Genomic DNA, 55908 nt, shown 5'->3' with positions numbered 1-55908 from the left:
GGATCGACAGCGGGCGCACCGCCTCCGAGGCCGCCGTACTGGCCGGCACGGACCAGCTGCGCCGGCTCGCGATGGAGACCGCCGTGCTGCACGCGGCGCGGCTGCTGGCCGTCTACCCGCCGAACGAGTTCACGGTCCACGCCCTGGTCGGCGAGCATGGCGGCGAGACCGCCGGCGTAGCCCTGGCCGACCGCCCGGACCTTCCAGGCGCCCTGACGGCGGTACAGCTCCAGGGCGGCGACCGCGGACTCGCTGTCGAGCCCGGTCAGCGTGAACGTGGCGATCTCGTCGCCGTCGAGGCCGGTGACCGCGACGAAGGGCGAGGCGACGGCCCCGAACCGGGTCGGGCCGCCGGCTCCCTGCGGAAGGGCCAGCAGCACCGTGACCCGGTGCACGCCGTCGGGCAGGGCGTCGAGGTCGACGGCGAGCCGGTGGTCGGCGGCGGCCTGCCGGGACACTTCGAGGCCGTGCAGCTGCGGGGAGCCCGGGTGGGCGACCCATTCGGTGCCGGAGACCCTGCCGTGCTCGTCGCCGAGCGTGGCACCGGCCACGACGGGCGCCCCGGCCGATATCCGGATCTCCAGACGGGTCTGGGGCAAGGTGTGGTTCTGCCCCCGGACCAGCTCGGCCGTCATTGCCCTGTCCCCTCGACGAGTTGCCGCTGTGCGCGCTGTGCCTCTGCTGTGGGTGGTGCGGTGGTGCCGCGATGCGTGCAGCTCCCGGCGGCCGAGGCCTCCGGGAGCTGCGCGTACCGCGTTACGGACCTGGCGGTCCGGGGTGTCCTACAGGTGCGGCAGGATCGCCGGCATGAGGTCCTGGAAGGTGCGGCCGTTGGCCGGGGTGCCGATGGCGGTCATCTTCCAGGCGTTGCCCGCGCGGTGCACCTTCGCCATGATCTGCGCGGTGTACTGCCCGCCGCCGTCCAGCGTGTAGCGGGCGAGCTCCTGGCCGTTGGTCTCGTCCACGATGCGGCAGAACGCGTTCTGCACCTCCTGGAACGTCTGGCCGGTGAAGGAGTTCACCGTGAAGACGATCTGGTCGATGTGGACCGGCACCCGCTGGAGGTCCACGAGGATCGCCTCGTCGTCGCCGCCGGAGCCGGCGCCGCCCACCAGGTTGTCCCCCGTGTGCCGCACCGAGCCGTCGTCGCTGGTGAGGTGCCGGAAGAACACGACGTCCACCGGCTGCTTGTCGGCGAACAGGACCGCCGAGGCGTCCAGGTCGATCTCCCGGGTGCGCGAGCCGAACAGACCGCGGCGCGGTGCCGCCTGCCAGCCGAGCCCCATCCGTACCGCGGTCAGGGTCCCCCCGTCGCTCTTCTGCAGGCTGATGGCCTGGCCCTTGGTCATATTGACCGTCACGCGCTGTCCCCTCTCCGCTTCCCCGCAACCGTCCTTGTGCGGTTTCCCAGCACCCTACGCAGTGGTGTCACCCGCGCGGAGGGCCTGGGCCGTTTTGTGTCGGTCCTGCAACATCCGGCCCGAACCGCCCGGCCGGTCAGGCCAGACCGGCCTCGCGCATCTGGCGCAGTTCCTTCTTCAACTCCCCCACCTCGTCGCGCAGCCGGGCGGCGACCTCGAACTGGAGGTCCGCGGCGGCGGCGCGCATCCGGTCGGTCATCTCCTCGATGATTCCGGCCAGTTCGGTCGCCGGACGGTCGGTGACCACCGTGGTCTTCCCGGCCTTCCCCGCCTTCGCGGACTTCCCGGCCGTCGCCGCCTTGCCGTCGCCCGGGACCGCGTGCTTCCCGAGAGCGGGCACGGGTGCCTTGCCCTCCTTCGCCTGGCGGTAGCCGGTGCCGAGCAGTTGCTCGGTATCGACCTCCTCGCGCGCGATCGTGGCGACGATGTCGTTGATCTTCTTGCGCAGCGGCTGCGGGTCGATGCCGCGCTCGGTGTTGTAGGCGATCTGCTTCTCGCGGCGGCGGTTGGTCTCGTCGATGGCCTGCGCCATCGCCGGGGTGACCTTGTCCGCGTACATATGGACCTGGCCCGAGACGTTGCGCGCCGCGCGGCCGATGGTCTGGATCAGCGAGGTGCCCGAGCGCAGGAAGCCCTGCTTGTCGGCGTCGAGGATGGCCACGAGCGAGACCTCGGGCAGGTCGAGGCCCTCCCGCAGGAGGTTGATGCCGACCAGCACGTCGTACTCGCCGGAGCGCAGCTCGCGCAGCAGCTCGATGCGGCGCAGCGTGTCGACGTCGCTGTGGAGGTAGCGGACCTGGATGCCGAGCTCCAGGAAGTAGTCGGTGAGGTCCTCCGCCATCTTCTTGGTGAGGGTGGTGACCAGGACCCGTTCGTCCTTCTCGGCGCGCACGCGGATCTCGTGCACCAGGTCGTCGATCTGTCCCTCCGTGGGCTTGACGACGACCTCCGGGTCGACGAGGCCGGTGGGGCGGATGATCTGCTCGACGAAGCCGTCGCCGCGGGACAGCTCGTAATTGCCCGGGGTGGCGGAGAGGTAGACGGTCTGGTTGATCCGCTGGAGGAACTCCTCCCACTTCAGCGGGCGGTTGTCCAGGGCGGACGGCAGCCGGAAGCCGTGGTCGACCAGGGTCCGCTTGCGGGAGGCGTCGCCCTCGTACATCGCGCCGATCTGCGGGACGGTCACGTGCGACTCGTCGAGCACCAGGAGGAAGTCCTCCGGGAAGTAGTCGAGGAGGGTGTTGGGGGCGGTGCCGGGGGAACGGCCGTCGAAGTGCATCGAGTAGTTCTCGACGCCGGAGCAGGTGCCGATCTGGCGGAGCATCTCGATGTCGTACGTCGTGCGCATGCGCAGCCGCTGGGCCTCCAGCATCTTGCCCTGCTTCTCCAGCTCGGCCAGGCGCTGCTCCAGCTCCTGCTCGATGCCGCTGACGGCCTTCTCCATGCGCTCGGGTCCCGCCACGTAGTGGGTGGCGGGGAAGACGTGGAGGGACCGGTCCTCGCTGATGACCTCGCCGGTGAGCGGGTGCAGGGTGGACAGGGCCTCGATCTCGTCGCCGAACATCTCGATGCGGACGGCGAGCTCCTCGTAGACCGGGAAGATCTCGATGGTGTCGCCGCGCACCCGGAAGGTGCCCCGGGTGAAGGCCAGGTCGTTGCGCGTGTACTGGATCTCCACAAAACGGCGCAGCAGCTGGTCGCGGTCGATCTCGTCGCCCACCTTGAGCTGGACCATGCGGTCCACGTACTCCTGCGGCGTACCGAGGCCGTAGATGCAGGAGACGGAGGCGACCACGACGACGTCCCTGCGGGTGAGCAGGGAATTCGTCGCGGAGTGGCGCAGCCGCTCGACCTCCTCGTTGATCGAGGAGTCCTTCTCGATGTAGGTGTCCGACTGCGGGACGTACGCCTCGGGCTGGTAGTAGTCGTAGTACGAGACGAAGTACTCGACGGCGTTGTTGGGCAGGAGCTCGCGGAACTCGTTGGCCAGCTGGGCGGCCAGGGTCTTGTTCGGCGCCATCACCAGGGTGGGGCGCTGCAGCTTCTCGATCATCCAGGCGGTGGTCGCGGATTTACCCGTACCGGTCGCGCCGAGGAGCACGACGTCCTTCTCACCTGCGCGGACGCGCTTCTCCAGGTCGGCGATGGCCGTGGGCTGGTCGCCGCTGGGCTGGTAGGGACTGACGACCTCGAAAGGCGCCACCGTACGTTCGATCTTCGAGACTGGCCGCATGCAACCACCGTACGACCCGCCACTGACAACGGGCTTCTCAGCGGCCCTGCGGGCCGCCGTTCACCGGTCCACGGGCCCCACGGCGTCGCGCGGCCGGGAGTGGAAGGACGCCGGGTCCGCGTAGGTGCCGAAGCGGGGGACCTGACGCTGGGCGGGGATTCCGGGGGCCCGGTCGCGTGCGGTGCGCGGGTCGTCCCAGTCGGGCGTGCCCATGACCACCAGCGGGTCGAACATGACCACGACGGCGGCCAGCAGCAGGAAACAGGCGGGCCCGAGCAGCATGGGCACCAGAAGCGAGCCGGCGCTGTCCCCGGGTGCCTGGCCCGCGGTGGCGGCGGTGGGGTGCAGATGGACCCGGAGCGCGGCCATGCCGGTGTAGTGCATGCCGCTCACCGCGACGCCCATCACGACGCTCGCGCCGAGGCTGGGCAGGAAGCCGTGGATCGAGACGGCGGCCCACAGCGCGGCGGTCGAGGCCACCACGGCGATGACGACGGAGAGGGTCACGGTCACCGTGTCGTACTCGAACTGCCCATCAAGTCGCATCCCGGCCATGCCGAGGTAATGCATGGAGGCCACGCCGAGTCCGGTGATCGTGCCTCCCGTCACCAGGGCCATGCGAGTGGCGCCCCGGTATCCCACCAGGAAGATTCCGATGCCGACCATGACGATCGCGACGGCGAGGCTGGCGAAGGTGACCGGTTTGTCGTAACCGATCGGCACCTCGTCGACGGAGAAGCCCACCATCGCGATGAAGTGCATGGTCCAGATGCCCGAACCTATGGAGGTCGCCCCGAGAGCCAGCCAGCCGGCCCTGAAGGAACGCTCGGTACGCAGTGACCGCGTGGTGCAGCGCAGGCCCAGCGCCGCGCCGAGGCACGCCATGAGGAACGCCGCCGCCGGGGTCACCGCCCCATAGCTGAAGCCGTCGATTGTGCCCTGCATCCTTGTACGCCCTTCGCAGCAGCAAGCCCGGGTCAGGACGATCCCAGGGCCTGTCGTCCGGGCACAGGGCCCGGCAGACACAGCAGAAGTGCCGCATCTTATCGACAGGGCCGACAGCGGGTGACGCGGTCCCTTCACACAGTGGCCATCCTTCGCCTGTCCTGCGTTCGGGGGCGGCTGGGACGCTCGGGCCGTCCGCAACTCTGACGCAAGGAGTTCACGTGTACGCAGGTACCGCTACCGCCTCCGTCGCTGCCGCCGCCGTCATGGGCGCCGGCACGTTGCTGATGTCGAACCCCGGCACGCCGGTCGCGGACGCCCCCGCGCCCCGGCGGCCCGTGCAGCAGGTCGCCCCGGTCCGTCACGCCACCGACGCCATGGCGCGCGGCCCGCGCGTCTACGCCCACCGGGGCGCGTCCGCCTACGCCCCCGAGAACACGCTCAGGGCCGTGGACAAGGCCGACGCGATGGGCTTCGACTGGGTGGAGAACGACGTCCAGCTCACCAGGGACGGGCTGCTGGTCGTCATGCACGACACCGGTCTCGCGCGGACGACCGACGCGGAGGAGGTCTTCCCGGACCGTGCGCCCTGGGCGGTCAAGGACTTCACGGCCGCCGAGATCTCCCGGCTGGACGCGGGCAGCTGGTTCGGTCCCGCGTACGCCGGTACCCGGGTGCCGACCCTGCACCAGTACCTGAAGCGGCTGGGCCACAACCGGCAGAGCCTGCTGCTGGAGATCAAGAGCCCGGAGATCTACCCGGGGATCGAGCGGGCCACCCTCAAGGTGCTGGACGAGGAGGGCTGGCTCGACCGGAGCCACGTCAGGGACCGTCTGGTGATCCAGAGCTTCGGCGCCGACAGCGTGCGTACGGTGCACGAACTGCGGCCGGACGTGGTCACGGGCTTCCTCGGCGCCCCCGCCGTGGCCGAACTGCCCTCGTACGCCGCGTTCGCCGACCAGATCAACCCGTCCTGGACGGGCCTGTCCGTCGACTACGTGGCGGCGGTGCACGCCCTGAAGGGGCCGCACGACAAGAAGCTCCAGGTCAATGCCTGGACGGTGAACGACTCGGCGGCCGCGCTCAAGGTGCACGGCATGGGCGTGGACGGCATCATCACCAACACCCCGGACGTGGTGCGCGCGGCGACGAAGAGCTGACGCCGGGGCCCGTTGTCAGTGCCCGGCCGTACGGTGGGGGCATGGACAGCAACGGGGTCGTCGAGTGGGCCGTCGTCGAGAGCGACATCGGTCCGTTGATGCTGGCCGCGACGGAGACCGGACTGGTGAGCGTGGTCTTCCACGCCCGCCCGGAGATACGGGACGCGGCGCTGGAGCGGCTGCGCGCCCGGCTCGGCGCGGAGCCGGTCCACGCACCCGGCTCCGCCCGGCTGGCCGAGCCGGCACGCCAGCTCGCGGCGTACTTCGCGGGCACGCTGCGGGAGTTCTCGCTCGACCTGGACTGGTCGCTGACCGCCGGGTTCAACCGCCAGGTGCTGCGCGAGCTGGCCCGGGGCGTGCCGTACGGGGCGGTCGCCGGGTACGGGGAGCTGGCCGAGCGGGTCGGGCAGCCGGGGGCGGCCCAGGCGGTCGGTGCGGCGATGGGTTCCAACCCGCTGCCCGTCGTAGTGCCGTGCCACCGGGTGGTGGAGAGCGACGGCGGGATAGGCGGCTTCGGGGGCGGCCTGGAGACGAAGCGGCAGCTGCTGGCGCTGGAGGGAGTGCTGCCGCAGCCGCTGTTCTGAGGGGCCGGCCTCGGTGTCGTGCCGGCCGTTTCGTGCGGGCGTACGCGCTGGCACACTGCGTCAGTGACCAACACCCTCGACGCCCCTGACACCCCAGGTGGGCCCGGCCCCGCCGTATCCGTGACGGTGGCCGATCTGCCCCGCCTGCGCCGCAGGACGTCCGCCGTCCTGATCGCCGGGCAGATACTCGGCGGCCTCGGCGTGCCGATCGGCATCGCCCTGGCCCCCGTGCTCGCCACCGAGGTCAGCGGATCCGAGTCGCTGTCGGGTCTCGCTCCCACCGCGTCGGTGACCGGCACCGCCCTGCTGTCGCTGCCCCTGGCCGCCCTGATGACCGCGCGGGGACGCCGCCCAGGTCTTGTGGTGGCCTATCTGATCGGCGCTCTCGGGGCGGGCCTCGTGGTGCTGGCCACCGTGGTGGGGAGCTTCCCGCTGCTGCTCCTCGGCATGGCCTGCTTCGGGGCGGGCTCGTCCGCCAATCTGCAGGCCAGGTTCGCCGCCGCCGACCTGGCCGAGCCGGACCGGCGGGGCCGGGCGATCTCCACGGTCATCTGGGCCACCACCATCGGCTCGGTGCTCGGGCCGAACATCGCGGCGCCCGCGGGCCGGGTCTTCCGGGACACCGCCGTGTCCGAGACGGCGGGACCGTTCGTCTGGGCGGCCGGCATCTTCGTGCTCGCGGCCCTGGTGGTCGCCGTGCTGCTGCGGCCCGATCCGCTGCTCACCGCGCGGGCGCTGGCCCCCGGGGAGGGCGGGGAGGCCGGGGACCGCTCGCTGCGCGCCGGGCTCGCCGCCGTACGGGCGTCGCCGATGGCCCGGCTGGCCCTGGTGACCGTGACGGTCTCGCACACCGCGATGGTCTCGATCATGGTGATGACCCCGGTCGATCTCGGCCACCACGGCGCGGACCTCCAGCTGATCGGCCTGGTGATCAGCGGGCACATCGCCGGGATGTACGCCTTCTCGCCGGTCATGGGCCGGCTGGCCGACCGCTTCGGCCGGCTCTCCGTCATCGGCCTCGCGGCCGGGCTGCTGGCCTGCGCCGCGCTGCTGGCCGGCACCGCGGGCGCCGCGCACGGCAGGACCGCGGCCGGCCTGTTCGTCCTCGGGCTCGGCTGGTCGGCGGGCATGGTGGCCGGTTCGGCGCTGCTCACCGACTCCGTTCCGCAGCCCGCCCGCGCCGCCGTGCAGGGCCTGTCGGACCTGGTCATGAACGCATCGGCCGGGGCGGGCGGGGTGGTGGCCGGGGTGATCGTCTCCCAGGCGGGCTACGGCTGGCTCAACCTGACGGGCGCCTGCCTGCTGCTGCCGATGGCGGCACTGACCCTGCGCCGGTCCCTGACACGCGCCGCGGGGGCCTGAGCGGGGCAACCGCCAGGCCGGGTGCCCGCTGGGGCCTGAGCGGGGGCGCCCGGCGGGCCGGGTCGCCCGCGAAGGCGCAAGCCCGGCCCGTCCTCGCCGGTAAGCGGCGGGACTCCCGGCGACCGCACCGTCAGGCGTCAGCCGCCCCCGGCTCCCCCGTGTCCGTCGCGGGCCGGCGCGCCACCAGCACCGGCTGGAAGAAGCCCGACTCCTCCGGCTCGTGCCAGGCGGCATCCGTGAGACCGGCCCGCCCCGCGAACCCCGTGAGCTGCTCCTGCGACAGCGCCCAGTACGAGGTGCGGCGCGTACGCACCTCGTACCCGCCGCTCTCCCCCTCCCCGCCGTCCCCGCCGGGCAGCAGCTGGAAGTGCTCCAGGTCGTAGCGCTCGCCGTCCGGCCTCCAGTGCCACAACTGGAAGGTGACCACCCGGCCGGTGGTCTCCTCCCTGACCTGCGGGGGCGTGGACGCGGGCCGCTCGCGGCGCAGCCGGTCGTACGGCCGGGTGGACACCAGCAGGACGCCGCCCGGCCGCAGGACCCGGCGCATCTCACCGAGTGCCGCCTCCACCGCGTCCGGCGTGAGCAGATGCGGCAGCGAGTTGTCCGCGCACACGACGACGTCGAACAGGGCGTCGCCGAACGGCAGCCGCGTCATGTCAGCGGCCGTGGTACGCAGGTCCAGGCCGCGCGCGGCCGCCTCCCGCCCGGCGCGGGCCGCCGCGGCCGGGCTCAGGTCGCTGCCGGTGACCCGGTGTCCGAGCGCGGCCAGGCCCAGCGCCTGCGTGCCGATACCGCAGGCGCAGTCGAGCACTTCGTACCCGGCCCCCACGCGGTTGCCGAGCGCCGCGCCGATCAGGCCGGAGAGCGCGGCGGCCTGCCGCTCGATGCTCGCCTGCCAGTCGGCGTACATGAGGTCGTAGTCGGCGGCGAGATCGTCGTAGAAATGGCGCACGGTGGCGGCGGAAGGGCTCTGCGCAGGCATGACGCCACCCTAACTCGGCTGTGATCAAAGGCTGATGGGAGTTTTCGCGCCACCGGCGGGTCCGGGCTGGCCGCCGCACGTTTGAGTCCCGCATCCTCGCGACAGGGATGTGGACATGCCACTCAACGCGCCCCTCGACACCACCCCGTACGCCCCCGTGCTCTCCGCCGAGGTGCGGGCGGCCCTCGCCGCGCGGCGGCCCGTCGTCGCCCTGGAGTCGACGATCATCGCCCACGGCCTGCCCCGGCCCCGCAATCTGCGGGTCGCCGGGGAGCTGGAAGGGCTCGTGCGGTGCGCCGGGGCCGTGCCCGCGACGGTGGCCGTGCTGGACGGGCGGGCCAGGGTCGGGCTGGACAAGGCCGAGCTGGAGCGGGTGGCCGAGGACCCGGGGATGCGGAAGCTGGGCCACCGCGACCTCGCCCCGGCACTGGCGGGCGGGGCCAGCGGCGCGACGACCGTCTCGGCGACCGCGTTCCTGGCGGCCCGCGCCGGGCTGCGGGTCTTCGCGACCGGCGGGCTCGGCGGGGTGCACCGGGGCTGGACCGAGACGCAGGACGAGTCGGCGGACCTGCGGCTGCTGGCACGTACGGGGATCACCGTGGTCTGCGCGGGTGTGAAGTCGATCCTGGACGTCCCGGCCACGCTGCAACGGCTGGAGACGCTGGGGGTCGGGGTGCTCGGCTACGGCACCGCCACGTTCCCCGGCTTCTACCTGAGCAGTTCGGGCGAGCCGGTCGACTGGACGGTGACCTCGCCCGAGGAGATCGCGGAGGTGATGCGGGCGCAGGACGCGCTCGGCGGGCCACAGGCGGCGCTGATCGTCGCCAACCCCGTGCCGGAGGAGGAGCAGTTGGACCCCGTGCTGCACGACCGGGTGCTGGCCGAGGCGCTGGAGGCGTGCCGGGAGCGCGGCATCACGGGGCAGGCGGTCACGCCGTTCCTGCTGGACCATCTGGTGCGGCACACCGGGGGCGCCTCGCTGGAGGCCAACCTCGCGGCGGTCCAGGGCAATGTGGCACTCGCCGCCCGTATCGCCACCGCCTGGGCCGCACGGTGAGCGGCGCCCTGCTCGTCGTCGGGGACGTGGTCACCGATGTGGTGGCCCGGCACGGACCGGCGCCGGCCAGGGGCACGGACACGGCCGCCGTGATCCGGACGCGGGCGGGCGGCGCGGGCGCGAACGTGGCCTGCTGGGCGGTGCACGCGGGCTGCCCGGACGTGCGGCTGCTGGCCCGGGTAGGCGCCGACTCGGCGGACTGGCACCAGGACCTGCTGCGACGCGCGGGGGTGCGCGGGCTGCTCACGGTGGACGAGGAGGCGCCGACCGCGACCGTCGTGGCGCTGGTCGACGCCGCCGCCGAGCGCACCTTCCTCACCGACAGCGGTGCGGTGCTGCGGCTGTCCCCCGACGACTGGTCGCCCGCGCTGCTCGACGGGGTCGCCCATCTGCATCTGTCGGGCTATCTGCTCTTCGCCGACACGAGCCGGGAGACGGCCCTGCTCGCCCTGCGGGAGGCCGTACGGCGGAACGTTCCGGTGAGCGTGGACCCGGCGTCGGCGGGCTTCCTCGCCGGTCTCGGCGTCGACCGGTTCCTCGCCCTGACCGAACGGGCGGACCTGCTGCTGCCCAACGCGGACGAGGCGCTGCTGCTCACCGGCCTGGCCGAACCGGCGGACGCGGCGGCCAAGTTGAGCATGCCCGCCCGCCAGGTCGTCGTCACGCTGGGCGAGGGCGGGGCGCTGCTGGCCGCCGGGGGCGCGGTGACCGGCCGGGTCCCGGCCGAGCGGACCGGGCGGGCCGTGGACTCGACCGGGGCGGGCGACGCGTTCACCGGCGGCTTCCTCGCGGCGCGGCTGGCGGGCGCGGACGACACGGCCGCCGCGGCGGCGGGCTGCCGGGCCGGGGCCGAGGCCGTCGGAACGGTGGGCGGACGGCCGCCGCTGCCGGGCGAGTAGCGCGGGCGTGGTGGGACGGTCCGCTCAGTGCGGCCCGAAGCCGCCCGCACCGCTCACCTCAGCCCCGTCCACGCCGGGTGGTGCGGATCGTCGGCGCGCACCACCGCGTCCGCGCTGTCGGCGGGCGCCGTCTCGTCCTCGTACCGCGCGAACGCGGGCAGGGTCCACAGCTCGTCCTGCGGCGTGCGCCGCCGCAGCGCACCGGCGGACAGCCGCAGATGGACGCCGAGGTCGAACGGGAACCAGTGCCCGAACAGCAGCGGCCCGTGCAGGATGAGCACCCCGCCCTCCGGCAGGTGCGCGTACGGGCTGCGCGTGGCCCGGTCCGTCGCCGGGTCCCACAGGTCCGGCAGCACCCGCCCGGTGCCGCCCGGCTCCAGGGGCCCGAACACCTCGCGCCAGAGCGCTCCGGTGTCGAACCAGCTGCCGAAGTACGAGTCCGGGTCCTGCTTGCCGTACTCGTAGCGCAGGCTGGCCGGCCGCAGGAATCCGGCGGTGGACACCGGGAGTACGGCACGGCCCCGCAGCCTCAGCGCCTGCGCGACGGACGCGGCCAGTTCGCCGGGGCGGGCGGCCGGTGCGCCGTCGACGGCGATCTTCAGCCAGGGTCCGCCGTCGGCCGGCTCCAGCGCGTCGGCGTGCGCGGCGAGCGCGTCCGTCAGCCGTTCCCAGGAGATCGCTTCGAATCGCACCCGTCCATCATCACCCGTCCCGGCCCGTGGCCGGTATGCGGAAACATGCAGCCACCACGCGCTTCGGCGATTACGGTCGTGGCCATGGATCTCGCATTCGCCCGCACGTTCGCGGCCCAGTGGCAGGACGACTGGAACTCCCACGACCTGGAAAGCATCCTGGCTCACTATCACGAGGACGTGATCTTCAGTTCACCGATGATCGCGCGGTTCACCGGCGACCCGTCGGGGACCGTGCGCGGCAAGGACGCCCTGCGGGCGTACTGGAAGCGCGGGCTCGAACTCATCCCGGACCTGGAGTTCGAGGTGATGGACGTCCGGGCGGGCGTCGACACGCTGGTGATCGACTACCGGAACCAGATCGGCGGCCGGGTCTACGAGGTGCTGACGTTCCGCGACGGGCTGGTGAGCGCGGGCCTCGGCGCGTACGGGGAGACACTCGCCCGCTGACGCCGGCGGGCGGTGTCCCCCGGGAGGCTTCACTTCCCCGGCCCGCACTCCACCGCGTCGGCGTCGTCGGAGAGTTCGCTGCCGTGGGGCAGCAGATAGGTCACCCAGAGCACGACGGGCTCGCTGCCCAGGTTGCGCCCGATGTGGCGGTGCTTCTTCCCGGACGGCTCGATGAACGAGGTGCCCGCCGGGGACACCTCGACCGAGCAGTCGTCCAGGGTGCGGGTGAGCGTCCCGGACTTGACGACGGCGATCAGCTGACCGCTGTGGGTGTGCCAGCCGGTGGAGCCGCCGGGCGCGATGGTGATGGTGCGGAAGGTGACGTCGGCCCGGCCCTTCGGCGCCTTGACCTTCAGCTTGCCCACCGAGGTCCCCTGGGCCACGACGGTGGCGCTCACCCCGCTGCCGGGCGTGGCGCCGGCCGCCGTCGGTACGAAGGCGAGCGCGGCGACGCTTCCCGCGATGACGAGCGCCTTGCCCAGCCGTCCCCGTTGCCCCTGTTGTGCCGTGGTCCTCATGGGCTCTCCCGTCTCCGGATGTCACGGACATCTCAAATGCCCCGACGTTACCCGGAAGAGGACCGCGCGAATCACGCCACCGCTATCCGGCCGCGCGGGGCGAACGTCAGCTCGCCCGCAGCTCCTTGGCCAGCGCGCTGTCGCCGGAGATCTCGATCCGCCCATCCGCGACCGCCTCGGCGAACGACGTCTCGCCGCGCCCGAGCGCGAGGCACAGCTCCGCGTCGAGGGCGATGCGCGCGTCCGCGCCGGCGGCGGGCCCGTCCCCGTACACCGGCTCGCCCGCGGTCACCTCGCCGGTACGGACGTGGAACTCGCCCTCGTCCAGGTGGACGTCGAGCACGCCCGCCGCCGCTCCCTCCAGGGCACGCAGCAGCGGGAGCGCGAACCAGTGGGCCCGGACCGCGTCGGTGGGCCGCCGCTCGGCCAGTGCGGGGGCACCCCACTCGGCGAGGGCGGCGAGAACCGGCAGCAGTCCGTGGCCGCGCGCGGTCAGCTCGTACACCGAGGCGGCGGCCGGCGGCGGGAGCTTGCGGCGGGTGACGAGGCCGCCCTGCTCCATGTCCTTGAGCCGGGAGGCCAGGACGTCCGTGCTGACGCCGGGCAGGTCGGCGTGGAGATCGGTGTAGCGGCGGGGACCGGCCAGCAGTTCACGGACGATCAGCAGCGTCCACCGGTCACCGACGGCGTCCAGGGCGCGGGCGCCGGCGCAGAACTGGTCGTAACTCCGGCGGCGTGCCGGGCGGGTGGCGGGCTGTTGCTGACGTGGCATGCGACGCAGTCTAGACATGTTGTTGGACTTTCCAAGCCCGAGCTTGGTAAAACCAAGTATCGCAACCGGGTCGGGGAGGCACCACATGGAGTTCCGTCAGTCCAGCAAGCTCAACGAGGTCTGCTACGAGATCCGGGGCCCCGTCATCGAGCACGCCAACGCCCTGGAGGAGGCGGGTCACAGCGTGCTCCGGCTCAACACGGGCAACCCGGCCCTGTTCGGCTTCGAGGCGCCGGAGGAGATCGTCCAGGACATGATCCGGATGCTCCCGCAGGCCCACGGCTACACGGACTCGCGCGGCATCCTGTCCGCCCGCCGGGCCGTGGCCCAGCGCTACCAGGCGATGGGCCTGACCGAGGTCGGCGTCGACGACATCTTCCTCGGCAACGGCGTCTCCGAGCTGATCTCGATGGCCGTCCAGGGGCTGCTGGAGGACGGCGACGAGGTGCTCATCCCCTCCCCCGACTACCCGCTGTGGACCGCGGTGACGACACTGGCCGGCGGCAAGGCCGTGCACTACACCTGCGACGAGGCCTCGGACTGGAACCCCGACATCGCCGACATGGCCTCGAAGATCACCGACCGCACCCGGGCCGTCGTGATCATCAACCCCAACAACCCGACCGGCGCCGTCTATCCGCGCGAGGTGCTGGAGGACATCCTCGACCTGGCGCGCCGGCACGGCCTGATGGTGTTCGCCGACGAGATCTACGACCAGATCCTCTACGACGACGCCGAGCACCACAGCGTTGCGGTGCTCGCCCCGGACCTGGTCTGCCTCACCTTCAGCGGCCTGTCGAAGACGTACCGGGTGGCCGGGTTCCGCTCCGGCTGGATGGTGGTCTCGGGCCCGAAGCAGCACGCCCGCAGCTATCTGGAGGGACTGACGATGCTCGCCTCGATGCGGCTGTGCCCCAACGCCCCCGCCCAGTACGCCATTCAGGCCGCGCTCGGCGGCCGGCAGTCGATCCGGGACCTGGTGGTGCCCGGGGGCAGGCTGTACGAGCAGCGCGATCGCGCGTGGGAGAAGCTGAACGAGATCCCGGGCGTCTCCTGTGTGAAGCCGAAGGGCGCGCTGTACGCCTTCCCGCGCATCGACCCGAAGGTGCACCCGATCGCCGACGACGAGAAGTTCGTCCTGGACCTGCTGCTGCGCGAGAAGATCCAGGTCGTCCAGGGCACCGGCTTCAACTGGCCCCGCCCCGACCACTTCCGCATCCTGACCCTGCCGCACGCGGACGACCTGGACGCCGCGATCAGCCGGATCGGGCGGTTCCTGGCGGGGTACCGGCAGTGAGTCCGCGCCGAATGAGGAGCGGGCCCGGGGGCGTAGCCGGCCCCCGAGCCCTGTGATTGCCGCCTGCATGACACGCCGGCACGTTTAAGGTCCCGTATCAGTTTTATGTCGTCGCGTCCTGCCTTTAGACGACCGCGGACCGAAGCTCCACGGGCCGGAGTCGAACCGGCATCTCGACGCCCACGGGCACGGGCCCGTTTGATCCGGCGATAGGCGGCGCATGCTGAGCCTGGAGCGAGAGTCTGAGATTGATCACGGTCTGCCTCTGCCAGTTGGGCCACCCCGGCCCGTATCCGCGCTGAGCGCGGAAGTGCCGGGGGGAGGACTCGAACCTCCACCGGAACCGCTTCGTCACGACAAACTTCAGTTTCAGCTTTGCGCTCCTCGCGCACCCCGGCGGTTTCGACCACCGCCGGGGAATCCATGGTCGGTCACCCGAAGAGGTAACCGAAGACGGCGTCACCCACCCGCTGGTCCGTGACCTCCGTGCCGTTGGCCTCCTCGCGGGCGAACTTGACGGCCTGCTGGAGCTTCTCCACCCGGTCGAGCAGTTCGTTCACCCGGCGCGCGGGCAGCGCCCCGGAGAACTTCACGGTCGTCCAGTAACCGATCGGTACGTCCTCGTAGTACACCTCGACCTGCGCCGGGTGCTTCTCGGTGGCCTCCGCCTTCACGTGGTTGCGGGGCACCTTCTTGGTGCGCAGGGTCCGGACCGGCTCGGTCTTCCACGCGTCGGTGGACGGGTCCTGGCTCCACGCCTCGGACGCCTCCAGCACCGGAAGCTTGCGCACGAAGGTGTTGAGGTCGACGAGCTGCTTCTCCAGGAAGAGCAGATAGGAAACCGGTACGTCACTCACCAGGACCCGGCCGTCGACGGTCACATCGGCACGGGCCTCGCAGTTCGCCCAGTCCTTCGTGGCGGTCACGTCGAACAGGCGGGTGAGGGACTTCGCGGTCTCCCGCAGCACGCCCTCGGCCTTGACCTGCACCGGCGTCGACTCGGGCGGCAGCTGCTCGCCCTCCTCGTCCTTCGGCTGATAGGTCCGGGAGATCCCGGCGAGGAGTCCGGCCTTCTGGAGGCCGTGATGCGCCGCCGTCAGGTCCTGGTGTGCCTTGGACTTGACGCCCTTCTCCACTGCGATGATCTGATTGAGTTTCGCCACGCCGAGGAAGCTAGCAGCGGCAACGGCGGTGCCGCCAAGGGTTTTTGGCGCCGTCGCGCACGGGCCGGTGCGCCCGGCACACCTCTGTGCGCTCCCGCCCGTTCGGGTGGATTCCCGGTGACGCCCTTCCGCCGACGCCACCGGCCCCGGGCCGCTTGCGACAGTGAGGCCCGCGCGTCTGCGCCTTCCCCGCATCCGGAACGAAGGGCTCCCCCATGCCTCTCCTGTCCCGCACGGCCGCCGCGAACGACCCGGCCGGCTCCCCCGACGACCGCCGCCGCCCGCGACGGCGGACCGCGCTCGTCGCCGCCACGGCGGGCCTCGCCGTCCTGGCGGTGGGCACGCCCGTCGCGTACGCCACGCTCGGCTCGGGCTCCTCGCCGGAGCCCCGCCCGGCGGTGGCGGAGGCCCTACGGGGGAAGGACTACATCGAGACACGGCTCCTCTTCGGCACCGAACGCCCCGACGGCGGACCGGAGGTGACCGACCGGCAGTTCCTGGAGTTCATCGACGCGGAGGTCACCCCGCGCTTCCCGAACGGGCTGACCATCCAGGACGGCCGGGGGCAGTGGCGGGACTCCCGCGGGGTGATCGAGCGGGAGCGCAGCTATGAGCTGACCCTGCTCTACCCGGCATCCGAGGCGCGGGTGCGCGGCCGGCAGATCGAGCGCATCCGCGACGCCTACGAGAACGCGTACGCCCAGGATTCGGTGGGGCGGCTGGAGGAGCGGCTGAGCGCCGACTTCTGAGGGGGGCGGCGGGCCGCGCTTGCGGCCATGCCCCGGGTGTACGGAACCGGCCGCGCCCCCGGTCAGGCGCCGGGCGTACGCGGCCGGGCCAGCACCCGGGCCGCCGCGTGCACGCCGGCCACCGCCACCGGCAGGAACGCCAGCCCGGCCGCCGTCGCGCGGGCGCCGCCCACCGGAATGCCCGCCGCCCGCAGCCGGCGCAGCGCCCAGAGCGAGTACGGGACGACGACGGTCGGCGAGGTGGCCACCCCCGGCGTGTAGCCGCCGTACGCCGCCGACTGCGCCATGTGCACCACCCCGTGGAGCCCGAATCCGGCCAGGGCCGTACGGAAGAAGGCGCTGCGGCCGCCCGTGCGCGCCCCGTCCGCGGCGGCCGCCGCGACGACCACGCCCATGAGGCCGATGGCCGTGTTCACCTCCCGCTGCGAGAGGTCCGCCCGGTCCCACACCCGGTCGGGCACCCACGGCAGACGCTTCCTGAGCCCGGGCCGTGCGGTGCGGAGCCAGCACGCCATGGTGGCGATCTCCTCCAGGTCGTTGGCCGCCCAGGCGGCCAGCAGCCCCCAGGTCACCGCTCCGGAAACTCCGGAGGTCCTGTCGGTCTTCATGAGCACCCCTCTGCGTGTCGTGCGCCGGCGGTCGGCCGCAGCCTATAGTGCAACGCAACGTTGCGTTGCACTTTTCTGGAGCCGCCATGTCCGCCCCTCCCCCACAGTCCCGGCCCGGCAAGGGCCCCCGCGCCGCCGAGGCGATCTTCGACGCCACCCTGCGGCTGCTCGCCGAGCGCGGCTACGCGGGGCTCACCGTCGAGGCCGTCGCCCAGGAAGCGGGGGTCAACAAGACGACCATCTACCGCTGGTGGCCGTCGAAGGCGCCGCTGCTGCGCGCCGCGCTGCTCCGGGCCCGGGTCCTGGACCTCGAGATCCCCGACTCGGGCTCGCTGCGCGGGGACCTGATCGCCCTCACGGAGCAGGTGACCGGCCTGGTCACCGGTGTACGGACCCGGGCGATCGTGCGGGCCCTGGCCTCCGGGACGGGCCTGCCCGACGACGAACTCGCCGCGCTGGGCCGGGACTTCTTCGCCGACCGGTTCTCGCGCGAGCAGCCGGTGTTCACCCGGGCCGCCGCACGCGGCGAGCTGCCGCCGGGGGCCGACCCGAAGCTGCTGCTCGACCTGATCGCGGGGGCGGTGTGGGTGCGGGCGCTGCTCAGGAACGAGCCCGTGCCGCCCGGTTTCGCGGCCGCCGTCGTCGACGCCGTGCTGCCCGCCGGGCGCGGGCACGGCTGAGGCTTCGGGCATGCCGGGCGGGGCAGGGACCCCTCAGCCGCCGGTCAGCTCCAGGAGGGCGCCGACCGGGTCGGTGTCCGGCGCGGCACGCGGCCACCAGTCGTCCTCGCCCGGGTCCGACTCGTAGCCGTACCAGCGGCCGTCGCGGCCGAAGCGGAGCTGGAAGGCGTGGCCCGGGTGGGTGAGCTGGTTGCGCCAGGGCTGGAAGCGGGGGAAGCCGGCCGCCGCGAGGGCCGGGCGGGCCCGGTCGAAGGGGCCCGCCGGGGGGTCCCACGGCGTCTCCAGGACCGCAAGACCCTCGGCCTCGCCCTGCCGCCAGGCGGCGACGGCGCGGGCCAGGTCCGTGGTGTTGCGGCCGGTGGCGGAGGCCAGCTCCCGGTAGAGGGCGCGGGTGCTAGCGGTGAGCCCGGCGGTGGGTCCGGACGCCGCGAGACGCACGGCGTCCTGCCAGGTGGTGAGCCCGGCGAGCGGGTCGCGGCCGGTGGTCAGCAGGGCGTGGGCGCGGGCCGCCGCGTCCGTGGCGAGCTGGTCCAGGGCGAGCGGGTCCCGGGCCCCGGGCAGCGCGGGGTAGGCGGGCGGGCGGCCCGGGTGCGGGTCCACCGGGAACGGCGCGGGCAGCGGCGGCAGGAAGCGGGCGGCCAGCGCCTCTTCGACGGGCACGGACGGGGTGTCGGGGGCGGGGGGCCGCTCCCGGGCGGAGTGCGCGGCGTTGCGCCGGCCCAGCTCCTCCAGGAGTTCGCGCTCGCCCCGGCCGCGCAGCAGGAGCAGGACGAACGGGTCGGTGTCCAGCAGGAGGGCCATCTGGTAGCTGAGGGCCGCGACGTGCTTGCAGGGCCTGCCCCGGTCGGGGCAGGTGCAGGCGGGGTCGAGGTCGCCCGGGGCGGGCAGCAGGGTCATGCCGGCGGCGGTCGCGGTCTCCGCCAGGGAGTGCGGCATCTCCTTGGCGAGCAGCGCGGCGAGGTGGCCGGGGCGCGCGGCGACCGCGTCCAGCAGGGTGTCCCAGTCGGGGTCGGCGAACGCCCGCAGCCGCAGCTCGGCGCGGTACGGGCGGGGGCGGCTGCCGTGCACGTAGGCGACGACGTGCCCCGGCGTGACGGTGATCGCGGCGACATGCCCGCCGTCCGCGTAGTCCCGGCCCCTGGCCAGGCGCGGGCCGTCCATCGAGAGGGATTCCAGCGCCGTCACCCAGGCCCGGCCCCACCAGCTCTCGGCGAACGGCTCGCCCTCGCCGGAGGTGCGCACCGGAACGGCCTCGAAGGTGCGCCGCAGATCGTCGGGCCCGGGACGGGAACGGGCGCCGGGGCGGGCACTGTCCGGGCGCCGGCGGGGCGCGGGGCTCATGACGGCCTCCGGAGGGAGACGAGGTCGGCCAGGTCACGGTCGCTCAGCTCGGTCAGCGCGCTCTCGCCGCTGCCGAGGACGGCGTCGGCCAGCGCCCGCTTGGCGAGCAGCATCTCGCCGATGCGGTCCTCCACCGTGCCCTCGGCGATCAGCCGGTGCACCTGGACGGGCTGGGTCTGGCCGATGCGGTACGCCCGGTCCGTGGCCTGCTCCTCGACGGCCGGGTTCCACCAGCGGTCGTAGTGGATGACATGGGCGGCCCGGGTGAGGTTGAGACCCGTGCCCGCCGCCTTGAGGGAGAGCAGGAAGACGGGGACCTCGCCGGACTGGAAGCGGTCGACCATCCTCTCCCGCTCGGCCACCGGCGTGCCACCGTGCAGGAGCTGGGACGGGATCGCACGGGCGGTCAGATGGGCGGACAGCAGCCGGGCCATCGTCACGTACTGCGTGAAGACCAGCACCGAGCCGTCCTCGGCGAGGATCGTGTCGAGCAGTTCGTCCAGGAGGGCGAGCTTTCCCGAGCGTCCGGTGAGCCGGGCCGCGTCCTCCTTCAGATACTGCGCGGGGTGGTTGCAGATCTGCTTGAGCGAGGCCAGCAGCTTCATGATCAGGCCGCGCCGCGCGATGCCCTCGGACGCCTCGATGTACGCCATGGTCTCGCGCACGGTGGCCTCGTACAGCGTGGCCTGCTCGCGGGTGAGGAAGACGGGGTGGTCGGTCTCCGTCTTGGGGGGCAGCTCGGGCGCGATGCCCGGGTCGGACTTCTTGCGGCGCAGCAGGAACGGCCGGACCAGCCGGGACAGCCGCTCCACCGCCTCGTCGTTGCCGAGGCCCGCCGCCGTGCCGGTGTTCTCCACGATCCGGGCGTGCCGGGCCCGGAACGCCTTGAGGGGGCCGAGCAGTCCGGGCGTCGTCCAGTCGAGCAGCGCCCACAGCTCGGAGAGGTTGTTCTCCACGGGGGTGCCGGTCAGGGCGACCCGCGCCGGGGAGGGGATGGTGCGCAGCGCCTTCGCGGTGGTGGAGTGCGGGTTCTTGACGTGCTGCGCCTCGTCGGCGACGACCAGGCCCCAGCGGTGGGCGGCCAGTTCGGCGGCGCTGGAGCGCATCGTGCCGTACGTGGTGAGGACGAAGCCCCGGTCCGCTCCGGCGAGGGTGCGGCCGGTGCCGTGGAATCTGCGCACGGGGACGCCGGGGGCGAAGCGGTTGATCTCGCGGTGCCAGTTGCCCAGCAGGGAGGCGGGACAGATGACCAGCGTGGGCGCGGGGTGGGCGCGGTGGAGGTGGAGGGCGATCAGGGTGATCGTCTTGCCGAGGCCCATGTCGTCGGCGAGGCAGCCGCCGAGGCCCAGCGAGGTCATCCGGTCCAGCCAGGCCAGCCCGCGCAGCTGGTAGTCGCGGAGCGTCGCGTGGAGTCCGGGCGGCGGGGCGGGCACGGGGTCGTCGGTGAGCAGGCGCGTACGCAGCTCCGCCAGCGTGCCGGCGGGCACCGCCTCGACCTGTTCGCCGTCCACCTCGGCGCTGCCGGTCAGCGCGACCGCGAGGGCGTCCACAGGGTCGAGCAGGCCCAGCTCCCGCTTGCGCGCCTTGCGGACGAGCGCGGGATCGACGACGACCCACTGGTCCCGCAGCCGGACCACGGGGCGGTGGGCCTCGGCGAGCACGTCCATCTCGGCCTCGGTGAGCCGCTGTTCGCCCAGCGCGAGCTGCCAGTCGAACGCGAAGAGCTGTTCGGCGTCGAAGAACGCGGTGCCGTCCGTGGCCGTCCCGGGCGCGGGCCGCACCACGGCCGTCGCGGTGAGCGTACGGGCCAGCTCCCTGGGCCAGTGGACCCCGACCCCGGCGGCGGCCAGCCGGGCACCGGCGTCACCCAGCAGCTCGTAGAGCTCGTCCTCTCCCAGGGCCAGCACGTCGGGGACCGGCTGGTCCAGCAGCCGTTCGAGCGGGGCCCAGACGCGGGCGGCGCGGCGCAGCGCGAGCGCGGTGTCGATCCGGGCCCGGGGGCCGAATGGTTCGCCCGCGTCACCGGCCCACAGGGCCGCGGCGTCGACCACGTAGGTGGGGTCGGCGAGGCTGTGCACCTGGGTGACGGCCGCGGCGGCATGCCGATCGGTCTCGCCCGTCGCCTCGTCGGGTCCGGCCGTGTCGAAGAGCTCGTACGCGGAGAGGTCCAGGCGCAGGGACACCCGCACCCCGGCGTCCAGTCCGGAGGCCACCTCCACGGCCCACTCCCGCGCACCGGGCAGATGCTGTGGCTCGGTCGCGGCGAACGGGGCGCCCATGGCGAACGCGGCGGCGGGCGTCCGGGGCAGGGTGTCCGCGACCGCGTCGAGGAAGGCCCCGATCAGCGCCTCGGGGTCGGGCAGCCGGAGCGGGGCCCGGTCGGGCAGCGGGACGGCGTGCCCCTCCCAGGGCAGGGCGGCGGCCACCGCGCGCAGGTGGGCGACGTCCCCGGCATCGCGGGGCCCGGCCCGCCAGGCGTCGTGGTCGTCGGCCGTCAGCCCGGGGAGCATACGGCCACCGGCCACCAAGTGCAGCGCGTGCAGGGCGGCGGTCCCCCAGGCGCGGGTCGCCGGGTGTGCGGAGCGCAGGTGCCGGGCGCGCGCGAGCAGGGGCAGGGCCGCGTCGACCGGAAGCAGGAGCGCGGGCACGTCCCGCGTGCGCACCTCGCCGCCGGCCCCGGACGGGCGGACGACCGTGATCGCCTCGCTCCGGGCTTCGGCGGTCTCGGGGAGCGGGGCGTCGGCCGGGTCCCAGAAGGCGACGCGCCCCCGGCGCGGGGGCGTACCGGGGATGAAGACGGCGGCGCAGCGCAGCAGGCGGCTGTCGTCCGCGTCCTGCGGCGGCGGTGCGGTGGTCACCGGTCCCTCCCTTCCCGTCGTGCACGGCCCGGCGGCCGCGTCCTGGCGTTCCGTGCCTGGTCAGCACGGCCTCGTCCGCTGCCAGGCGAGTCTAGGCGGGAGGTCTGACAACGCCCTCGGACAGGGCCCGGCCGCCGCCTTTCCCGCAGCTCGTACGGGTCGGGCGACGGCCGGCATGCGCGGACGTCCGGTCAGTGCCGGGCGTACGACTCCACGTCCGTGCGGGGTCCTGCCGCGGCCCGAGCGGAGGCCTCGGAGCGGGCGCCAGCGGCGGACGGCCGGCGCGCCGGCGCATCGGAGTCCGCCGGCTCCGGGCTGCCGTCGGTGAGCGGCTGGGACTCCGGCGCACCGTCACCGGCGCCCGGCGACAGCGGCTCGCCCCGCTCCGGAGGCCGCACGGCCTCGGGCGGCGGGCCCTGCTGCTGGGCGCGTTCCAGGAAGCGCAGCAGCTCCACCGGGAACGGCAGCACGAGGGTGGAGTTCTTCTCGGCCGCGACCGCCACCACGGTCTGGAGCAGTCGCAGCTGGAGCGCGGCCGGCTGGGTGGACATCTCCGACGCCGCCTCGGCCAGCTTCTTGGACGCCTGGAGCTCCGCGTCCGCGTTGATGACACGGGCGCGCCGTTCACGGTCGGCCTCGGCCTGGCGGGCCATGGAGCGCTTCATGGTCTCCGGCAGGGACACGTCCTTGATCTCGACCCGGTCGATCTGGACGCCCCAGCCGACCGCGGGGCTGTCGATCATCAGCTCCAGGCCCTGGTTCAGCTTCTCGCGGTTGGAGAGGAGGTCGTCCAGATCGCTCTTGCCGATGATCGACCGCAGCGAGGTCTGCGCCATCTGCGAGACCGCGAAGCGGTAGTCCTCGACCTCGACGACCGCGCTCGCCGGGTCGACCACCTTGAAGTAGATGACGGCGTCCACCCGGACCGTGACGTTGTCCCGGGTGATGCCGTCCTGGGCGGGCACGGGCATGGTGACGATCTGCATGTTGACCTTGCGGAGCCGGTCGACGCCGGGCAGCACCATGGTGAACCCCGGCGGGCGCACCTCGTCGCGGAGCCGGCCCAGTCTGAGGACCACACCCCGTTCGTACTGCCTGACGACCCGGGCGGCCGCCGCGAGATACAGGGCGCCCACCGCCGCTGCCGCGACCACCGCGATCAAGAGGTCCTGGACCATGACGGCCCCCTGCCAGCCGGTAGACCCCGGCTCTCGGCCTCGCACCCTCTTCGTGCGCTAATACCACGGTATGCCCGGTTCTGCTTCAGGTCGAACGCCTCCGGGTCCGCCCGCCGCCGCTCCGCTCCCCCGCCCGGCCGCTTCCCGGATGCCGGGGCGCGGGGAAGCGGGCAGGGTGACCAGCACCGGCACGTACCCAGGCCCGTGCACCGCGGTGTGCGTGGTGACGAGACAGACGAGGACCCGCCCATGCCCGTGATCGACCGCCGGCGCCGCCGGCTCGCCATCGCCGCCCAGGCCGTGCTCCTGACCCTCACCGTCGCAGGCTGCTCGGGCCTCGGCCGGACTGCGGTCGGCCCGGTCATCTACACCACCGAGCGGGACGCCGTGATCGAGGTGAACAGCCCGTCGGTCAAGGGCTGCCACCGGCTCGCCCCCGCCGGCGCCAAGCAGGTGGCCAACGAGACGCTGATCGACATCATCCTGTACCGGACACCGAACTGCACCGGCCCCGGAACGACGTACGTGGCGACCACCTTCTCCGACGTCAACGCGCCGAACGCGCTGCCCTGGCGGAGCTTCAGCACCGTCCACTGACGGCCCCGGGCAGCGCTACACGGGCACGGCCCGCACCCAGATGCCGTCGTCCGTGAGATAGCGGTCCACTTTCAGCCCGGCCGCCTCCAGGTGCTCCTCGAACTCCTCCTTCGTCAGCGGCCGGGACCGGAACGTCTGCGTCCACCGGGCGTCGGGGAACTCGTACTCCGCGCGCACCGAGCGCACCCCGTCTCCGACCGGCTCCGAGGAGACGATCCGCACGGTGTAGCCGGCCGCAACGGCACGCTCCCGGGGGGTGACGTGGTAGTCGGCCCCCTCGCGCTGGATGAGCACCACGCCGCCGTCGCGCACATACCGACGGCAGGTCCGCAGCAGCCCGTCGCGCACCCCGTGGTCGCCCGCGTGCACGAGGAAGGACGCGAGCATGACGACGTCGAAGGTCTCCTCGCCGAGGTCCAGCGACTCGATCGGGGCGCACACCGTCCGCGCGCCGCGCACCCGCTCCAGCATCTGCGGCGACTCGTCCACGCCGGTGATCCGGAAGCCGCGCTCGATCAGCGGACGCGTCACCCGGCCCACCCCGCAGCCCAGTTCCAGGATGTGCGCACCGGCGGGGACGGCCGCCTCGATCACGTCCGGTTCGTCGCCCACGGCCAGCCTGGTGTACAGCTCGACGGCGCAGCCGTCCGGAGTGATGGCGCCCGGCCCGGTCCCTGAGTAACCCTCACGTACCAGTTGTCCGCTCATACCCACCGAACGGCCGTACGGCGGCGTTCGTTCCCGCCCCTCACACCGAGCGCCGCGCGACCAGCGCCGCACTCAGGTGCTGAAGGTCGGCGGGGCGGGCCGGGGAGAGACCGGTGAGGCGGTCGATGCGGCGGATGCGGTAGTCGACGGTGTTGGGGTGGACGTGCAGCGCGGCCGCCGCGGCCCGGCGGTCCAGCCCGTGCCCGAGGTACGTCTCCAGGGTGTGCAGCAGCTCCGGCTTGGCGTCCAGCGGGCTCAGCAGCCCCGCGAGCCCGCGCAGCGCCTCGCTGGGCCGGCTGAGCTGGTACTCCAGGAGCACGTCGGCCAGCCGGTAGAGGCCGGGCGCCCGTCCGGTACGGGCCACCAGGTCCACGATCTCGCCGTTGCGGGCCACCGCCGCCGGCACCCCGGCCGGTGAGGCGGTCTCGGCGGCGGCCGTGACGGGGACACCCGCCGCCCGGGTCGCCCCGGCGATCAGGTCGCACAGCCCGCCGGGCCCGTCCCACGGCGGCGGCTCCGCGACGGGCAGCAGCACGGTGCCGCCGGACGCGTCCAGCGCGGTCAGCGCGGGCGTCCCGGCGTACCGGTCCAGGGCCGCCCGGATGCGCCGTATCTTGCGCCGGGCGGCCACCCCCGCACCGGGGCCCGGCGCGGGACCCGCCCCCGTCTCGTCCGGGTGCGGAGCCAGAGCGAGCGTCATCGTCAGATAGCGGGCGGCCGGGCGCAGGCCGGTGCGCCGGGTGAAGCCGTCCAGGTCCTCGCCGGTCAGCAGCGCGGCCATCAGCGCGTGCCGGCCGCCGTGCTCCTGGCTGTCCAGGATCTGCCGGGCCTCCAGATAGGCGCCGCTCACCGCCGAGGTCAGCTGCTGCTGGAGGACCAGGATGCGGTCCATGATCTCCAGCACGTCGGGCAGGTCCCCGGGCCCGGCGTCCTGCGCGGTCTCCTCCCAGCACATGGCGACGCCGACCTGGTAGGCGGTCAGGATGGCGTCCAGCGGCACGCCCTCCTCCGCACGCTGGGCCGCCGAGTCGCGCTGCTGGGCCAGTTCGTCGTCCGTGACGGCCCTGCGGTGTTCGAGGACGTCCGCGAAGAGCCGCAGATTGTGCTGGACGATGTCCGCGATGTCGCCGGCGATCTCCTCGTGCGGCAGCTCCGCGTAGACCGGCAGATCGCTCAGCAGCCGGGCGACGACCCGGGCGGTCAGGGCAGGGACGCGGGCCCGCAGCCGGCCCGCCACCGGGCGCCCGGCGATCGACAGCGGCCGCGGCCCGCCCGCCACGACGGACCGTTCTTTGTCATGCGTCACAAAAGCCCCCGGCGAAGTCTGCGTTACCCACCAGTTAAACGACGGCGTTCGAGTCTGCATGATGACCGGCGACACCCGCCATGCCCCCACTCGCAACGCACCGGAGGTCGTCATGAACTCGTCCCGGAACAAGGCGTTCTGTCGTACCGTCAAAGGAGCGGCGACCGCCGTCGCCCTGGCCTCCCTGGCCGTCGGCACCACCGCGTCCGGCGCCTGGGCGGCGAGCGCCGACGACCCCGTCCAGTACGTGGCGCTCGGCGACTCCATGGCCTCCGGGCCGCTCATCCCGGGCATCACCGGACCGCTGGCCTGCGGCCGTTCCACGCACAACTACGCGCACGAGCTGGCGGCGAGCATCGGCGCCTCGCTGCGCGACGTCACGTGCAGCGGCGCCCAGTCCAAGCACATGACCGAGAAGCAGTCGCTGTCGCTGCTCGACGTCCCGATGGGTTCGGCGGCCCCGCAGTTCGACGCGCTGCGCGCGGACACCGACCTGGTGACCCTGACCATCGGCGGCAACGACGCCGGTCTGGTCGGCATCGCGCAGGACTGCATGCAGCTCGACCCGACCGCCACCCCGTGCAAGGACAAGCTGACGGAGGGCGGGGTCGACCAGGTGGCGCAGCGGATCGACGCGTTCGCGCCGCGCCTCGGAGCCGTACTCGACGGAATCCACCAGCGGTCGCCGCAGGCCAGGATTCTCGTGACGGGCTACGGGCTGTACATCAAGCCCGGCGGCTGCTGGCCGCTGCAGCCCGTGCTGCCGGTGGATGCCGACTTCCTCCAGGGCAGCGTGAACCGGATGAACGCGGTCATCGCCGAGCAGAGCGCCGCGCACGGCGCCGAGTACGTCGACGTCGCCACGCCGAGCAAGGGCCACGACGCCTGCCAGGCGCCGTCCGACAAGTGGGTCGAGGGGTACGTGCCCACCGCTCCGGCCGCCCCGCTGCACCCGAACCGGCAGGGCGAGGCCGCCTACGCCCGGATCATCGGCGCGCACCTCCAGGGGAGCTGACCCGTGCGGCAGCGGATGCTCAACGGACTGCTCGCCGCGAGGGCCACCAGCACCAGCAGCCGCAGCCGCAACGGGTGCGCGGTGGCGCCCCGGCCCTCGCCCCGCCCGCCCACGCGGCCCCGGCGGACCCCTCCCCGGCGCGGGGCTGCGACCCGCTGGCACCCGCCGAGTGCCTGCTGCCGTTCCCCAGCGACTGGTACACCCGGCCGGACCCGCGCACCGGCACGGGCCGCCGGGTGGCCCTCGACACCTCGGTCCTGCCCCGGCCCGCGAGCGGGCAGGCCGTCGACCCGGCCGCCTGGAACCGGTCCGACGGCTTCTCCCCCGGCTCCACCCTGATCGCCCAGGTACCGGGGCTCGACCTGGCGAGGACCGGCGCGGCCCCGCTCACCGACATCGGCAGGTCCCTCGACCGGGACGCACCGATCGTCCTGCTCGACACCGCGACCGGTGAGCGGTGGCCCTACTGGGCGGAGACGGACGCCAACGCCACCGACCCCGCGCGCCGGGCCCTGCTCATCCACCCGGCCCGCAACTTCCGCGACGGCCACCACTACGCCGTGGCGCTGCGCCGGCTCAAGGACGGGGAGGGCCGTACGATTCCGGCCGCCGCGCCGTTCGCCGCCGTCGCCGGGAAGCGGCTGCCCGCGCACGATCCGCTGCGCGTCCGCCAGGACCGGCTTCGGCCCGCCCTGACCGCGCTGCGCCGGGCCGGGGTCTATGCCCAGGGGCTCAACCTGGCCTGGGACTTCACCGTCGCCTCCACCCGCAGCCTCACCGGTGACCTGTTCACCCTCCGCGACGACGCGTTCCGCCGGCTCGGCGACCGCTCACCCGGCTTCACGGTCACCGGGGTCACGGACTTCACCCGGGAACAGGACCCCCGGATCGCCCGCGAGGTCGCCGGCGCGATCACCGTGCCCGGCTATCTGGACGCACCCGGCGGCCCACCCGGCGCCGTGCTGAAGCGCGACCGCGACGGCACCCCGCGCGCGCTTCCGGGCAGCACGCAGACCGCCGCGTTCCGTTGCGAGATCCCGCGCGCCGCCTTCCGTACGCCCTCGCGCCCCTCGCTCTACGGACACGGCCTGCTCGGCTCCCGCAACGAGGTCGGCGCGGGGAACGTCAAGGACATGGCCGCCGAGCACGACTTCACGTTCTGCGCGACGGACTGGATCGGCATGGCCAAGGACGACATCCCCGTCGTGGTGGCCGCGCTCTCCGACCCGAACCTCTTCCCCGCCGTACCGGAACGCAGCGAACAGGGCATGCTGAACGCTCTGTTCCTCGGCCGCGCCCTGATCCACACCAGGGGCCTGACCACCGACCCGGCGTTCCGCACCGCCGACGGGCGTCCGCTCGTCGACACCCGGCACGGCCTCGCGTACGACGGGAACAGCCAGGGCGGCATCCTCGGCGGCGCGCTGGTCGCCGCCTCGACCGACATCCGGCGCGGGGTGCTGGGCGTCACCGGCATGAACTACGGGCTGCTCCTCAACCGCAGCGCCGACTTCGCCCCGTTCCAGCAGGTCCTGGACGCCGCCTACCCGGACAAGCTGCACCAGCAACTGGTCCTCCAGCTCTTCCAGATGGTCTGGGACCGGGGCGAGACCAACGCGTACGCGCAGCACCTCACCGACCACCACCAGGTCCTGCTGCACATCGCGTACGGCGACCACCAGGTCGCGAACGCGGCGGCCGACGTGGAGGCACGCACCATCGGCGCCCGGCTCCTCACCCCCGCGCTCGCCGCCGGCCGCAGCCCGGACGCCGTCCCGTACTGGGGCATCCGCCGCATCGGGCCGGGCCAACCGCCCTACCGGGGCTCGGCGATGACCGTCTGGGACAGCGGTACGCCGGCTCCCCCGGTCACCAACACCCCGCCCGCCGGGCCGGCCTACGGGCACGACCCGCACGAAGATCCCCGCAACTCGCCCGCCGCGCGTCAGCAGAAGGCCACCTTTCTGACCACCGGCCGTGTCATCAATGTCTGCGGCTCCACCCCGTGCACCGCCACCCCGACCTCCTGACGCCTCCCCTGCCCCGCAGGGTCCAGACAAGGAGCACCATGCGTACGCACCGCATCGCCGGCGCCGTCCTCGCCACCGCCCTCCTCACCGGTACGGTCATCGCGCCGGCCGCCTTCGCCGCACCGCCCGCGGCCACGGCGTCCGTCGCGCAGTCCGCCGTCCCGTTCACCCGGGCCACCGCCACGCGCACGGCGGACGGCGGCCACACCCTCGCCTGGGCCTCGCCCGCCGGATCGGTCACCGTCACCGCCGTCACCTCGTCCGACGCCACCGCCGGCACCGCGCTCGGCACCGCACCGGGCAGCGGCTCGCTGACCGTCGCGCCGGGCACGCTCCCGGAGGCCGGGCGCTGGTACTTCCGGCTGGTCCCTGACAGCGGGAGCCCGCTCGTTGTCGCCGACCGCTCGCTCGGCCTGGAGTCCGCCCGCAACTTCCGGGACATCGGCGGCTACCGCACCACGGATGGGCACTGGGTGCGTCCCGGCCTGGTCTACCGCTCCAACAAGCTGAACGGCCTCACCGACGCCGAGCAGCAACGGCTGGTCTCCCAGAGGCTCACGCTCGACGTGGACCTGCGCAACGCCCAGGAGCGCCACGACGACCCGGACCGGCTGCCCGCCGGGGTGACGTACCAGGTCGCGGACGTCGTCTCCTTCGCCCACGGCATCCGCTTCCACGACTCGGCGCTGATGACCCTGGCCCAGGCCCTCGCCGCCGGTCTCTTCTCCGGCTCCTCGGACCTCGGCCAGTCCATCGGCTACCCGTTCATGGTCAACTTCGTGGGCGCCGACTACGCCTTCCACGACCTCGTCACGGCCGTCGCCACGAACACCTCCGGCGCCACGGTCTTCCACTGCAGCGCCGGCAAGGACCGCACCGGCTGGGGCACGGCCGTCCTGCTCACGCTGCTCGGCGTCCCCCGGGAGACGGTCGAGGCGGACTTCCTGGCCAGCAACCAGTACACCGGCAATCCGAAGGCCGTGGAACTGAGCTGGCTGCGCGCCGCGTTCGCCGAGGTGGACCACATCTACGGCGACTTCGACACCTACGTACGCGAGGGGCTGAAGCTCGACGCGGCGACCGTGGCGACACTGCGGGCGAAGCTGCTCACCGACTGACCGTGCCGCACCTGCCCGGTCGGGGGTCCATGCTGGTAGGTGAGGCGATGCCATGCGTACCGGTAATGAACCCACGACCGCCCGCAGCCCGCTGCGGATGCGGCTCTGGCTGAGTCTCTGGGGCCTGGCCTGGGCCGTCTTCGGCGTGACGGCCTTCGCCGTGAACGGCCGCACCGGCTGGGCAGCGGTCTGCGGAGTGCTGCTCGTGCTGGTCGTCGTCGACCTGTGCTTCGTCGTGCACCGGCTGCGCCAGGGCGCGCACTACCAGCCGGGCCGGGCCATACCGCCGTACGAACCCGACCACGGGCCGCGCGGCGGCAAGGGCCCGCCCCCGGGCACGCCCTAGTTGCGGGCGGCCTAGTTCTCGAAGCGGGCGGCCTTCAGATACTCCGGCTTCGGGTCGAGCGCAGCCGCCAGCCTGAAGTGGCGCCTGGCCCGCTCCGGGTGACCGGAACGCTCGAAGGTGCGGGCGAGGGCGAAGTGCGCGAAGGCGTTGTCCGGCTCCCGCTCGAGCACCAGCTCGAATTCCAGCTCCGCGGGACGCAGCTGCGCCGCCGCGAAGAAGGCGCGGGCGCGCAGGAGCCGGGCGGCGGTGTTCTCGGGGTGGGCGGCGATCACCGAGTCGAGCAGCCGCACCGCACCCCGGGGGTCGCGCGCGGCGAGCAGCTGCTCCGCCGCGCGGAAGTCGATGACGTCGGTCTCCGGGTTCCTCTCGGGCACGGTCGCATCCTTCCCTGGTCCGTCCCGGGGTGAACGCGGGGACGGCTACGGGTATTCCGGCGCGGCTGCGGGCTCGGCGGGTGGCGCGGTACGGAAATGGGCCCGGCCGGTCCCCCGTACGGCTACGGGCTCAGCCCGCCGCCGCCCGCCGCTCCAGCTCCGCCCAGACCGTGCGGACCTGCGCCTCCAGCTCCTCGACCGGTCCGTCGTTGTCGATGACCAGGTCGGCGACGGCGCGCCGCTGCTCGCGGGTGGCCTGGGCGGCCATGCGGGCGCGGGCGTCCGCCTCGGTCATGCCGCGCAGCCGGACGAGCCGGTCGAGCTGGGTCTCCGGGGCGGCGTCGACCACGACGACCAGGTCGTAGAGGGGGGCGAGGCCGTTCTCGGTGAGGAGGGGGACGTCGTGGACGACCACGGAGTCCGGTCCGGCGGCCTTCTCCAGTTCGGCGGAGCGGTCGCGGACGAGGGGGTGGACGATCGCGTTGAGCGCGGCGAGGCGGTCCGGGTCGGCGAAGACGATCGCGCCGAGCGCGGGCCGGTCCAGGGTGCCTTCCGGGGTCAGGATGCCGGGGCCGAACTCCTCGACGACGGCGGCGAGACCGGGCGTGCCGGGCTCGACGACCTCCCGGGCGATGCGGTCCGCGTCGACGAGGACGGCACCATGCCCGATGAACAGCCGGGACACTTCGCTCTTACCGGCTCCGATGCCCCCGGTCAGGCCCACTTTCAGCATGCCCGGCAGCCTAATGCCCGCTGCCCGTGGCCCCCGGTGGCGGGGGCTACGGGCAGCGGGCACAGGACGTGACGGTCAGCCGTCGCCCTCGCGCTCGGCCAGGAACTTCTCGAATTCCAGGCCGATCTCGTCGGCGGACGGCAGGTCCGCCGGCTCGGCGACCAGGTTGCCCCGGGTCTCCGCGCCCGCGACCGCGTCGTACTGGTGCTCAAGGCCCTCGACCAGCGAGACCAGTTCCTCGTCGCCCTGGCCGATCTGGCGGTCGATCTCCGTCTGGGTGCGGTGCGCCTCGGTGCGCAGGGAGTGCGCGACAGCCGGCAGGACCAGGCCGGTGGCGGCGGTGATCGCCTCCAGCGCGGTGAGCGCGGCGTCCGGGTAGGCGGAGCGGGCGACGTAGTGCGGCACATGGGCGGCGACGCCCAGCACGTCGTGGCCCGCCTCCATCAGCCGGTACTCGACGAGCGCCTCGGCGGAGCCGGGCACCTGTGCCTCGTCGAAGGGGCTGCGGTGGCCGGGCATCAGGTCGGTGCGGTTGCCGTGCGGGGTGATGCCGACGGGACGGGTGTGCGGGACTCCCATCGGGATGCCGTGGAAGTTGACCGCGAGGCGGACGCCGAGCCGCTCGACGATCTGCTCGACGGCGGCGGCGAACTTCTCCCACTCCACGTCCGGCTCGGGGCCGGACAGCAGCAGGAACGGCGCGCCCGTGGCGTCCTGCACCACGCGGACGTCCAGGGTCGGGGTCTCGTACGCCGACCAGCGGTCCCGCTTGAACGTGAGCAGCGGGCGGCGGGCGCGGTAGTCGATCAGGCGGTCGTGGTCGAAGCGGGCCACGACCTGGTGCGGCAGCGATTCGAGCAGGCCGTCGACGATCTGCTCACCCGTCTCACCCGCGTCGATGTAGCCCTCGAAGTGGTAGAGCATGACCAGGCCGGCCGACTCCTGGGCGAGCGCCATGTCGACGACAGCCAGGCCCTTCGGCTCCCATTCGTACAAACTCTGCGGATCAGGCACGGTTACCGCTCCTCCTTGTGTTCCTGGAGAAGAACGCCCCGGGGATCACTGTCATTCCCCGTACACGCGGTTTCACGCGGAAACGCGTGAGGCCCGCCCCCCGAAGGGGACGGGCCTCACGGTCACTTACCTACCGCAGCCGATGACCGGCCGGAGGGACAGAGCGTCAGCTCTGGCCGCCCGCCAGCTTCTCGCGGAGCGCGGCCAGGGCCTCGTCCGACGCCAGGGCGCCGGAGTTGTCCGAGGACTCCGAGGAGTAGGAGCCGCCGCCGCTGCCGCCCGAGGCGGCCGGGGCGTTGCCGGCGGGGGCGGCAGCGCCCTCGGCGGCAGCGGCCTCGTCGGCCTCGCGGGACTTGATGACCTGGGCCTGGTGCTGCTCGAAGCGCTGCTGCGCCTCGGCGTACTGGGTCTCCCAGACCTCGCGCTGAGCCTCGAAGCCCTCGAGCCAGTCGTTGGTCTCGGGGTCGAAGCCCTCGGGGTAGATGTAGTTGCCCTGGTCGTCGTAGGACGCGGCCATGCCGTACAGGGTCGGGTCGAACTCGACCGAGGCCGGGTCGCCGCCGAAGGCCTCGTTGGCCTGCTTCAGCGAGAGGCTGATGCGACGGCGCTCGAGGTCGATGTCGATGACCTTGACGAAGATCTCGTCGTTGACCTGGACGACCTGCTCCGGGATCTCCACGTGGCGCTCGGCCAGCTCGGAGATGTGGACCAGGCCCTCGATGCCCTCGTCGACGCGCACGAACGCACCGAACGGAACGAGCTTGGTGACCTTACCGGGGACGACCTGCCCGATCTGGTGCGTACGGGCGAACTGCTGCCACGGGTCTTCCTGCGTCGCCTTGAGCGACAGGGACACGCGCTCGCGGTCCATGTCGACGTCGAGGACCTCGACCGTGACCTCCTGGCCGACCTCGACGACCTCGGAGGGGTGGTCGATGTGCTTCCAGGACAGCTCGGAGACGTGCACCAGACCGTCGACGCCACCCAGGTCCACGAAGGCACCGAAGTTGACGATCGAGGAGACGACGCCGGAGCGGACCTGACCCTTCTGGAGGGTCGTGAGGAACGTCTGGCGGACCTCGGACTGGGTCTGCTCGAGCCAGGCACGGCGGGACAGGACCACGTTGTTGCGGTTCTTGTCCAGCTCGATGATCTTGGCCTCGAGCTCCTTGCCCACGTACGGCTGGAGGTCGCGGACGCGACGCATCTCGACGAGCGACGCCGGCAGGAAGCCACGGAGGCCGATGTCGAGGATGAGACCACCCTTGACGACCTCGATGACGGTACCGGTGACGATGCCGTCCTCTTCCTTGATCTTCTCGATGGTGCCCCAGGCACGCTCGTACTGAGCGCGCTTCTTCGAGAGGATCAGGCGGCCTTCCTTGTCCTCCTTCTGGAGAACCAGGGCCTCGATCTCGTCACCGACCTTGACGACCTCGTTCGGGTCGACGTCGTGCTTGATCGAGAGCTCGCGGCTCGGGATGACACCTTCGGTCTTGTAACCGATGTCGAGGAGAACCTCGTCCCGGTCAACCTTGACGATGACACCGTCAACGATGTCGCCGTCGTTGAAGTACTTGATCGTCTCGTCGATCGCCGCGAGGAACGCGTCCGCGTCGCCGATGTCGTTGACCGCAACCTGCGGAGTGGTGGCGGTGGTCTCGGTGCTGCTCGTCATGTGGGAAAGGGCTCCGGTACGGACAGTGAGTCGTAGGTACTGCTACGCCGTGAACCCGTATCGCCTCTGCAGAAGCCGGACAGCCCGGGAAGCGCCCTTCCCGTGACCGGGAGGCGCCTCGTGAACCGAGGGGACATGCAACAGATGCGAGCGCGGCCTGCTAGGTCTGAGGAGCGCAGGCTCGCAGCGCAACTTGTAGCATACGGGGGCAGCAGGGCACGGTCAATGCGCGAAGGCGGACACCACCGGCGGAATGCCCCATATCCGGCACAACTCGGGTTCACCGAGGCCAGATCGGCTCCGGGAACGTCCGGACACACGGGTTCCGCAGTTCACAGCCCCCTTGGTACGTACCTCGTACGACGGGGTGAAGGCAAACTACAACGACGGACACGATGAGCCAAGAGATGTACGCCGCCGAACCCGAGGCGACACGCCGCAGCGCCGGAACCACCGAGAGCAGCCGGGCCAACCGCGGCTGGTGGGACCGCAACGCCGACGAGTACCAGAGCGACCACGGCGCCTTCCTCGGCGACGACCGGTTCGTATGGGGCCCGGAGGGCCTGGACGAGGCCGAGGCCGGGCTGCTGGGCCCCGCCGCCGCGCTGAAGGGGCTCGACGTCCTGGAGATCGGCGCCGGCGCGGCGCAGTGCTCGCGCTGGCTGGCCGCCCGGGGCGCCCGCCCCGTCGCCCTGGACCTCTCCCACCGCCAGCTCCAGCACGCCCTGCGCATCGGCGAGGACGTCCCGCTGGTCGAGGCCGACGCCGGGCGGCTGCCGTTCCGTGACGCCTCCTTCGACCTGGCGTGCTCCGCCTACGGCGCGGTGCCCTTCGTCGCCGAACCGGTCCAGGTCTTCCGCGAGGTCCACCGCGTGCTGCGCCCCGGTGGCCGGTGGGTCTTCTCCGTGACGCACCCCATCCGCTGGGCCTTCCCCGACGAGCCGGGGCCCGAGGGCCTGTCGGTCGCCGCCTCCTACTTCGACCGCACGCCCTACGTCGAGCAGGACGAGCGCGGCGACGCGGTGTACGTGGAGCACCACCGCACGCTGGGCGACCGGGTGCGGGACGTGGTCGCGGGCGGCTTCCGGCTGGTGGACCTGGTCGAGCCGGAGTGGCCCGCCTGGAACGACCAGGAGTGGGGCGGCTGGTCCCCGCTGCGCGGCAACCTGATCCCGGGAACCGCGATCTTCGTCTGCGAGCGCGGCTGACGCCTGCCCGCCGGGCGCGCGGGCGCTCCGGCGCCCGTGCCCCGCACCGGCCGGTGCGGGGCACGGGACGAAGCCGTACGAGACTGGGGGCGTGATCCGCACCGACGCCCTCGACCGGCTGCCCGTCCGCACCGCCGTGCCCGCCCTGCGGCGGGCGCTCGACGACCGAGGGGTCGCGGTGCTGTGCGCACCCCCCGGCACCGGCAAGACCACCCTCGTCCCGCTCGCCCTGGCCGGGCTGACCGGGGAGGGCCCCGTACGCCGGGTCGTCGTCGCCGAACCCCGCCGGATCGCCGCCCGCGCGGCGGCCCGGCGCATGGCCTGGCTGCTGGGCGAGCGGCCCGGCGCCCGCGTCGGCTTCACCGTGCGCGGCGAGCGGGTCGTGGGCCCGGACACCGTGGTGGAGGTCGTCACCACCGGGGTGCTGCTCCAGCGGCTGCAGCGCGACCAGGAGCTGTCCGGGGTGGACGCGGTGATCATCGACGAGTGCCACGAGCGCCATCTCGACGCGGACACGGTGGCCGCGTTCCTGCTGGACGTGCGCGAGGCGATCCGCCCCGATCTGCGGCTGGTGGCGGCGTCCGCGACGACGGACGCGGAGGGCTGGGCCCGGCTGCTGGGCGATGCCCCGGTCGTCGAGGCGCAGGGCGTGTCGTATCCGGTGGAGGTGGTGTGGGCCCCGCCGGCCGCGCCGGTGCGGCCGCCGCACGGGATGAGGGTCGATCCGGCGCTGCTGGGCCATGTCGCCGCCGTGGTGCGGCGGGCGCTCGCGGAGCGGGACGGCGACGTGCTGTGCTTCCTGCCCGGGGTCAGCGAGATCGGGCGTGTGGCAGGGCAGTTGGCGGGCGTCGCGGCCGAGGTGCTCCAGGTGCACGGGCGGGCGCCGGCCGCGGTGCAGGACGCGGTGCTGGCCGGCTCCGCCGAGGGGCGGCGGGTGGTCCTGGCGACCTCGGTGGCGGAGTCGTCGCTGACGGTCCCAGGGGTGCGGACGGTCGTCGACTCCGGTCTGGCCCGTGAGCCGCGCACCGATCACGCGCGAGGTCTGAGCGCGCTGACGACCGTACGGGCCTCGCAGGCGGCGGGCCGCCAGCGCGCGGGCCGGGCGGGGCGCGAGGCGCCGGGGACGGTCTACCGCTGCTGGGACCAGGCCGAGGACGGCCGGCTCGCCCGCTTCCCGTCCCCGGAGATCCGGGTGGCCGATCTGACGGCGTTCGCCCTCCAGGCGGCCTGCTGGGGCGATCCGGACGCCTCGGGGCTCGCGCTGCTGGACGCGCCGCCGGAGGGGGCGATGGCCGCCGCGCGCGAGGTACTCGCCGCGGTCGGCGCGGTCGGTCCGGACGGCCGGGTCACCGAGCGGGGCGTGCGGATGTCCCGACTCGGGCTGCATCCCCGGCTGGCCAGGGCGCTGCTGGACGGGGCGGCCGAGGTCGGCGGGCGCCGGGCCGCCGAGGTGGTGGCGCTGCTGAGCGAGGAGCCGCCCCGCGCGTACGGGGACGATCTGGCGGCCGCGCTGCGCACCGCGCGCCGGGGCCAGGACGCCTACGCGGGCCGCTGGCGCCAGGAGGTGCGGCGCCTGTCGTCCTCGCTGAGGGGCGAGGGCGGCGGCCGGCCCGTCGCGGACGACACGGCGGTGGGCCTGGTCGCGGCGCTGGCGTTCCCGGAGCGGGTGGCGCGGGCGCGGGGCGGCGGGGCGTTCCTGATGGCGTCGGGCACGGGCGCCGAGCCGGGCGAGGGCTCCGGGCTGCGCGGTGCTTCCTGGCTGGCCGTCGCGGTCGCGGACCGGCCGGCGCACGCGGCGTCCGCGCGGGTGCGGCTCGCGGCCGTCGTCGACGAGGACACGGCGCGCCTGGCGGCCGGGCATCTGCGGTTCGCGGGCGAGGAGGTCCGCTGGGACGGCCGGGACGTGGTCGCCCGGCGGGTGGAGCGGCTGGGCGCGGTCGAGCTGGCGGCGCGCCCGCTGAAGCAGCCGGACCCGGCGCTGGTCCGCGAGGCCCTGGTGGAGGGGCTGCGGCGGGAGGGTCCGGGGCTGCTGCGCTGGAGCCGGGACGCGGGGCAGCTGCGGGAGCGGCTGGCGTTCCTGCACCGGGTGCTGGGTGAGCCGTGGCCGGATGTCTCGGACGGGGCGCTGCTGGCGGACCCCGGGACCTGGCTGGAACCGGAGCTGTCACGGGCCCGGCGCCGCTCCGACCTGGCCGCGATCGACGCGGGGCAGGCGCTGCGCAGGCTGCTGCCGTGGGCGACGGGTGAGGCGGCGCGCCTGGACGAGCTGGCGCCGGAGCGGATCGAGGTGCCGAGCGGTTCACGGATCCGGGTGGAGTACGGCGGGGACCAGCCGGTGCTCGCGGTGAAGCTCCAGGAGCTGTTCGGCCTCCAGGAGACCCCGGCGGTGGCGGGCGTGCCGGTCCTGGTCCACCTGCTCTCCCCCGCCGGGCGGCCCGCCGCCGTGACGGCGGACCTGGCGTCGTTCTGGCGTGAGGGCTACAAGGCCGTGCGGGCGGAGCTGCGCGGCCGTTATCCGAAGCACCCGTGGCCACAGGACCCGACGACGGTGGAGGCGACCCGGTTCACGAAGGCGCGCCTCAAGCGCGACTGAGCATGCGGCAGCCCCTGCCGCCCGGCGGATCGGCGGAGGGGCTGCCGGCGTGATGTCAGGAGGCGGCGGAGGCCGTGCGCTCCTCGACGGTCAGCTTGATGACCGTGGTCGCGCCGCCCTCGGTGGTGAGGCGCAGCTTGTACGTACCGGCCGGGCCGTCGGCGTAGAACTTCGGGAGTTTCAGCTTCCCGTCGGCGTCGGTGGTCAGCACGATGCTGCGGACGGGGTCACCGGCGTCGTTCGTGCAGTACGGGCCCTTGTCGTTCTCGACCGGTACGAGACCGTCGGTGATCATGGTGGCGGTGACGGCGACCTTGGCGGCGGCCTTGCCCTTGTAGGTGGCGGCGACCGTGATGTCGTCGAAGGTCTGGCCCGCGACGGCGCTCAGCTCGGTGGTGCCGGTCCGGGCGATGGCGTCGGCCTGGCGGGCGGTGACGGTCGCCTTGAAGCTCGTGGCGACCGAGGTGCCCTCGACGGTGGCCCGCACGGTGAACTCGCCGGTCTTCTCGCCCGCGCGGAGGAGCGGGGAGGACGCCTTGCCGTCGGCCCCGGTCTGGAGCGTGACGGACGTGAAGCCGCCGTCGAACACGGTGTCGGTGTCACCGCTGAGGGTGAAGGTCACCTTCGCCTTGGCGACGGGGGCGCCGAGGCCGTCGCGCGCCCGCACCTGGACCCGCCCGTCGAACGTGTCGCCGGCGGTGGCGATCAGGGTGCCGGTGCCGTCGTTCTGCAGTGCGGTCACGGACTTGGACGGGCTGGGCGCCGGAGTCGGGGTGTGCGTCGGCGGCTTGCCGAGGTCGCCCGGCTTGGACGGCTCGGCACTCGGGTCGGACGGCTTCGTGGGCTTCTTCGAACCGCCCGGCTTCGGGGTCTTCGACGGCGAGGGCGTCGGGGACGGCGTCGTCGAGGGGCCGCCGCTCGGGCTGCCGCCCGGGTTCCGGCTGGTCGGGCCGGTCGGCAGGGCGCCGGTGCCGTCGGGGACCTCGTGCGTGCCGCGGTTGTAGTACGAGAACCAGGAGCGGACCGTACGCAGATACACGTCGGAGTGGTTGTAGCTGAGGACCGCCCGGTCCAGGTCGGTGGCGGTCGACAGGTCGCGGGAGCCGGCGCAGAGGTAGCGGCCGGCGGCGAGCGCGGCGTCGTAGACGTTGTTGGGGTCCTTGCGGCCGTCGCCGTTGCCGTCCTGGCCCCAGGTCGCCCAGGTGGACGGGATGAACTGCATCGGGCCGACCGCGCGGTCGTGCGTCCGGTCCCCGTCGTAGGCGCCGTTGTCGGTGTCCTTGATCAGCGCGAAGCCGTTGCCGTCGAGGGCGGGGCCGAGGATCGGGGTGAGCGTGGTGCCCTGCGCGTCGACCCGGCCGCCCCGGGCCTGCCCGGACTCGACCTTGCCGATCGCGGCGAGCAGCTGCCACGGCAGCCGGCAGGCGGCGTCCGTGCCCGCGACGGTCTCCTGGGCCTTCTTGTACGCCGCAAGGACGGAGGCGGGTATGCCCGACTCGGCACTGCCCGTCACCGGAAGATTGGAGGAACTGCCGGGCTTGTCCGGCGTGTTGAGCGGGGGCAGGTCCGTGTAGTACGGCGAGTCACCGGAGACACCGCCGCCACCGCCGCCCTGTTCGGCGGGTGTCGCCGCACCGGCGGACGAGTGGTCGCCGTCCGCCGCGACCAGCGGGGACCCCGGGGCCTGCGAGGCGGAGAGTGCCGCCACGGCGGCGGCTGCCACGGCGGTGGTGGCCGCCCCTCTGTACAGTCGGCGACCGAATTGCGCTGCCATGACGTGTGGGCCCTCCCCCTCGTCGCTGTCGGCGCTCCCCTGCGCCTGGACTCAGGCGACCCTACGGCAACTCTTCCGGCCCGCACACAGCGGACGGGCCGGTTCTTACCGCTTTCTCACCTTCCTGAACACAAGTTGTCCACGTGCGGACATCCTTGTGACGGACCTTCCTGCCCCCCGGGCCACCCCGCTCCTGCCCCGCCGGGTCACGCATACTGCCCGCATGCCCTTCACGCTCAGCCACGCCGCCGCCGTGCTCCCCGGGATACGGCGCGACGGCTCGGGCCGCGGCCCGCTGCTCGCCTCGGCCCTCGTCGCCGGGTCGTTCGCCCCCGACCTGACCTACTTCGCGGACTCGGTGATTCCGGGCGCGATGGAGTTCGGCGAGGTCACCCACGCGGTGTGGGGCGTGTTCACCGTGGATGTCCTCATCACGGCCGTGGCCCTCGCGCTGTGGCTGCTGCTGCGCGACCCCGTGGTGGCGCTGCTGCCGGAGCGGTGGCGGGGGCGCGTGCACACCTGGCTGGGCGGCGCGAGGCCCGCAACGGGCCCCGGACGGCGGGCACTTCGTGTGCGGGACGGCGCGTGGTTCGCGGTGTCGGCGGCCCTCGGCTCCGCCAGCCATGTGGTGTGGGACGCCTTCACGCACCACGACCGCTGGGGTGTGCGGCTGGTGCCGGGACTCGACGGCAGCGTGGGCGGGCTCCCCGTCTTCACCCTCGTCCAGTACGGCACTTCGGCCCCGGCCCTGCTGCTGCTCGCCTGGTTCGCGGTGTCGGGGCTGCGGCGGACCGGGGAGCGGCCCGTGCCCCCGGCCGTACCGGTCCTGGACCCGCGCACCCGGCGATGGGCGCTCGCCGCCATCGGGCTGTGCGTCCTGCTGGGCATCGCCCACCGGTGCGCCCGCTGGTACGCCTACTTCGGGCACATCGACACGCCGCTCGACATCATCCCGACGGCCTGCTTCGGCGCGGGCGCAGGCCTCGCGGCCGGGCTCCTGCTGTACGCGGCGGCGGTGCGGCTCGCCCCCGTACGCCGGGACGCGGCCGGCACCGGCCGGGGCCTGTCCGAAGAACCGGGCCCCGGCCGGAAGCGGTCAGTGGGCCGCTGACTCCCAGTCGCCGCCGACGCCGACCGACACGTCCAGCGGGGCCCGCAGCCGCACCGCTGTGGACATCTCGTGGCGCAGGATGCCCTCGACCCGCTCCCGCTCGCCCTCGGCGATCTCCAGCACGATTTCGTCGTGCACCTGGAGCAGCATCCGCGACTTCAGCTCCGCCTCGCGCAGCGCCCGGTCGACGTGGAGCATGGCGACCTTGACGATGTCCGCGGCGGTGCCCTGGATCGGGGCGTTCAGCGCCATCCGCTCGGCGGTCTCGCGGCGCTGGCGGTTGTCGCTGTTCAGGTCGGGGAGGTAGCGGCGGCGGCCGAAGACCGTCTCCGTGTACCCGGTGGCCCTGGCCTCCTCCACCACACGGTGCAGATAGTCCCGGACCCCGCCGAACCGCTCGAAGTAGGTGTCCATCAGGCCCCGGGCCTCACCCGCCTCGATGTTCAGCTGCTGGGAGAGGCCGAACGCGGAGAGACCGTACGCCAAGCCGTAGCTCATGGCCTTGATCTTGCGCCGCATCTCCGGGTCGACCGCCGTCTTCTCCACGCCGAAGACCTGCGAGGCGACCGTGGTGTGCAGGTCCTCGCCGGAGGTGAACGCCTCGATCAGGCCCGCGTCCTCGGAGAGGTGGGCCATCACCCGCAGTTCGATCTGGCTGTAGTCCGCCGTCATCAGCGTCTCGAAACCCTCGCCGACGACGAAGCCGCGGCGGATCGCCCGGCCCTCGTCCGTGCGGACGGGGATGTTCTGCAGATTCGGGTCCGTGGACGAGAGCCGGCCGGTCGCCGCCACCGTCTGGTTGAACGTGGTGTGGATACGGCCGTCCGCCGCGATCGACTTCACCAGGCCCTCGACCGTCACCCGCAGCTTCGCCTGCTCGCGGTGGCGAAGCATGAGGACGGGCAGCTCGTGCTCCGTCTGGCCCGCCAGCCAGGCCAGCGCGTCCGCGTCCGTCGTGTACCCGGTCTTGGTCTTCTTCGTCTTCGGCAGGCCCAGCTCCCCGAACAGGACCTCCTGGAGCTGCTTGGGCGAACCGAGGTTGAACTCCCGGCCCACCGACGCGTGCGCCTCCTTCACCGCCTGCTGGACGGCTCCGGCGAACTGCTGCTCCATGCCCTCCAGATGGGCCCGGTCCGCCGCGATGCCGTGCCGCTCCAGGCGGGCCAGCAGGATCGACGTCGGCAGCTCCATGTCGTGCAGCAGCTCGGCCGCGCCGACCTCCTTCAGCCGCTCCGTGAACGCGTCACCCAGGTCCAGGACCGCGCGGGCCTGCGCCATCAGCGCGTCGGCCTCCGCCCGGTCGTCCGCGCCGAAGGCCAGCTGACCGTCGGCCGCCGCGGCCGGGGCCAGCTCCCGGCCCAGGTACTCCACGGCCAGGGCGTCCAGCGCGAAGGAGCGCCGGCCGGGCTTCACCAGGTACGCCGCGAGCGCGGTGTCCATCGTGACGCCTTCGAGGTGCCAGCCGTGCTCCGGGAACACCCGCATCGCGCTCTTCGCGTTGTGCATGACCTTGGGCCGGGCCGGGTCCGCCACCCACGCGGCGAACGCCTCCTCGTCGGCCTGGTCCAGCTGCGCCGGGTCCAGCCAGGCGGCGGAGCCGTCGGCGGCGGCCAGCGCGACCTCGGTGACCGTGCCGACGCCGAGCGACCAGGAGTCGACCGTCATGACGCCCAGCGGCTGCGCGCCGTGCTCCTCCAGCCACGGGCCGACCTCGCCGGTGGATAGCACGGCCCCGTCCAGCTCGATCCCGGCGGCAGGGGCGGGCGGCTCGGCCTCCGCGGCCCCCGGGTCGACCGCGAGCAGCCGCTCGCGCAGGCTCGGATTGCGGATCTCCAGTATGTCGAGGATGCCCGTGACCGCCGTACGGTCGTAGGGGGCGCGCTCCAGCTCGGCCGGGGTCTTCGGCAGCTCCACGTCCCGGACCATCTCGGTCAGCACGCGGTTCATCTTCACCGCTTCCAGGTGGTCGCGGAGGTTCTGCCCGGCGACACCCTTGACCTCGTCGGCGCGCGCGATCAGCTCGTCGAACGTGCCGAACTGGTTGATCCACTTCGCGGCGGTCTTCTCACCGACCTTGGGGATGCTCGGAAGGTTGTCCGACGGGTCACCGCGCAGCGCCGCGAAGTCCGGATACTGCCGGGGGGTGAGGCCGTACTTCTCGACGACCTTCTCCGGCGTGAACCGGGTCAGCTCGGAGACGCCCTTCGTGGGGTACAGCACGGTCACGTTGTCCGTGATCAGCTGGAACGAGTCGCGGTCGCCGGTGACGATCAGGACCTCGAATCCGGCCGCCTCGGCCTGCGTGGCCAGCGTGGCGATGACGTCGTCCGCCTCGAAGCCCTCGACCGCGAACCGGTCCGCGTGCATCGCGTCCAGCAGCTCGCCGATCAGCTCGACCTGGCCCTTGAACTCGTCGGGGGTCTTCGACCGGTTCGCCTTGTACTCCGGGAACTCCTGCGCACGCCATGTCTTGCGGGACACGTCGAACGCCACCGCGAAGTGCGTCGGCGCCTCGTCACGCAGGGTGTTCGCCAGCATCGACATGAAGCCGTACACGGCATTCGTCGGCTGGCCCACCGCCGTCGTGAAATTCTCCGCGGGCAGGGCGAAGAACGCCCGGTACGCCAGGGAGTGCCCGTCCATGAGGAGCAGGCGCGGTCGGTTGTCTGCCGTCTTCTTCGATGCCGTCTCAGCCACACCCCGATCCTGCCACGTACCACTGACAATCCGGACCGGCCACCGCGCGCGACGCCGGACAGGCCCTGACCCGGCACCCCGCCCGCCCCGCGTGCCAGGATCGAAGGGAGAAGGAAACACACACGGCGGACCCGCGAGGCACCTCCCGGGGACCCGCAGCAGGCTCGAAGGGGAGCACCATGGCCAGCAAGCCGCCCACCGGAGACCCCGTCCAGGACGCCCCCCGGGTCGGACCGGCCCAGCACTCCGCCGCCGGGCTGCCCGCCGTCGCCCACAGCCTGCGCGTCGCCCAGCAGCAGATGGGTCTGCGCCGCACCGCGCAGACCCTCCTCAAGGTCAACCAGAAGGACGGCTTCGACTGCCCCGGCTGCGCCTGGCCCGAGGGCGACAAGCGGCACACCGCCGAGTTCTGCGAGAACGGCGCGAAGGCCGTCGCCGAGGAGGCCACGCTGCGCCGGGTGGCCCCGGACTTCTTCGCCGCGCACCCCGTCTCCGACCTCGCCGGGCGCAGCGGCTACTGGCTCGGCCAGCAGGGCCGCATCACCCAGCCCGTGTACCTGCCCGAGGGCGCCGACCGGTACGAGGCGGTGACCTGGGAACGCGCCTTCGCGATCATCGCCGAGGAGCTCGGCTCGCTCGCCTCCCCCGACGAGGCCGTCTTCTACACCTCGGGGCGCACCAGCAACGAGGCCGCGTTCCTCCTCCAGCTCTTCGCCCGCGAATTCGGCACCAACAACCTGCCCGACTGCTCCAACATGTGCCACGAGTCCTCGGGCTCCGCGCTCACCGAGACCATCGGCGTCGGCAAGGGCTCGGTGTCCCTGGAGGACCTGCACCACGCCGACCTGATCATCATCGCCGGCCAGAACCCCGGCACCAACCACCCCCGGATGCTCTCCGCCCTGGAAGAGGCCAAGGCCGCCGGCGCGAAGATCATCTCGGTGAACCCGCTGCCCGAGGCCGGCCTCGAACGCTTCAAGAACCCGCAGACCCCGCGCGGCCTGCTCAAGGGCGCACCGCTGAACGACCTGTTCCTCCAGATCCGCATCGGCGGCGACCAAGCCCTCTTCCGCCTCCTGAACAAACTGATCCTGGAGACCGAAGGCGCCGTCGACAAGACGTTCGTCGCCGAACACACCCACGGCTACGAGGAGTTCGCAGCGGCCGCCGCCGAGGCCGACTGGGACGAGACGCTCGCCGCGACCGGACTCGACCGCGCCGCCATCGAACAGGCCCTCGCCATGGTCCTCGCCTCGCAGCGCACCGTCGTCTGCTGGGCCATGGGCCTCACCCAGCACAAGCACTCCGTGCCCACCATCCGCGAGGTCGTCAACTTCCTCCTGCTGCGCGGCAACATCGGCCGCCCCGGCGCCGGCGTCTGCCCCGTGCGCGGCCACTCCAACGTCCAGGGCGACCGCACCATGGGCATCTTCGAACGCCCCGCACCCGCCTTCCTCGACGCCCTCGACAAGGAATTCGGGATCACCTCACCCCGCCACCACGGCTACGACGTCGTCCGCGCCATCCGCGCCCTGCGCGACGGCGACGCCAAGGTCTTCCTCGCCATGGGCGGCAACTTCGTCGCCGCCACCCCCGACACCGACGTCACCGAGGCCGCCATGCGCAACGCGCGCCTCACCGTCCACGTCTCCACCAAGCTCAACCGCTCCCACGCCGTCACCGGCGCCCGCGCCCTGATCCTGCCCACCCTCGGCCGCACCGACAAGGACGTCCAGGCGGGCGGCAAGCAGTTCGTCACCGTCGAGGACTCCATGAGCAAGGTCCACGCCTCACGCGGCAACCTCACCCCCGCGAGCCCCCACCTGCTCTCCGAACCCGCCATCGTCGCCCGCCTCGCCCGCGCCGTCCTCGGACCGGAATCCGCCACGCCCTGGGAGGAGTTCGAGAAGGACTACGCCACGATCCGCGACCGCATCTCCCGCGTCGTCCCCGGCTTCGAGAACTTCAACGCGCGCGTCGCCCACCCCGGCGGCTTCACCCTCCCGCACGGCCCCCGCGACTCCCGGCGCTTCCCCACCGCCACCGGCAAGGCCAACTTCACCGCCGCGCCGGTCGAATTCCCCGAGCTGCCCGCGGGCCGGCTGCTGCTCCAGACCCTGCGCTCCCACGACCAGTACAACACCACGATCTACGGCCTCGACGACCGCTACCGGGGCATCAGGGGCGGCCGCCGCGTCGTCCTCGTACACCCCGACGACGCCACCGCGCTCGGCCTCCCCGACGGCTCCTACACCGACCTCGTCAGCGAGTGGAAGGACGGCGTCGAGCGCCGCGCCCCCGGCTTCCGCGTCGTCCACTACCCCACCGCCCGGGGCTGCGCCGCCGCCTACTACCCCGAGACCAACGTGCTGGTCCCCCTCGACTCCACCGCCGACACCAGCAACACCCCCGCCTCCAAGTCCGTCGTGGTGCGCTTCGAGCCGGTGGACTAAGCGCTCGCTCAGCCGTCTGATATGAACGACGCACACGAGCACCACACCGAGACGAAAGGCGGACCCATGGGCGAGCACACCGCACCCACGTTCCCCCAGGAGATCATCGACGAGTACGCCGCACTCGGCGTCGACCTGCCCGCCCTCTTCTCCGCCGGCCACCTCGGGGAACGCATGGGCGTCCGCATCCTCGAAGCCTCCGCCGAGCGCGTCGTCGGCACCATGCCCGTCGAGGGCAACACCCAGCCCTACGGCCTCCTGCACGGCGGCGCCTCCGCCGTCCTCGCCGAGACCCTCGGCTCCGTCGGCTCCATGCTGCACGGCGGCCCCTCCAAGGTCGCCGTGGGCGTCGACCTGAACTGCACCCATCACCGAGGGGTACGAAGCGGCCTCATCACAGGCGTCGCCACCCCCGTACACCGCGGCCGCTCCACCGCCACGTACGAGATCGTCCTCACCGACGAGCACGACAAGCGGGTCTGCACCGCCCGCCTCACCTGCCTCCTGCGCGACGCCCCCGCACCCGAAGCCGCCTGACCCCGCACCACACCCCATCACCCCTGCCCGGCCGTCACCCAAAACGGCCGGGCAGTGGCATATCCGGGCACAACCACCGCCGCGATCAAGGAAATTGACCGCCACACGGCATCAACCCCCTTGACCCCGCACCGTGTTCCATGGCCCACTCAGTCGCCACACCTCACCCGCCCCTGATGCCCCGGTAGCGGTCGTCGAGGCCGTAGATCGTGGTGTTGTACTGGTCGTGGGAGCGCAGGGTCTGGAGCAGCAGCCGGCCCGCGGGCAGCTCGGGGAATTCGACCCGCACGCCCCCACCGGGCCCCCGCCGGGCGACAGCACCAAGATCACCTCAAGCCCCTTAGCAGAGCTGCGCGTTCTCACATTGCGGTCACTTCACGGTCCGGTAAAAAGCCGTACATGTCCGCCCAGCCACCTCAAGCCTTGCTCAAGGGCATAACAAGACAGTCACATCCTTGCCCGGCACCGCTCCCGACCCCCACCACTGCCCTTAGAGTCACGGCCAGTCACCGCGCCGCCGGGCGCGTCTGCTGCACGGCCCTGTACCAACCCAGTACGGCCCGGCGAACGACACGGCACCTCAAGCGAGGAGGCCGCGCCAGGGAAAGGACCTTTCGTGCGACACCGTTCTTTGCTCATCCTCACCACAGTGCTCACCACCGGTGCACTGACGCTCACCGCCTGCGGGTCGCGCGACGACGACAACAAGAGCGACGGCAACAGCGGCAGCGGCAACACGACCGTCGTCATCGGCGTCGACGCACCGCTCACCGGTGACCTCTCCGCCCTCGGCCTCGGCATCAAGAACTCCGCCGACCTCGCCGCCAAAACGGCGAACAAGGACAAGACCGTCCCCGGCATCACCTTCGAGGTCCAGCCGCTCGACGACCAGGCCCAGCCCTCCGTCGGCCAGCAGAACGCCACGAAGTTCATCGACAACAAGAAGGTCGTCGGTGTCGTCGGCCCGCTGAACTCCGGCGTCGCCCAGTCGATGCAGAAGCCGCTCAACGACGCCGGCCTCACCCAGGTCTCCCCCGCCAACACCGGCACCGAGCTGACCCAGGGCGACAACTGGAAGACCGGCGACAAGAAGCGCCCCTTCAAGACCTACTTCCGCACCGCCACCACGGACCAGATCCAGGGCGCCTTCGCCGCGAAGTACCTGTACAACAACGCGAAGATCAAGCAGGTCTACCTCATCGACGACCAGAAGCCCTACGGCGCCGGTCTCGCGGCCTCCTTCAAGGCCACCTTCACCGACCTCGGCGGCAAGATCGTCGGCTCCGACCACGTCAACCCCGACGACCGCGACTTCAACGCCGTCGTCACCAAGGTCAAGAAGTCCGGCGCCAAGGCCGTCTACTACGGCGGCGAGTACCCCGCCGGCGCCCCCCTGAGCCAGCAGCTCAAGGACAGCGTCAAGATCCCGCTCATGGGCGGCGACGGCATGTACAGCGCCGACTTCATCAAGCTCAACAAGAAGGCCCAGGGCGACATCGCCACCTCCGTCGGCAAGCCCGTCGAGGAACTCGACTCCGCCAAGAAGTTCATCGCGGACTACAAGACGGCCGGCTACAAGGACGCCTACGAGGCCTACGGGGGCGGCACCTACGACGCCACCTGGGCCATCATCGAGGCCGTCAAGCTCGCCGTCGCCGACAACGACGGCAAGCTCCCCGACGACGCCCGCGCCAAGGTGCTCGACGCCATGAGCAAGGTCAAGTTCGACGGCGTCACCGGCCCGGTCTCCTTCGACGAGTTCGGCGACACCACCAACACCATGATGACCGCCTACCAGGTCGACGGCGGCAAGTGGGTCTCCAAGCTCAGCGAGGCCTACAAGCCGTAACCCGCTCCCGGGCCACACCCGAACGACCCCAGACCGCGCGGGAGCGCTACGAGCACTCCCGCGCGGTGCCATATCCGAACCACTCCACGGAGGCCCTGCGGTGCACGAACTGCCGCAACAGCTGGCCAATGGACTCATCCTCGGCGCGATGTACGGACTCATCGCGATCGGCTACACGATGGTCTACGGAATCATCCAGCTCATCAACTTCGCCCACGGCGAGATCTTCATGATCGGAGGCTTCGGAGCTCTCACCGTGTACCTCTGGATGCCGGCCGGCTCCAACCTCCTCGCAATCGTCCCCCTCATGATCATCGGCGGCGTCATATGCTCCGTCGCCATCAGCGTCGCCGCCGAACGCTTCGCCTACCGGCCGCTGCGCAACGCCCCCCGGCTCGCCCCGCTGATCACCGCGATCGGACTCTCCCTCGCACTCCAGCAGGCCATCTGGAAGTGGTACCCCGACGCCACGAAGGACCACCCCTTCCCGCAGTTCAAGGGCGATGCCTTCGACATCTTCGGCGCCCACGTCCAGCGCGGTGACCTCTTCGTCCTCATCGCCGCCCCCGTCTGCATGATCGCCCTCGGGCTCTTCGTCTCCAAGACCCGCTCCGGCCGCGGCATGCAGGCCACCTCGCAGGACCCCGACACCGCCAAGCTCATGGGCATCAACACCGACCGCATCATCGTCATGGCCTTCGCCATCGGTGCCGCGTTCGCCGCCGTCGCCGCCGTCGCCTACGGGCTCAAGAACGGCCAGATCGGCTTCCGCATGGGCTTCCTCATGGGCCTCAAAGCCTTCACCGCCGCCGTCCTCGGCGGCATCGGCAACATCTACGGCGCCATGCTCGGCGGAGTCGTCCTCGGCGTCGCCGAATCCCTCGCCACCGGCTACATGAGCGACGTCCCCGGCATGGACCTCTTCGGCGGCGGCGCCTGGAAGGACGTTTGGGCCTTCGTCCTCCTCATCGTCGTCCTGCTGCTGCGGCCACAAGGCCTGCTCGGCGAACGCGGCACCGATGGCGAAGGCCATGACGATGATGCGGTCGGTGTTGATGCCCATGAGCTTGGCGGTGTCGGGGTCCTGCGAGGTGGCCTGCATGCCGCGGCCGGAGCGGGTCTTGGAGACGAAGAGCCCGAGGGCGATCATGCAGACGGGGGCGGCCACCCTGCTCTTCGCCCTCACCGGCTACGGCATCCCCGGACTGCGCTGGCTCACCCCCGCCGGCACCAACAGCCCCGTCCGCCTCCTGGCCCTCGCCACCCTCGGCACCACCGGCTACGCCATGGGCGCCATCTCCTACGAGCTCGGCGGCGTCGTCAACCTCGAACCCGGAGCCTGGGTCAGCGGCATCGGCGCCCTCGTCGCCGTCATCGCCTCCCTCGCCCTCCCCTACGACGTCCCCCTCACCACCGACGGCCCCGCGCCGAACGGCTGGCAGCGCTTCCGCAACAGCCTCGCCGCACCCTCCGCACCCCGCGCCAAGGCCCTCCCGGCCTGGGCCGAGATCATCATCATCGCCGTCGCCTTCGGCCTCGCGCTGTACGTCTTCACCTACGGCATCGACATCCCCACCGAGGACTCCGAACAGTTCATCGGCTTCCTCATCACCGCGGGCTTCGCCTTCACCGCACTCACCCGAGCCGGCCTCATCGGCCGCCTCACCGCGCTGACCGGCAAACACCGCAACGTCACCCTCGCCGCCGCCCTGGTCGCAGCACTCTGCTTCCCCTTCACCCAGGACACCGCCGAGTACGCCCTCATCGGCGTCAACATCCTCATCTTCGCCACCGTCGCACTCGGCCTCAACGTCGTCGTCGGCCTCGCCGGCCTCCTCGACCTCGGCTACGTCGCCTTCCTCGGAGTCGGCGCCTACACCGCCGCCCTCGTCTCCGGCGCACCCCTCTCCGCGATCGGCGTCAAATTCCCCTTCTGGGCCGCCGTCCTCACCGGAGCCGTCGTCTCCCTGATCTTCGGCGTCCTCATCGGCGCCCCGACCCTGCGGCTGCGCGGCGACTACCTCGCCATCGTCACCCTCGGCTTCGGAGAGATCTTCCGCGTCACCGTCAACAACCTCAACGGCAACAGCGGCCCCGACCTCACCAACGGCTCCCAGGGCATCCCGAGCATCCCCGACCTCAACCTCCTCGGGATCGACTTCGGACTCAGCCACGACGTCGGACCCTTCACCCTCAGCAGGCCGGCCAACTACTACCTGCTGATGCTCGTCGTCACCGCCGTCGTCGTCCTCGTCTTCCGCCGCTCCGGAGAATCCCGCATCGGCCGCGCCTGGGTCGCCATCCGCGAGGACGAAACCGCCGCCACCGCCATGGGCATCAACGCCTTCCGGCTCAAGCTGCTCGCCTTCGCCCTCGGCGCCACGCTGGCCGGCCTCGCCGGCACCGTACAGGCACACGTCAACTACACCGTGACGCCCGAGCAGTACCAGTTCGCCGGCTCCGTACCCCCGAACTCCGCGTTCCTCCTCGCCGCCGTCATCCTCGGCGGCATGGGAACCCTCAGCGGACCCTTCGTCGGCGCCGCACTGCTCTACCTCATCCCGGCCAAGCTGCAGTTCATGCAGGACTACCAGCTCTTCCTCTTCGGCATCGCGCTCGTCCTCCTGATGCGCTTCCGCCCCGAAGGCCTGGTCGCCGACCGCAGGAAGCAGCTCGAATTCCACGAGAACGACCAGCTCGACGTGCCCACACCCCGGAAGTCCGACGAAACGGACGCCGGCATCGCCAAGGCGGGGGCGTAACACCATGACCACCACCACGAAAACCGCCACCGGGACCACCGTCCTGGACGCCAGCGGAGTCACCATGCGCTTCGGCGGCCTCACCGCCGTCCGCAACGTCGACCTCCAGGTCAACGCAGGCGAAATCGTCGGCCTCATCGGCCCCAACGGCGCCGGCAAGACCACCTTCTTCAACTGCCTCACCGGCCTCTACGTCCCCACCGAGGGCAAGGTCAGCTACAAGGGCACCGTCCTGCCCCCCAAGCCCCACCTCGTCACCAAGGCCGGCATCGCCCGCACCTTCCAGAACATCCGGCTCTTCGCCAACATGACCGTCCTGGAAAACGTCCTCGTCGGACGCCACACCAGGACCAAGGAAGGCCTCTGGTCCGCTCTCCTGCGCCTCCCCGGCTACAGCAAGGCCGAAAACGCCAGCCGCGAACGCGCCATGGAACTCCTGGAGTTCATCGGCCTCCAGGACAAGGCCGACCACCTCGCGCGCAACCTCCCCTACGGAGACCAGCGCAAGCTGGAAATCGCCCGCGCACTCGCCAGCGACCCCGGACTCCTCCTCCTCGACGAGCCCACCGCCGGCATGAACCCCCAGGAAACCCGCGTCACCGAAGAACTCATCTTCGCCATCCGGGACCAGGGCATCGCCGTCCTCGTCATCGAGCACGACATGCGCTTCATCTTCAACCTCTGCGACCGCGTCGCCTGCCTCGTCCAGGGCGAAAAACTCGTCGAAGGCACCGCGTCCGAAGTCCAGAGCGACGAACGCGTCATCGCCGCCTACCTCGGCACCCCCTTCGAAGGCGCCCCCGGCGCCGACGAGGTCGCCGAGGTCGAGAAGGCGGAAGCGAGCGCCGCCACCACCACGCACACGGAAGAGGAGGACAACCGATGACCGCACTGCTGGAGGTCGAGGACCTCCGCGTCGCCTACGGCAAGATCGAAGCCGTCAAGGGCATCTCGTTCACCGTCGAGGCCGGCCAGGTGGTCACCCTCATCGGCACCAACGGCGCCGGCAAGACCACCACCCTGCGCACCCTCTCCGGGCTGCTCAAACCCCTCGCCGGACGCATCCTCTTCGAGGGCAAACCCCTCACCAACATCCCCGCACACAAGATCGTCTCCCTGGGCCTCGCCCACTCCCCCGAGGGCCGCCACATCTTCCCCCGGCTGACGATCGCCGAAAACCTCCTCCTCGGCGCCTACCTCCGCAACGACAAGGCCGGCATCGAGAAGGACGTCCAGCGCGCCTACGACCTCTTCCCCATCCTCGGGGAACGCCGCAAGCAGGCCGCCGGAACCCTCTCCGGCGGCGAGCAGCAGATGCTCGCCATGGGCAGGGCGATGATGTCCCAGCCCAAGCTGCTCATGCTCGACGAGCCCTCCATGGGCCTCTCCCCGATCATGATGCAGAAGATCATGGAGACCATCGTCGAACTCCGCGCCTCCGGCACGACGATCCTCCTGGTCGAGCAGAACGCCCAGGCCGCGCTGTCCCTCGCGGACCAGGGCCACGTCATGGAGATCGGCAAGATCGTCCTCTCCGGCACCGGAGCGGACCTCCTCCACGACGAGTCCGTCCGCAAGGCGTACCTCGGCGAGGACTGAGCGCTCACGCGCACGAGAAAGGCCCGCGCCTCGACGGCGCGGGCCTTTCCTCTGTTCTACGTGCCTACTCGGCGGCCTTCTTCTTCTCCTCGGCGTCCGCGATCAGCGCCTCCGCCAGCTGCTGCATCGACAGCCGACGGTCCATCGACGTCTTCTGGATCCACCGGAACGCCTCCGGCTCGGACAGCCCGTAGTCCGTCTGCAGAATGCTCTTCGCCCGGTCCACGAGCTTCCGCGTCTCCAGCCGCTGGGCGAGGTCCGCGACCTCGTTCTCCAGGGCCTTCAGCTCCGAGAACCGCGACACGGCCATCTCGATCGCCGGCACGACGTCGCTCTTGCTGAACGGCTTCACGAGGTACGCCATCGCCCCGGCGTCCCGGGCCCGCTCCACGAGGTCGCGCTGCGAGAACGCGGTGAGCATCAGGACCGGCGCGATGGACTCCTCGGCGATCTTCTCGGCGGCGGAGATCCCGTCGAGCACGGGCATCTTCACATCGAGGATGACCAGGTCCGGCTTGTGCTCCCGCGCCAGCTCGACGGCCTGCTGCCCGTCCCCGGCCTCCCCGACGACGGAGTAGCCCTCTTCTTCGAGCATCTCTTTGAGGTCGAGACGGATGAGCGCCTCGTCCTCGGCGATGACGACACGGGTCGTCAGCGGCGGGACGTGCGACTTGTCGTCGTCGGCGACGGGCTGGGGCGACTCGGGGGTGGTCACGGGGCTCCTTGTTCAGGGCATACGTCTCTCCAAGAGCGTACCTAGCTACGGTAAGGTGTAGCTACACGGGGCGCCGCTTGCCCTTACTTTCCAAGGCCCCAGTACTCCAACTGGTTAGAGAGGCCGCTCTCAAACAGCGGACAGTGTGGGTTCGAATCCCACCTGGGGCACTTTTCCTTCGATTCCAAGGTCGCATCAAAACGATCCGGATTCACGTGATCGTGTGACTTCCCTTCCGATTCCGCCAACGAGTCCGCAAAATTCTCCAAGCTCGTCCAGGTGTACGATCTTGAAACACGCAGGCACACACTGGCCCTCCTCGATCAGGGCCTCAGCCAGAATGCCGTGAGCAAGCAGACGGGCATTTCCAGAGCCGCCATCCGTTCCTGGCTCGTGCGGATAGAGCCTCTCGAATACGCACGCGGCCGGGACTGCCCCCGATGTGGCGATACGCCCAGGTCGCCCGAATCTCCGGCGGCATACTCGTATTTGCTCGGTCTCTACCTCGGCGACGGGTGCATCAGCGCGAACAAGCGTGGCGTGTACTCCCTGCGCATCGCATGCGCGGACGCCTGGCCAGGCCTCATCGATGCCTGCGTCGAAGCAGTGCAGATTGCGCGACCCGCCAACAAGGTATGCCTGGTGTCAAGTCCGGGCTGCCAGTACGTCACCTGCTTCAGCAAGCACTGGCCCTGCCTCTTCCCTCAGCATGGCCCCGGCAAGAAGCACGACCGCAAGATCGCACTGGCCGAGTGGCAACAGGCAATCGTCGACACCCACCCATGGGAATTCATCCGCGGCCTCATCCACTCCGACGGCTGCCGCATCACCAACTGGGCCACCCGCCTCGTCCGTGGTGAACGACGGCGCTACGAGTACCCGCGCTACTTCTTCACCAACCTGTCGGCTGACATCCTGAAGCTCTACACCGACACGCTCGACCGGCTCGGCGTCGAGTGGAAACACACCAACGGCAAGAACATCTCCGTCGCCCGACGGGCGTCCGTCGCTCTCATGGACGCTCACGTCGGGCCGAAATACTGAGCCGCCCTACTTCGGGCTGTCGTCCTCGCCGATGTGGTGGACGCGGACCAGGTTCGTCGAGCCGGCCACACCCGGCGGGGAGCCGGCCGTGATGACCACCACGTCGCCCTTCCGACAGCGGCCGATCTTCAGGAGTTCCTCGTCCACCTGGGCGACCATCGCGTCCGTGGAGTCCACGTGCGGGCCGAGGAAGGTCTCGACGCCCCAGGTCAGGTTGAGCTGGGAGCGGGTGGCCGGGTCCGGGGTGAAGGCCAGGAGCGGGATCGGGGAGCGGTAACGCGACAACCGCTTCACCGTGTCGCCGCTCTGGGTGAAGGCGACCAGGAACTTCGCGCCGAGGAAGTCGCCCATCTCCGCAGCAGCGCGGGCGACCGCGCCGCCCTGGGTGCGGGGCTTGTTGCGTTCGGTCAGCGGCGGGAGCCCCTTCGCGAGGATGTCCTCCTCGGCTGCCTCGACGATGCGGGACATCGTGCGGACCGTCTCGATCGCGTACTTGCCGACGCTGGTCTCGCCGGAGAGCATCACCGCGTCCGTGCCGTCGATGATCGCGTTCGCGACGTCGGAGGCCTCGGCGCGGGTGGGCCGGGAGTTGTCGATCATCGAGTCGAGCATCTGGGTCGCGACGATGACCGGCTTGGCGTTGCGCTTGGCGAGCTTGATCGCGCGCTTCTGGACGATCGGCACCTGCTCCAGCGGCATTTCGACGCCGAGGTCGCCGCGGGCGACCATGATGCCGTCGAAGGCGGCGACGATGTCCTCGATGTTCTCGACGGCCTGGGGCTTCTCGACCTTGGCGATGACGGGGAGGCGGCGACCCTCCTCGTCCATGACGCGGTGGACGTCCTCGATGTCGCGGCCGCTGCGGACGAAGGAGAGGGCGATGACGTCGGCGCCGGTGCGGATGGCCCAGCGGAGGTCGTCGATGTCCTTCTCGGAGAGCGCGGGAACGGAGACGGCGACGCCGGGGAGGTTGAGGCCCTTGTGGTCGGAGACCATGCCGCCCTCGACGACGGTGGTGCGGACGCGGGGGCCGTCGACCTCGATGACTTCGAGGGTGACGCGGCCGTCGTCGATCAGGATGCGTTCGCCGGGGGTGACGTCGGCGGCGAGGCCGCTGTAGGTCGTACCGCAGCCGTTGCGGTCGCCTTCCATGGGCTCGACGGTGATGGTGAAGTCGTCGCCGCGTTCAAGGAGTACGGGGCCTTCGCTGAAGCGTCCGAGGCGGATCTTCGGGCCTTGAAGGTCGGCGAGGATGCCCACGCTGCGGCGGGCCTCGTCGGATGCTTTGCGCACGCGGTGGTAGCGCTCTTCGTGTTCGGCGTAGGTGCCGTGGCTGAGGTTGAGGCGGGCGATGTCCATTCCCGCCTCGACGAGGGCCTTGATCTGGTCGTATGAGTCGGTTGCGGGTCCCAGGGTGCAAACGATTTTGGCTCGGCGCATGGTTCGAGCCTAGACCTTACCTATGGGTAGGTAATTGGCTCTGTATGACTGTCCAACCACCTTTGCATGAAGGGTTATTGACAAGTGTTGAATTGTGCGGCGGCGTGCTCGGATGAGCACGCGCCGGGGTGCCCGTGGGTGGGAATTCAGAGTTTCGGCGGGGTCATGGTGAAGCGGGCGTTCACCTGCGCGTAGACGGTCTGGCGCTGGGGTTCGAGGTCGACGGGGGGCGGCGGGGGCGCGCCGGCTCCGCCGCCC

At 72.1% G+C, this 55908-nt stretch carries 48 protein-coding genes, 2 tRNA genes and 2 pseudogenes; 26 read left to right on the top strand and 26 right to left on the bottom strand.

All coding sequences use genetic code 11. The features are described from left to right. From EAO73_RS20805 to EAO73_RS20790, 4 genes are all read right to left on the bottom strand, one after another. Nucleotides 1-635 (bottom strand): TerD family protein (locus EAO73_RS20805; RefSeq protein WP_224756385.1); only part of this gene is annotated, 635 nt, incomplete at its 3' end. Between the two features lie 147 nt (nucleotides 636-782). Further along, nucleotides 783-1361, bottom strand: a complete 579-nt coding sequence (locus tag EAO73_RS20800) for a TerD family protein (protein ID WP_026171720.1) — start codon at nucleotides 1359-1361, stop codon at nucleotides 783-785. Nucleotides 1362-1497: 136 nt separating this feature from the next. After that, entirely contained in the window at nucleotides 1498-3654 is a 2157-nt protein-coding gene (gene uvrB / locus EAO73_RS20795) for an excinuclease ABC subunit UvrB (RefSeq protein ID WP_147972996.1), read from the bottom strand. Between the two features lie 60 nt (nucleotides 3655-3714). Continuing rightward, the gene (locus EAO73_RS20790) at nucleotides 3715-4599 is read right to left on the bottom strand and encodes an MHYT domain-containing protein (protein WP_147972995.1); all 885 of its coding nucleotides are present in this window, start codon (nucleotides 4597-4599) and stop codon (nucleotides 3715-3717) included. 221 nt (nucleotides 4600-4820) lie between these two features. Between EAO73_RS20790 and EAO73_RS20785 the strand changes: the two genes are divergently transcribed. The 3 genes from EAO73_RS20785 (at nucleotide 4821) to EAO73_RS20775 (ending at nucleotide 7705) form a co-directional block, all read left to right on the top strand. Next, entirely contained in the window at nucleotides 4821-5759 is a 939-nt protein-coding gene (locus EAO73_RS20785) for a glycerophosphodiester phosphodiesterase (protein ID WP_191134156.1), read from the top strand. 41 nt (nucleotides 5760-5800) lie between these two features. Further along, on the top strand, nucleotides 5801-6343 hold the full coding sequence (locus EAO73_RS20780; protein ID WP_147972994.1) for a methylated-DNA--[protein]-cysteine S-methyltransferase: 543 nt from the start codon (nucleotides 5801-5803) through the stop codon (nucleotides 6341-6343). Between the two features lie 63 nt (nucleotides 6344-6406). Next, nucleotides 6407-7705, top strand: a complete 1299-nt coding sequence (locus EAO73_RS20775; protein WP_147972993.1) for an MFS transporter — start codon at nucleotides 6407-6409, stop codon at nucleotides 7703-7705. A 130-nt stretch (nucleotides 7706-7835) separates the two neighbouring features. Here the strand turns inward: EAO73_RS20775 and EAO73_RS20770 are convergent, their stop codons facing one another. After that, on the bottom strand, nucleotides 7836-8687 hold the full coding sequence (locus tag EAO73_RS20770) for a class I SAM-dependent methyltransferase (protein ID WP_147972992.1): 852 nt from the start codon (nucleotides 8685-8687) through the stop codon (nucleotides 7836-7838). A gap of 115 nt (nucleotides 8688-8802) precedes the next feature. On the opposite strand from EAO73_RS20770, the gene EAO73_RS20765 reads away from it, so the two are divergent. Together EAO73_RS20765 and EAO73_RS20760 are read left to right on the top strand one after the other, a co-directional pair. After that, nucleotides 8803-9744, top strand: coding sequence for a pseudouridine-5'-phosphate glycosidase (locus EAO73_RS20765; RefSeq protein ID WP_147972991.1), 942 nt, complete (start codon nucleotides 8803-8805; stop codon nucleotides 9742-9744). After that, nucleotides 9741-10643 carry a carbohydrate kinase family protein gene (locus EAO73_RS20760; protein WP_147972990.1) on the top strand — a complete coding sequence of 301 codons (903 nt, stop codon included), beginning with the start codon at nucleotides 9741-9743 and terminating at the stop codon, nucleotides 10641-10643. Before EAO73_RS20765 ends, EAO73_RS20760 begins: the two co-directional genes overlap by 4 nt. A 53-nt stretch (nucleotides 10644-10696) precedes the next feature. Here the strand turns inward: EAO73_RS20760 and EAO73_RS20755 are convergent, their stop codons facing one another. Next, on the bottom strand, nucleotides 10697-11335 hold the full coding sequence (locus EAO73_RS20755) for a uridine kinase (RefSeq protein ID WP_147972989.1): 639 nt from the start codon (nucleotides 11333-11335) through the stop codon (nucleotides 10697-10699). A gap of 84 nt (nucleotides 11336-11419) precedes the next feature. Here EAO73_RS20755 and EAO73_RS20750 point away from each other — a divergent pair, with 84 nt between their 5' ends. Next, on the top strand, nucleotides 11420-11785 hold the full coding sequence (locus EAO73_RS20750; RefSeq protein WP_147972988.1) for a nuclear transport factor 2 family protein: 366 nt from the start codon (nucleotides 11420-11422) through the stop codon (nucleotides 11783-11785). A gap of 29 nt (nucleotides 11786-11814) precedes the next feature. Here EAO73_RS20750 and EAO73_RS20745 read toward each other — a convergent pair whose 3' ends face one another. Together EAO73_RS20745 and EAO73_RS20740 are read right to left on the bottom strand one after the other, a co-directional pair. Further along, a complete protein-coding gene (locus EAO73_RS20745; protein ID WP_147972987.1) occupies nucleotides 11815-12303 on the bottom strand; it encodes a cupin domain-containing protein in 489 nt (162 codons plus the stop codon). A 106-nt stretch (nucleotides 12304-12409) separates the two neighbouring features. Further along, complete coding sequence (locus EAO73_RS20740; protein ID WP_147972986.1) at nucleotides 12410-13075, bottom strand: winged helix-turn-helix transcriptional regulator; 666 nt, start codon at nucleotides 13073-13075, stop codon at nucleotides 12410-12412. 85 nt (nucleotides 13076-13160) lie between these two features. Here EAO73_RS20740 and EAO73_RS20735 point away from each other — a divergent pair, with 85 nt between their 5' ends. Next, nucleotides 13161-14372: a pyridoxal phosphate-dependent aminotransferase gene (locus EAO73_RS20735; RefSeq protein WP_147972985.1), complete on the top strand. Its 1212-nt coding sequence runs from the start codon at nucleotides 13161-13163 to the stop codon at nucleotides 14370-14372. A 311-nt stretch (nucleotides 14373-14683) separates the two neighbouring features. Here the strand turns inward: EAO73_RS20735 and EAO73_RS20725 are convergent. Further along, nucleotides 14684-14770 (bottom strand) — tRNA-OTHER (locus tag EAO73_RS20725). Nucleotides 14771-14803: 33 nt separating this feature from the next. Then, a complete protein-coding gene (locus tag EAO73_RS20720; RefSeq protein WP_147972984.1) occupies nucleotides 14804-15535 on the bottom strand; it encodes a hypothetical protein in 732 nt (243 codons plus the stop codon). 215 nt (nucleotides 15536-15750) lie between these two features. Here EAO73_RS20720 and EAO73_RS20715 point away from each other — a divergent pair, with 215 nt between their 5' ends. Beyond that, entirely contained in the window at nucleotides 15751-16284 is a 534-nt protein-coding gene (locus EAO73_RS20715) for a DUF3574 domain-containing protein (protein WP_147972983.1), read from the top strand. A gap of 62 nt (nucleotides 16285-16346) precedes the next feature. Here the strand turns inward: EAO73_RS20715 and EAO73_RS20710 are convergent, their stop codons facing one another. Continuing rightward, nucleotides 16347-16892 (bottom strand): HXXEE domain-containing protein, encoded by a 546-nt coding sequence (locus tag EAO73_RS20710; protein ID WP_224756384.1) that lies wholly within the window; start codon nucleotides 16890-16892, stop codon nucleotides 16347-16349. 86 nt (nucleotides 16893-16978) lie between these two features. On the opposite strand from EAO73_RS20710, the gene EAO73_RS20705 reads away from it, so the two are divergent. Next, on the top strand, nucleotides 16979-17572 hold the full coding sequence (locus tag EAO73_RS20705; protein ID WP_147972982.1) for a TetR/AcrR family transcriptional regulator: 594 nt from the start codon (nucleotides 16979-16981) through the stop codon (nucleotides 17570-17572). Nucleotides 17573-17605: 33 nt separating this feature from the next. On the opposite strand, the gene EAO73_RS20700 is transcribed toward EAO73_RS20705, so the two are convergent. From EAO73_RS20700 to EAO73_RS20690, 3 genes are all read right to left on the bottom strand, one after another. Beyond that, the gene (locus EAO73_RS20700; RefSeq protein ID WP_147972981.1) at nucleotides 17606-18913 is read right to left on the bottom strand and encodes an SWIM zinc finger family protein; all 1308 of its coding nucleotides are present in this window, start codon (nucleotides 18911-18913) and stop codon (nucleotides 17606-17608) included. Beyond that, a complete protein-coding gene (locus tag EAO73_RS20695; protein ID WP_147972980.1) occupies nucleotides 18910-21771 on the bottom strand; it encodes a DEAD/DEAH box helicase in 2862 nt (953 codons plus the stop codon). Before EAO73_RS20695 ends, EAO73_RS20700 begins: the two co-directional genes overlap by 4 nt. Before the next feature lie 191 nt (nucleotides 21772-21962). Next, nucleotides 21963-22949 (bottom strand): slipin family protein, encoded by a 987-nt coding sequence (locus EAO73_RS20690; RefSeq protein WP_147972979.1) that lies wholly within the window; start codon nucleotides 22947-22949, stop codon nucleotides 21963-21965. A gap of 249 nt (nucleotides 22950-23198) precedes the next feature. Here EAO73_RS20690 and EAO73_RS20685 point away from each other — a divergent pair, with 249 nt between their 5' ends. Further along, complete coding sequence (locus EAO73_RS20685; RefSeq protein WP_147972978.1) at nucleotides 23199-23546, top strand: hypothetical protein; 348 nt, start codon at nucleotides 23199-23201, stop codon at nucleotides 23544-23546. Nucleotides 23547-23561: 15 nt separating this feature from the next. Here EAO73_RS20685 and EAO73_RS20680 read toward each other — a convergent pair whose 3' ends face one another. Both EAO73_RS20680 and EAO73_RS20675 read right to left on the bottom strand, forming a co-directional pair. Beyond that, on the bottom strand, nucleotides 23562-24254 hold the full coding sequence (locus tag EAO73_RS20680; protein WP_147972977.1) for a class I SAM-dependent methyltransferase: 693 nt from the start codon (nucleotides 24252-24254) through the stop codon (nucleotides 23562-23564). 40 nt (nucleotides 24255-24294) lie between these two features. Further along, nucleotides 24295-25512, bottom strand: coding sequence for a PucR family transcriptional regulator (locus tag EAO73_RS20675; protein WP_147973571.1), 1218 nt, complete (start codon nucleotides 25510-25512; stop codon nucleotides 24295-24297). Nucleotides 25513-25672: 160 nt separating this feature from the next. Here EAO73_RS20675 and EAO73_RS20670 point away from each other — a divergent pair, with 160 nt between their 5' ends. From EAO73_RS20670 to EAO73_RS20655, 4 genes are all read left to right on the top strand, one after another. Next, nucleotides 25673-26575 (top strand): SGNH/GDSL hydrolase family protein, encoded by a 903-nt coding sequence (locus EAO73_RS20670; RefSeq protein WP_147972976.1) that lies wholly within the window; start codon nucleotides 25673-25675, stop codon nucleotides 26573-26575. Between the two features lie 74 nt (nucleotides 26576-26649). Beyond that, nucleotides 26650-28605, top strand: a complete 1956-nt coding sequence (locus EAO73_RS20665; protein WP_147972975.1) for a hypothetical protein — start codon at nucleotides 26650-26652, stop codon at nucleotides 28603-28605. A 38-nt stretch (nucleotides 28606-28643) separates the two neighbouring features. Next, nucleotides 28644-29723 (top strand): tyrosine-protein phosphatase, encoded by a 1080-nt coding sequence (locus tag EAO73_RS20660; RefSeq protein WP_147972974.1) that lies wholly within the window; start codon nucleotides 28644-28646, stop codon nucleotides 29721-29723. 52 nt (nucleotides 29724-29775) lie between these two features. After that, the gene (locus tag EAO73_RS20655) at nucleotides 29776-30069 is read left to right on the top strand and encodes a DUF6343 family protein (protein ID WP_147972973.1); all 294 of its coding nucleotides are present in this window, start codon (nucleotides 29776-29778) and stop codon (nucleotides 30067-30069) included. Between the two features lie 11 nt (nucleotides 30070-30080). Here EAO73_RS20655 and EAO73_RS20650 read toward each other — a convergent pair whose 3' ends face one another. The 4 genes from EAO73_RS20650 to rpsA all read right to left on the bottom strand — a co-directional run bounded on the left by EAO73_RS20650 (nucleotide 30081) and on the right by rpsA (nucleotide 33868). Continuing rightward, nucleotides 30081-30443 (bottom strand): tetratricopeptide repeat protein, encoded by a 363-nt coding sequence (locus EAO73_RS20650; protein WP_147972972.1) that lies wholly within the window; start codon nucleotides 30441-30443, stop codon nucleotides 30081-30083. 130 nt (nucleotides 30444-30573) lie between these two features. Continuing rightward, on the bottom strand, nucleotides 30574-31176 hold the full coding sequence (coaE, locus tag EAO73_RS20645) for a dephospho-CoA kinase (protein WP_147972971.1): 603 nt from the start codon (nucleotides 31174-31176) through the stop codon (nucleotides 30574-30576). 75 nt (nucleotides 31177-31251) lie between these two features. Further along, entirely contained in the window at nucleotides 31252-32190 is a 939-nt protein-coding gene (locus EAO73_RS20640; RefSeq protein ID WP_191134155.1) for a PAC2 family protein, read from the bottom strand. Nucleotides 32191-32356: 166 nt separating this feature from the next. Next, the gene (gene rpsA / locus EAO73_RS20635) at nucleotides 32357-33868 is read right to left on the bottom strand and encodes a 30S ribosomal protein S1 (protein WP_147972970.1); all 1512 of its coding nucleotides are present in this window, start codon (nucleotides 33866-33868) and stop codon (nucleotides 32357-32359) included. 407 nt (nucleotides 33869-34275) lie between these two features. Here rpsA and EAO73_RS20630 point away from each other — a divergent pair, with 407 nt between their 5' ends. Then, entirely contained in the window at nucleotides 34276-35076 is an 801-nt protein-coding gene (locus EAO73_RS20630) for a class I SAM-dependent methyltransferase (protein WP_376558616.1), read from the top strand. Nucleotides 35077-35167: 91 nt separating this feature from the next. Continuing rightward, nucleotides 35168-37669, top strand: a complete 2502-nt coding sequence (hrpB, locus tag EAO73_RS20625) for an ATP-dependent helicase HrpB (protein WP_147972968.1) — start codon at nucleotides 35168-35170, stop codon at nucleotides 37667-37669. 55 nt (nucleotides 37670-37724) lie between these two features. Here the strand turns inward: hrpB and EAO73_RS20620 are convergent, their stop codons facing one another. Next, nucleotides 37725-39443, bottom strand: a complete 1719-nt coding sequence (locus tag EAO73_RS20620) for a lytic murein transglycosylase (RefSeq protein WP_147972967.1) — start codon at nucleotides 39441-39443, stop codon at nucleotides 37725-37727. Between the two features lie 223 nt (nucleotides 39444-39666). Here EAO73_RS20620 and EAO73_RS20615 point away from each other — a divergent pair, with 223 nt between their 5' ends. Continuing rightward, nucleotides 39667-40554 (top strand): DUF4184 family protein, encoded by an 888-nt coding sequence (locus tag EAO73_RS20615; protein WP_147972966.1) that lies wholly within the window; start codon nucleotides 39667-39669, stop codon nucleotides 40552-40554. On the opposite strand, the gene polA is transcribed toward EAO73_RS20615, so the two are convergent. Next, on the bottom strand, nucleotides 40540-43251 hold the full coding sequence (gene polA / locus EAO73_RS20610; protein ID WP_147972965.1) for a DNA polymerase I: 2712 nt from the start codon (nucleotides 43249-43251) through the stop codon (nucleotides 40540-40542). The two genes, EAO73_RS20615 and polA, sit on opposite strands and share 15 nt — an antisense overlap. A 179-nt stretch (nucleotides 43252-43430) precedes the next feature. On the opposite strand from polA, the gene EAO73_RS20605 reads away from it, so the two are divergent. Both EAO73_RS20605 and EAO73_RS20600 read left to right on the top strand, forming a co-directional pair. After that, complete coding sequence (locus EAO73_RS20605; protein WP_147972964.1) at nucleotides 43431-45704, top strand: FdhF/YdeP family oxidoreductase; 2274 nt, start codon at nucleotides 43431-43433, stop codon at nucleotides 45702-45704. Nucleotides 45705-45770: 66 nt separating this feature from the next. After that, nucleotides 45771-46241, top strand: a complete 471-nt coding sequence (locus tag EAO73_RS20600; protein WP_147973569.1) for a PaaI family thioesterase — start codon at nucleotides 45771-45773, stop codon at nucleotides 46239-46241. A 163-nt stretch (nucleotides 46242-46404) separates the two neighbouring features. Here EAO73_RS20600 and EAO73_RS37120 read toward each other — a convergent pair whose 3' ends face one another. Continuing rightward, complete coding sequence (locus tag EAO73_RS37120) at nucleotides 46405-46530, bottom strand: hypothetical protein (RefSeq protein WP_263576312.1); 126 nt, start codon at nucleotides 46528-46530, stop codon at nucleotides 46405-46407. 342 nt (nucleotides 46531-46872) lie between these two features. On the opposite strand from EAO73_RS37120, the gene EAO73_RS20595 reads away from it, so the two are divergent. The 5 genes and pseudogenes from EAO73_RS20595 (at nucleotide 46873) to EAO73_RS20570 (ending at nucleotide 52451) form a co-directional block, all read left to right on the top strand. Beyond that, nucleotides 46873-48090 carry a branched-chain amino acid ABC transporter substrate-binding protein gene (locus tag EAO73_RS20595; RefSeq protein ID WP_147973568.1) on the top strand — a complete coding sequence of 406 codons (1218 nt, stop codon included), beginning with the start codon at nucleotides 46873-46875 and terminating at the stop codon, nucleotides 48088-48090. Between the two features lie 100 nt (nucleotides 48091-48190). Next, nucleotides 48191-49111: pseudogene (locus EAO73_RS20590) on the top strand (branched-chain amino acid ABC transporter permease); the annotation flags it as partial. A 127-nt stretch (nucleotides 49112-49238) separates the two neighbouring features. Beyond that, the gene (locus tag EAO73_RS20580) at nucleotides 49239-50852 is read left to right on the top strand and encodes a branched-chain amino acid ABC transporter permease (protein ID WP_224756415.1); all 1614 of its coding nucleotides are present in this window, start codon (nucleotides 49239-49241) and stop codon (nucleotides 50850-50852) included. Between the two features lie 4 nt (nucleotides 50853-50856). After that, entirely contained in the window at nucleotides 50857-51738 is an 882-nt protein-coding gene (locus EAO73_RS20575) for an ABC transporter ATP-binding protein (RefSeq protein WP_147972963.1), read from the top strand. After that, nucleotides 51735-52451, top strand: a complete 717-nt coding sequence (locus EAO73_RS20570) for an ABC transporter ATP-binding protein (RefSeq protein WP_147972962.1) — start codon at nucleotides 51735-51737, stop codon at nucleotides 52449-52451. Before EAO73_RS20575 ends, EAO73_RS20570 begins: the two co-directional genes overlap by 4 nt. Nucleotides 52452-52515: 64 nt before the next feature. Here the strand turns inward: EAO73_RS20570 and EAO73_RS20565 are convergent, their stop codons facing one another. After that, nucleotides 52516-53166 carry an ANTAR domain-containing response regulator gene (locus EAO73_RS20565; protein ID WP_018518762.1) on the bottom strand — a complete coding sequence of 217 codons (651 nt, stop codon included), beginning with the start codon at nucleotides 53164-53166 and terminating at the stop codon, nucleotides 52516-52518. Between the two features lie 95 nt (nucleotides 53167-53261). On the opposite strand from EAO73_RS20565, the gene EAO73_RS20560 reads away from it, so the two are divergent. Then, nucleotides 53262-53336: transfer RNA gene (locus EAO73_RS20560), tRNA-Leu, on the top strand. 109 nt (nucleotides 53337-53445) lie between these two features. Beyond that, nucleotides 53446-54210 (top strand): helix-turn-helix domain-containing protein, encoded by a 765-nt coding sequence (locus EAO73_RS20555; RefSeq protein ID WP_147972961.1) that lies wholly within the window; start codon nucleotides 53446-53448, stop codon nucleotides 54208-54210. A 6-nt stretch (nucleotides 54211-54216) separates the two neighbouring features. On the opposite strand, the gene pyk is transcribed toward EAO73_RS20555, so the two are convergent. Together pyk and EAO73_RS20545 are read right to left on the bottom strand one after the other, a co-directional pair. Further along, the gene (gene pyk / locus EAO73_RS20550) at nucleotides 54217-55650 is read right to left on the bottom strand and encodes a pyruvate kinase (RefSeq protein ID WP_147972960.1); all 1434 of its coding nucleotides are present in this window, start codon (nucleotides 55648-55650) and stop codon (nucleotides 54217-54219) included. A 146-nt stretch (nucleotides 55651-55796) separates the two neighbouring features. After that, nucleotides 55797-55908, bottom strand: a pseudogene (locus EAO73_RS20545) (hypothetical protein); the annotation flags it as partial.

This window comes from Streptomyces sp. col6 (assembly GCF_008042035.1).
Classification (GTDB): domain Bacteria; phylum Actinomycetota; class Actinomycetes; order Streptomycetales; family Streptomycetaceae; genus Streptomyces.
This window is presented reverse-complemented; position numbering and strand designations above follow the sequence as displayed.

Excerpts from the sequence above, each read along its gene's own strand:
- uvrB (WP_147972996.1), bottom strand. The coding sequence starts at position 3,654 with ATGCGGCCAGTCTCGAAGATCGAACGTACGGTGGCGCCTTTCGAGGTC.
- EAO73_RS20790 (WP_147972995.1), bottom strand. The coding sequence starts at position 4,599 with ATGCAGGGCACAATCGACGGCTTCAGCTATGGGGCGGTGACCCCGGCG.
- EAO73_RS20780 (WP_147972994.1), top strand. The coding sequence starts at position 5,801 with ATGGACAGCAACGGGGTCGTCGAGTGGGCCGTCGTCGAGAGCGACATC.
- EAO73_RS20770 (WP_147972992.1), bottom strand. The coding sequence starts at position 8,687 with ATGCCTGCGCAGAGCCCTTCCGCCGCCACCGTGCGCCATTTCTACGAC.
- EAO73_RS20765 (WP_147972991.1), top strand. The coding sequence starts at position 8,803 with ATGCCACTCAACGCGCCCCTCGACACCACCCCGTACGCCCCCGTGCTC.
- EAO73_RS20750 (WP_147972988.1), top strand. The coding sequence starts at position 11,420 with ATGGATCTCGCATTCGCCCGCACGTTCGCGGCCCAGTGGCAGGACGAC.
- EAO73_RS20745 (WP_147972987.1), bottom strand. The coding sequence starts at position 12,303 with ATGAGGACCACGGCACAACAGGGGCAACGGGGACGGCTGGGCAAGGCG.
- EAO73_RS20740 (WP_147972986.1), bottom strand. The coding sequence starts at position 13,075 with ATGCCACGTCAGCAACAGCCCGCCACCCGCCCGGCACGCCGCCGGAGT.
- EAO73_RS20735 (WP_147972985.1), top strand. The coding sequence starts at position 13,161 with ATGGAGTTCCGTCAGTCCAGCAAGCTCAACGAGGTCTGCTACGAGATC.
- EAO73_RS20715 (WP_147972983.1), top strand. The coding sequence starts at position 15,751 with ATGCCTCTCCTGTCCCGCACGGCCGCCGCGAACGACCCGGCCGGCTCC.
- EAO73_RS20710 (WP_224756384.1), bottom strand. The coding sequence starts at position 16,892 with ATGAAGACCGACAGGACCTCCGGAGTTTCCGGAGCGGTGACCTGGGGG.
- EAO73_RS20705 (WP_147972982.1), top strand. The coding sequence starts at position 16,979 with ATGTCCGCCCCTCCCCCACAGTCCCGGCCCGGCAAGGGCCCCCGCGCC.
- EAO73_RS20700 (WP_147972981.1), bottom strand. The coding sequence starts at position 18,913 with ATGAGCCCCGCGCCCCGCCGGCGCCCGGACAGTGCCCGCCCCGGCGCC.
- EAO73_RS20690 (WP_147972979.1), bottom strand. The coding sequence starts at position 22,949 with ATGGTCCAGGACCTCTTGATCGCGGTGGTCGCGGCAGCGGCGGTGGGC.
- EAO73_RS20685 (WP_147972978.1), top strand. The coding sequence starts at position 23,199 with ATGCCCGTGATCGACCGCCGGCGCCGCCGGCTCGCCATCGCCGCCCAG.
- EAO73_RS20680 (WP_147972977.1), bottom strand. The coding sequence starts at position 24,254 with ATGAGCGGACAACTGGTACGTGAGGGTTACTCAGGGACCGGGCCGGGC.
- EAO73_RS20670 (WP_147972976.1), top strand. The coding sequence starts at position 25,673 with ATGAACTCGTCCCGGAACAAGGCGTTCTGTCGTACCGTCAAAGGAGCG.
- EAO73_RS20660 (WP_147972974.1), top strand. The coding sequence starts at position 28,644 with ATGCGTACGCACCGCATCGCCGGCGCCGTCCTCGCCACCGCCCTCCTC.
- EAO73_RS20655 (WP_147972973.1), top strand. The coding sequence starts at position 29,776 with ATGCGTACCGGTAATGAACCCACGACCGCCCGCAGCCCGCTGCGGATG.
- coaE (WP_147972971.1), bottom strand. The coding sequence starts at position 31,176 with ATGCTGAAAGTGGGCCTGACCGGGGGCATCGGAGCCGGTAAGAGCGAA.
- rpsA (WP_147972970.1), bottom strand. The coding sequence starts at position 33,868 with ATGACGAGCAGCACCGAGACCACCGCCACCACTCCGCAGGTTGCGGTC.
- EAO73_RS20630 (WP_376558616.1), top strand. The coding sequence starts at position 34,276 with ATGTACGCCGCCGAACCCGAGGCGACACGCCGCAGCGCCGGAACCACC.
- EAO73_RS20620 (WP_147972967.1), bottom strand. The coding sequence starts at position 39,443 with ATGGCAGCGCAATTCGGTCGCCGACTGTACAGAGGGGCGGCCACCACC.
- EAO73_RS20615 (WP_147972966.1), top strand. The coding sequence starts at position 39,667 with ATGCCCTTCACGCTCAGCCACGCCGCCGCCGTGCTCCCCGGGATACGG.
- EAO73_RS20605 (WP_147972964.1), top strand. The coding sequence starts at position 43,431 with ATGGCCAGCAAGCCGCCCACCGGAGACCCCGTCCAGGACGCCCCCCGG.
- EAO73_RS20600 (WP_147973569.1), top strand. The coding sequence starts at position 45,771 with ATGGGCGAGCACACCGCACCCACGTTCCCCCAGGAGATCATCGACGAG.
- EAO73_RS20580 (WP_224756415.1), top strand. The coding sequence starts at position 49,239 with ATGCAGACGGGGGCGGCCACCCTGCTCTTCGCCCTCACCGGCTACGGC.
- EAO73_RS20575 (WP_147972963.1), top strand. The coding sequence starts at position 50,857 with ATGACCACCACCACGAAAACCGCCACCGGGACCACCGTCCTGGACGCC.
- EAO73_RS20570 (WP_147972962.1), top strand. The coding sequence starts at position 51,735 with ATGACCGCACTGCTGGAGGTCGAGGACCTCCGCGTCGCCTACGGCAAG.
- pyk (WP_147972960.1), bottom strand. The coding sequence starts at position 55,650 with ATGCGCCGAGCCAAAATCGTTTGCACCCTGGGACCCGCAACCGACTCA.